Origin of the sequence: Erwinia sp. HDF1-3R (assembly GCF_039621855.1) — a bacterium.
Classification (GTDB): Bacteria; Pseudomonadota; Gammaproteobacteria; order Enterobacterales; family Enterobacteriaceae; genus Erwinia.
The window spans coordinates 4,660,426-4,717,530 of sequence record NZ_CP155071.1 but is presented as its reverse complement, the minus strand read 5'-3'; the positions used below and the strand labels follow the sequence as shown (position 1 = coordinate 4,717,530).

The window sequence follows — 57,105 nt, the reverse complement described above, 5'->3', positions numbered from 1 at the left end:
TCAGCCCAATCAGCCGGGTGCGGCCACGCTTTAAGCCCCGTGCCATCTGGCTTGGCCGGTAGTTCAGTTCAGCGATAGCAGCTTCTATCCGCTGTTTTAGATCGGGGGAGAGGGCGTGCTGTTCACCGTTCAGATAGCGCGAGACGCTGGTTTTCCCGGTTTTAGCAGCGCTGGCAACGTCGCTAATAGTAGCGCGTGCGGCCTTACGGTTCATGGCGGTCCTTGGGCATTGGGGTATAACAAGCCTGGCCTCAGCTTTTACTGACGCGATTCATCTACTGTAGTTCGAACAAAGGCAGTTTGAGCGGGTCATCATAAAGCATAAGCGGTATCCCGCCCATCTCTCTGCGTCAGCCTGGGGTAACGGAGCCTGAGCAGCGCGGGGATAAAGGGCAGAGAAGGTACAGTGGGGAGCAGAGAACCGGGCCATAGCGGAGCAGCCCGGTTTTCAAAGGTTACTGCAGCGGGCTGAGCGTAATCTCTACCCGGCGGTTCTGCGCCTTGCCATCAGCACTGCTGTTAGACGCGACAGGATTATCCGGCCCTCTGCCGATGGTGCGGAGACGACTGGCGGCTACGCCCTGGGTTATCAGCGAGCTGGCTACGCTGTCCGCGCGCTGCTGGGAGAGCGTCATGTTCAGCTGACGCGATCCGCTACTGTCGGTATAGCCCGCCACGTTAACCGCAGTTTTTGGATACTCTTTCAGCACCATGGCAACGCCGGTCAGGGTGTTAGCCCCGGCCGGTTTCAGGCTGCTGCTGCTGCTGTCAAAGGTGACGTTATTGGGCATGTTCAGCACGATATTATCGCCCTGACGGGTCACGCTGACGCCGGTTCCGCGCATCTTGTCGCGAAGCTTGGCTTCCTGCACATCCATATAATAGCCTGCGCCGCCGCCCAATGCTGCACCGGCTGCTGCGCCAATCAGTGCGCCTTTGCCGCGATCCTTTTTCGATGAGGAGAGCATGCCGACGCCCGCGCCTAATGCGGCGCCCAGACCGGCACCCACGCCGGATTTCCCTGCTTCACGCTCACCGGTGTAAGGATTAGTGGTACAGCCCGGGAGGGCAAGTGTGCCGCTCAAAACCAGAGCGAGGGTGATATAACGCTTTTTCATTTTCTTTCTCTCTCAAAACACAGCGGCAGGCCATTTGGCCTGTAAAACGCCGATTATGAACGGGAAATGTGAGAATAAAACGGTTTAATCTTCTGAAAATGTAAGGATGCGCTACCTGAGATTATCGGGATGACAAAAGCAGCCGGTGGTATGGTCGTTGATCAGCCCGCAGGCCTGCATAAATGAGTAACAGGTGGTCGTGCCCACAAATTTGAAGCCTCTCTTCTTCAGCTGCTTTGACAGGTTGTCAGAAACCGGGCTGAAGGAGGGCGCAGCCCGATGGTCGTCATAGCGCTGGATCTGCGGCTGATTATCTACAAACCCCCAGATAAAGGCGCTAAAAATCTCACCCTGCGCCTCCATCGTCAGCAATGCGCGAGCATTGGCGATAATTGCGTTAATTTTGCCGCGATGACGAATAATGCCGCTGTCCTGCATCAGCCTCTCCACCTCGTCTTCCTCCATCAGCGCCACCGCCTGTGGATCAAACTGGTGAAAGGCGCGGCGGTAGTTCTCCCGCTTCTTTAGCACGGTAAGCCATGACAGCCCGGCCATTTGCCCCTCAAGACACAGCATTTCAAACAGCGAGCGGGTATCGGTCAGGGGAACGCCCCATTCACGATCGTGATAATCAAGATAGAGAGGATCCGGTGTTACCCAGCCGCAGCGCTGCATAGTGACTCTTCCTTATTAAAGGTGGCTAAAGTCCGCCTGGCTGGCATAAAAAGGCCAGAACCAGGCTCTCTTCGGGCCATGGGAAAGCGGTTGTCAGGATAATAGCAACTGCCGCCGCTATTTACCCCTCAAACCACCCCGGCAGGCAGCGCATGGGCGGTATTTTCCGGCACCGCGCCACGATATTTTTCGACTTCAAGCTGCGCCATATGGCCGCAGTTGCCCTGCGCCAGCTTTGACGAGCCGATATCGAAGGTCAGGCAGTTAACGTTGCCATTTTTGCATAGCGTGTTGGGCTGCGTCGCATTGAGCGGATCGTACCAGGCTCCCTCGCTGATGCGCACCACGCCCGGCCGGATATCCCCGGTTACGGATGCACCCACCAGAATCTGGCCCCGGTCGTTAAAGGCTCTGACCACATCACCGGACTGAATGCCCCTTGCCGCAGCATCCTGCGGGTTAATGAGGATCGCCTCCCGGTCGCCGATAGCATATTTCTTGCGCAGCGGGGTGTTATCCAGTTGCGAATGCAGGCGGTTAATTGGGTGGGCGGTATTAAGCGAGAGCGGATACTTCCGCGCCGCATCGCTACCGTGCCACTCGTGTGGCAGCAGCCAGCCTGGAAGCCCGGGGCAGTCCGCATAGTTCATCTCCGCCACGGTGCGCGAGAAAATTTCTATTTTCCCGCTTGGCGTACCGAGCGGGTTCAGCAGGGGGTCTTCGCGGAAGTCAGCGAAGCGCACCCAGTTTTTATTCTCCTCCGGCACCGGAAAGCGAATGTAGTTGCCAGACCGCCAGAATTCGTTGGAAGGCGGTAGCGGTACGCCCACGTTTCTGGCCTGCGTTTTCATATTGTCATAAAGTGATTTCAACCACAGCATCTCATCCCGACCTTCGGAGAAGGCCTCATCCACGCCGAGCTGGGCGGCGATGGCCAGAAAGATATCGTAATCGTTGCGGGCCTCATGCTGGGGGGGAACGCACTGATGCATCGGGAAAACATACAGCTGTGAGTAATCACCCCCCATATCCATATCGTTACGTTCGTAGCTGGTGGTGCAGGGAAGAACAATATCGGCATGCTTCGCGGTGGCGGTCCAGTAGGGCTCATGTACCACGATGGTTTCCGGGTGCTGCCAGGCGCTAAGTAGATTATTGGTATCCTGATGGTGGTGGAACGGATTGCCCCCGGCGACGTAGACCATTTTCACATCGGGATAGGTAATGTCTTTGCCGTTAAACTGGATGTGCTTTCCGGGGTTGGCAAGACAGTCCGCGATCCGCGCGACGGGGACAGGCTGTGGCGAATTTGCCGGTGCCTTGCCGGTGCTCACCCCGGAAAGGATCCCTCCCCTGGCCGTCGGGCTGCCGCCGGACGAGTAGTGATAGCTGAAACCGAATCCGCCTCCGGGCAGGCCGATCTGCCCAATCATCGCCGCCAGCGTGACCAGCAGCCAGTGCGGCTGCTCGCCGTGATGCTGACGCTGAATGCCCCAGCCCGCCATAATCATGGTGCGTTTACTGACCATCTCACGCGCCAGGGCGCGCAGTTTCTCCGCCTCCACGCCACAAATTTCACTCGCCCAGTCGGCGCTTTTCACCGTGCCATCGCTTTCCCCCAGCAGATAGGCGCGGAATTTATCGAACCCCACGGTATAGCGCTTGAGAAAAGCCTCGTCGTGGCGTTTTTCCGTCAGCAGCGTATGGGCAAGCCCGAGGATCATCGCCGCGTCGGTGTAGGCCTTTGGCGCAATCCACTCCGCATTCAGCATCTTCGCGGTTGGGTTGTGGATGGGATCGACTGAGATGACCCGGGTGCCTTTTTTCGCCAGCGCCTCAATGCCCTCCAGCCCCACGTGGTCCGGCACGTTCCAGCCGATTTTCAGCGTCGTCTGCGGGTTACACCCCCAGAGAACCACCAGCTCGGCGTGAGCAACCACGTTGGGCCAGCTGGTTTGCTGTTCGTAAACCTCCATTGAGCCGACGACGTGCGGCATAATGACCTGGGCCGCGCCGGTGGAGTAGTCGCCGCTATAGCCGAGAAAGCCTCCTGCGAGGTTCATCAGTCGCCCCAGCAGCGACCGGCTGTTATGCAGCAAGCCGGTACTTTTCCAGCCGTAGGAGCCAGCATAAATCGCCGAAGGGCCATAGTCCTTTTGCAGGCGGCGAATATCGTTACTGACCAGTGAAATCGCTTCATCCCAGCTGACCCTGACCCACTCGTCGCGCCCACGCAGGTTGCGACCTCCGCCCGGCCCCTGTTCCAGCCAGTTTTTACGCACCATCGGGTATTTGATGCGGTTGTCGGCGTGAACCTGCCAGGGCGCCATCTCGATCAGCTCATTGGGCGAAGGGTCGTCCTGCACCGGCTGAACGCTAACCATCCGGCCCTGATCGACGATGGCTTCAAATGCGCCCCAGTGAGCGGCGGTAAGGATCCCTTTGCTCGCCGGACGCAGTGCGCTAAATAGCGGCATGGCCTGGCTGACGGCCTGCGCGACGGCCGACTTCATATAAAGCAGATCGAGCGAGCTGGCGGCCAGCAGCGCACCGCCAGCCTGTAAAAACCGGCGACGCGAAAGGGTTGAAAGCGGATTATTTTTCATCTTCGGTTCCTTTTGAAGGCAGCATATCCGGGGTCGGCATATCACTGGCATGGTTCTGCACGTAAAGGGTAAGCACTCTTAGCTGCTCCTTATCCAGCGAGGTGCGCGCCGCCATCCCTTTCATCACCCCAATCCACTGATTAGCCGTAAAGTGGTTCGATGGGGTCAGGCCATGACAGCCGGTACAGTTAGCGGACATCAGGCCGGAGGCGTACTGCCAGATTTTCTGCTGGTCATCAATCAGTGCGCCGGGAGGGAGCCAGATATCAAGTGAAACCTGCTGCCAGACCGTGCCGGTCTGCGCGTCCGTCTGGGAAGCAAGAATGTTTATATGGCTGGAGGTATCTTCCTCAATGACCGCACTGATAATGCGCTTGCCGGGAGCGGCGTAGATAAGGGTGGGAACGTCCTGCTGCTGCCAGCCGCTGAGACGCGCTTCTACCTTACCCTGATCACGGCGCAGAATGGTCAGCGGTGCCGCCGGAAACAGCGTGCCAGCGGGCGCCTCTGCTACGGGCTGCAGGGCGAAGGGCTGGGTCTGCACGCTATAAAGTATTCCGTTATCAACGCTAACCCCGGCGGCGGCGATCAGCTGGCTTGCGCCTGAGGCGTTGCTGGCGCGCATGTCCGGCAGGATATGGGCGACGCCGCGATGGCAGTCAATACAGGTTTCCCCGCTCCTGATGGCGACGGGATGCGCCTTTCTCGCGTCAGGCTGCTGGGCAAGGATATCCATCGCCTCAAAGCTATGGCAGCTGCGGCAGGTCGCAGAGTCACTGGCTTTCATCGTTTTCCACACCGACTCGGCCATGGCCAGTTTTTTGGCGTTGTATTTTTCTTCGGTATCAATGGTGCCGGTGACTTCGCCGTAAACATCCTTAACGGCGGCAATCTTGGTTAACAGATAGTCAACGGGCTGGCTGGGGATATGGCAGTTAGCGCAGCTGGCGCGTATCCCGGCGTGATTCTGATAGTGCACGCTCCCCTGATATTCCGCCAGCGGCCTTTCCATGCTGTGGCAGGAGACGCAAAAGGCTGTATTGCTGGTTTTATGCAGCACGGTTACGCCCCCGGCGACCACCAGCAGCGCGATAACGATGCCCAGTAAAACCAGTAGCATACCGCGCCATCCTCTGAACCACCTGAACCTACTCTCTTTCCTGAGAAATCCCATAACTGCTCCTGTCTCTCTGATTCACTCTTTTAATGGGAGAGAAAAATGATAACCCTGCTAACTATCACACACTAATAGTGTGGTTTTATTGTGGCGAATCAAAAAGGCGAGAGGTGATGCCGACTAATGGGCAGAAGTGAGAGCGAGGTTCAAATTACAGAAAAATAGTGTTCTCCGCAGCAGAGGGAGGCCCGATCTGCGGGTGGTAAGGCAGGCCGTCAGTAGATGAAGGCCTGCGTGATGGCAGGCCTGTCATAAAACAATGCGTTCAGGGCGCAGGCGGAACCGTGCGGGCAAAGCTCTCGCGGGCAAAGAGTTTTTCTGCCAGTTTCACCAGTGCCGGGCGGTTAACGCACCAGTCTGGCACCACGCGGCGAAAGTTCAGATAGCCGAGCAGGCAGCCTGCCGCAATATCCGCCAGATTGAGGGTGTCACTGTTCAGCACCTTGCCCTCGGCTGCGGCTTTTTCCAGCGCGTCGAGGCCGCGCAGAATTTTGCCGCGCTGACGCACCAGCTCGCTCTCCAGCTGTTTATCAGCCGGACGCAACCCTTCACGCACCAGCAGCACCGCCGCATCGCCGATGCCGTCCGCCAGCGCCTGTAGCTGAAGCACGTTCATCGCCGCCAGCCTGTCACGCGGGATCAGCGCGGGTGCGATATCCAGCTGTTCGAGATAGGCCGCAATCACCGACGAGTCGTACCAGTACTCATCCGGGCCGGTGACCAGCACCGGTATCTTACCCAATGGGTTGTAGGTCGGTACCGGGCTGTCATCCGTCCAGGGCGACTGGTTAGCAAACTCAAAGGTGATGCCTTTTTCCAGCATAATCACCGAAATTTTACGGACAAACGGGCTGGCGTAGCTGCCGATTAATTTCATCCCACTTCCTCTAATGAACGGGTCCGGAAGGCCGGCCCGGATCGGTTTTGATTAGCGGAAGAGTGGTCTCTCCCGCCCTTTATTGCGCTTATTCGCCCGGGAACAGAAAGGGATTCAGGCTGCTGCGGGCAAATCCTTCCTGCTCCATACGCGCATCCAGCACCAGCGTAGCCAGATCGTCCGCGACCGGCTCCACCGCGGGATCTTTCTGCTGGAAGAACATCTTCAGCCAGGTGCCGCAGTCGCCGCAGCTCTCTGCCTGTACCGCCCCGGACTCACTCTCCAGCGACCAGTAGCTCAGGTCACGGGTGTGCTCACAGTTACTGCATTTACCCTGGGGGACATGCCACTCACTTTCGCACAGATTGCAATGCAGATAGCGTACGCCGCCCTGTTCGGGATCCAGATGGATCACGCTGGTCACCGGCACGCTGGCGCAGACCGGGCAAAACTGCCGCTGTTCGCCCTGTTCGGCGCGCGCCTTGCCCGGGATCAGCGCTGCCATCTGCGCCCAGTAGAGTGATAGCGCGGCCCAGATAAACGGCGATGTATCGCTGCTCACCTTCGAGAACTCATTAGCAAACAGCGCCGAGGCCATGGTTTCCAGCTCCTGGGCAGAGGCCTTTTCCAGGTTCTCCAGCACGGCCAGCGCCTGATCGCTCATTTCGGGCTTCATTTCGGCAATCAGCGAATGCAGCAGCCGCTGCCAGTGTGGATCTCGCGGCAGCTGGTGAATGTCCAGCGGAGGCTTACCGCCCGCGGCGGTTTCTGTCAGCCTTGCATGCAGATCCAGCCGCAGCGGATGATCGTAGAGTACGATTTCCTGGGCGCTGGCGATGACGGCGGCGAAGCGCAGATAATCGCCCAGCGGGTTTTTCTTCGCCAGCTGCCGAAGTCGTGCGGCGCGGCGGCTGTATAAGTTTTTCAGCCGGGGAAAAAGCAGCGGCGGGATGGCCTCTGCCCTATTTTGCTCGTGGTCTGTCAGCCTCTCGTTCGGGATTATGCGAATATTCATCAGGTTTTTTTCCTGTTTTTCCGACGGTTCAGCTGTCCGCCAACGGTATATCAACAGCGCGGATAGGGTATCCAGCCCCGGCGAAAAAAGGTCCGCCGGATAAGGGTGCTGCTGCCTGCAATGGCAACAGACTCAGGACAGAAGCCCAGATTACAGGCTTCTGCCCAAAATTATAGCCCCCGGTCTCCTCCACTTCATCGTTTCAATGGCTTTTATAACTATTCACTATCAAACAGGGCCTGTTGTGACGGATAAGATCCGGCCGCTTGCAGTGCTTCGCTCGGGGGTTCAGAATCTTATAAGCGATCCGCAAGCGATGGGGTCAGAGGCGTATTGCAGAGTGGAAAGGGTCAGCGTTAGCCATGGGTGATTTTCTGATGAATAAAGCGGGTGACGGTAATCCGGCTCTGGAGGAGGCCGTCGGGCTGAGCCAGGTGAAGGTGTGGCAACGCATGGCGCTGGAGAGCGCAAAGGAGGACTGGCTGGCAGACGAGGTGCCGGTGGCGCTGGTCTATAACGGCATTTCGCACGTGGTGATGATGGCTACGCCAAAGGATCTGGAAGCTTTTGCGCTGGGCTTCTCGCTCTCTGAGGGCATTATTGATTCGCCAGCAGATATCTATGGGATGGATATCCAGCCTTCCTGCGGCGGTATTGAGGTGCAGATCGAGCTCTCCAGCCGCCGCTTTATGGGGCTGAAAGCGCAGCGCAGGTCCCTGGCGGGCCGTACCGGCTGCGGCGTGTGCGGCGTTGAACAGCTTGCCGAAATCGGCAAACCGCTTCAGCCACTACCGTTCAGTCAAACCTTCGACCTCAACCAGCTTGATAAGGCGCTGGGCCAGCTAAAAAGCGTTCAGCCCGTTGGACAGCTGACCGGCTGTACGCATGCTGCGGCCTGGATCAGGCCGGACGGGGCGCTTTCCGGCGGCTGTGAGGATGTGGGAAGGCACGTCGCGCTGGATAAGCTGCTGGGATTGCGCAGCCAGCAGCCAGACTGGCAGCAGGGCGCGGTGCTGGTTTCCAGTCGGGCAAGCTATGAGATGGTGCAGAAATCGGCGATGTGCGGCGTGGAAATTCTTTTTGCCGTCTCCGCCGCAACCAAACTCGCCGTCGAGGTCGCGGAACGCAGCAACCTGACGCTGGTGGGCTTTAGCAAGCCTGGCCGCGCCACGGTCTATACGCATCCCCAGCGGCTGAGAGGCTAAGCCCGCTGCGCCGCCAGCGGCGGTCGGCACTGTGTACCCGCGGCGGTCAGCAATGCGTGCGCCCGGGCATCAGCGGCTGGTGGCCGGGGCCAGCACCACCTCCGGCAGCGATTTCTCAATCAGTGAAAAGGCGGGATTCTCTGCGGCCTCGCCGTCGGTGATTAATGCGCTCACCTGACCGAGCGTGGCGTAGTTGATCCGGCTGGTGAGGCCGAGTTTGCTGCTGTCTGCCAGCAAAATAAGCTGATCGGCCTGTTGTACCATCGCGCGGGCAATGGCCGCCTCATGCGGATAAAAACTGGTGGCACCGCTCCTGCCGTCAATGCCCACCGGCGACAGCAGCGCCACGTCGGCCCGGTAGCGATAAATTTCCCCCACCGTCAGATCGCCGCGCGTCTCCTGCGCCCCGGCCAGCATACTGCCGCCGAGCAGGATGATGCTGTTATTCAGCGTTTCATGCTCCCCGGCGGCGCAGAGTTTTAGCGCCGCATTCAGGCTGTTGGTGACCACCGTCAGCCCGGAGAGGGTGCGCAACTCCTCAGCCAGCATGGTGGTGGTGCTACCCGCATCCAGAAACAGCGTCTGGCCAGGCTTTAGTCGTCGCGCCGCCGCACGGGCGATAGCCCGCTTCTCCCGGGCCTTAACTTCGCTGCGCACTACCAGAGGCGCTTCCGGTTCGGCATTCAGCGCCATCAGTCCGCCATGCACGCGACGCGCGACGCCCAGCGCTTCCAGTTCGATAATGTCCCGCCTGGCCGTTTCGCGTGAGATGCCCAGCTCCCTGATGATCCGCTCGGTACTGACGTGACCCAGCGTCGCCAGTAGCGCACGGATCCGGTGCAGGCGCGTTTCCTGTAGCATATCTGTCTCCTTTAGCCGTTGGACTGGGCATAGCCTAACCGACAATGGAGGCACGTGCATGTGTATTTTATTGCATTTGTGTATTTTGTTGCATTTTGCCTGAAAGTTGCCATGATAAACGCAAGCGGGCTGCTGCTGCCCATCGTAACCCTTCATCGCAACGGGAGTGATCATGGCTACACGTTCAACCATTATGGATACCAACAGCTTTCGCGCCGAACATGCCGCCGGGCTGGATGCTGATGTTCGCAAGCTGACTGACAAGCGCAGCCGGGTACTGGGCGAGTCCTATCGTCTGTTCTACCGTAAGCCGGTACATCTGGTGCGGGGCGAGGGGCAGTATCTGTGGGATGCGGCGGGTGACAAATACCTCGACGTTTACAATAACGTCGCCAGCATTGGACACTGCCATCCTGCGGTTATCGATGCGGTCTACCGGCAGATGCAGCAGCTAAATACCCATACGCGCTATCTGCACGAGCGCATTCTCGACTACTCCGAAGCGCTGCTGGCCACCCTTCCCGCTGAAATCGACCGCGCCATGTATATGTGTACCGGATCGGAAGCAAACGATCTGGCCATACGCATCGCGCGTGCCTGGAGCGGCGGCACCGGCATTATCGTCACCCAGGAAGCCTACCACGGCACCAGCGATCTGACCTCCGGCGTCTCCCCCGCACTGGGCTCGGGCCAGCCGCTGGCCGCCACCACGCGCCTGGTACCGCCACCGGATTGCTATCGCGTGGATGCACCCGATTTAGGCGAGTGGTTTGCCAACGAAATACAGAAGCAGATTGACGATATGGCGGCCCACGGCATCAAATTTGCCGGTTTCCTTGCCGACTCGATTTTCTCCTCTGACGGCGTACTGCCGGGGCCGAAAGGTTTTCTGCAAAAAGCGGTGGAGGTGGTGCATAAAAATGGCGGTATTTTTATTGCCGACGAAGTGCAGCCCGGCTTTGCCCGCACCGGCGAGGCGTTCTGGGGCTTTGCCCGCCATGGCGTGGTGCCGGATGTGGTGACCACCGGTAAGCCCATGGGCAATGGCATCCCGGTTTCTGCTCTGCTGGCAAAAAGCGACGTTCTGGCAGCGTTCAGCGACGATATCCCCTATTTCAACACGTTTGGCGGCAATCCGGTCGCGATGGCAGCGGCGCAGGCGGTGCTAACGGTGATCAAGGATGAAGGCCTACAGGAACACAGCCGCAAGGTGGGCGAGAAGCTGCTGGCTGCGCTGTTAACGCTCAAGGATAAATATGAGTGCGTGGGCGACGTGCGTGGAGCGGGCCTGTTTATTGGCTTTGAGCTGGTGACGGATAAGCGCAGTAAGACGCCGGACAAACAGCTGGCGCTGGACGTCACCGAGAGGCTGCGTGAAAACCATGTCCTTACCTCGGTTGCCGGGCCTTATGGCAACGTGCTGAAGCTGCGCCCGCCGTTAGCCTTCCAGGAGAGCGACATCGACTGGCTGGTGGGCGCGCTGGATAAGTCGCTGGCCGCCTGCGGTCGGTAATGGGCTGGCGGGCAAGCGGGCACGGGCCTGCGCTATACATATGCCGTGCATCTGCATATACTAAGCATATGTGTAAGGATATCCCTGGCACACTTAGCCTGTGAGGTGAATCATGCGAACCGTATCGGTATTTAAAAACGGCAACAATCGCGCCATCCGCCTGCCCCGCGATCTTGACTTTGAAGGCGTGAGTGAGCTTGAGATAGTCCGGGAAGGGGACACCATCATCCTGCGCCCGGTCCGGCCCACCTGGCGTTCGTTCAGCGAGCTGGAAAAAGCCGATGCAGACTTTATGGCGGAACGGGGGGATGTTGTCAGCGATGAAGGAAGATTTGACCTGTGAATAAAACCTACATGCTGGACACCAACATCTGTTCCTTTATTATGCGCGAGCAGCCGGAAGCCGTCCTGAACCGGCTGGAGCAGGCGGTGCTGCGTAATCACCGCATTGTCGTATCGGCAATCACCTACGCAGAGATGCGTTTTGGTGCCATCGGCAAAAAGGCCTCGCCCCGTCACACGCAGCTGGTTGAGGCATATTGCGCCCGCCTGGATGCCATCCTTCCCTGGGATCGTGCAGCAGTAGACGCTACCACGCAGATCAAAGCCATCCTGGCCGCAGCCGGCACGCCGATCGGTCCTAACGACACCGCTATCGCCGGCCATGCCGTAGCCGTGGGCGCCATTCTGGTAACGAATAATACGCGTGAATTTGTGCGGGTACCGGACCTGAAACTGGAAGACTGGAGTGAGTGACTGCCTTATGTTGTTAGAAACTGACCGCCTGCTGGCGCCTTACCGGTCCTGCCGCTCGCCCACTTTTAATCCCGCCGATCCCAGCTCGGCCTCTTCGCTCTGACGGACGATATCGCCGTTATTCATAATGAACATCAGCTTCCCCTCCCAGAACTCGGTGAGAAAGATATCCTCACGTTTCAGCTGACACCGCTCGACTTCCTTCAGTAGCCAGGCTTCGTCTTTATCAATCAATGCCAGATCGCCGGGCCGCGCCTTGCCGTTTTTCATGACGATCACCGAGGGCATCAGGCTACCCTCGGCAATGACCGTGACCTGGCCGCCCGGCTCAATCTGCGCGTAGCGCACTTCCTGAAAGGAAAGGATGCCCTGAGTATGGATCTGCGAGGCGACGCTCAGAATGTCGATCTTGTTCCGTCGGGCGAGAATATTGTCCATCAGGAACTGGCCATTTTTGATGATCGGAATGGGGTCGCCAATGGTGATGGAGCGAAATAGCGAAAAGTGCTTACTGATGGCGTTAAGTGAGGTGATAAAGGCCACGCCGATCAGCAGTAGCACCACATACTGGTACAAAGGAATACTGTCGCTGTAAATCACGCCGCCAATAATGCCGCCCAGCACAAAGTTGCCGATAAAGTCGACGGGCGTCATTTGTGAAAGCTGAGTTTTTCCGGAAAAATTCAGGTGGGTAATGACGATGGCAAAGCCAATAAAAAATTTGAGCAGAATAAATCCGTAGTACTCCATAAGCCTCTTCCCTTCGATAAAAGTTCTTCATTAGCGTAGCAGAAGCCAGGGATAAGTAGAGAAACTGTGCGGTAACACCTCAATAATAAACCCCGGTAAGAGTAAGGCATTGATAACCCTTTTACCCACCGTTTATTTAACTATAATGATCCGACTGCTTACGCGGAGCAACACAGCTACCGCCAACTTTTATGGAGATGATGAACATGAGTTATTCACTACCATCCCTGCCTTACGCCTATGACGCGTTAGAGCCACATTTCGATAAGCAGACGATGGAAATCCATCACACTAAACACCACCAGACCTATGTCAACAACGCCAATGCCGCGCTGGAAGGCACCGAATTTGCCAGCCTGCCGGTAGATGAGCTGATCGCTAAACTGGATCAGGTTCCTGCGGACAAGAAAACCGTACTGCGCAACAACGCGGGCGGCCACTCTAACCACAGCTTCTTCTGGAAGGGCCTGAAAACCGGCACCACCCTGAGTGGCGACCTTAAAGCCGCTATCGAAAAAGACTTCGGCAGCGTGGACGCATTCAAAGCTGAATTTGAGAAAGCGGCCGCAACCCGTTTTGGTTCAGGCTGGGCGTGGCTGGTTAAGAAGGGTGACAAACTGGCCGTCGTCTCTACGGCTAACCAGGACAGCCCGCTGATGGGTGAAGCTATCTCTGGCGCTTCCGGTACGCCGATTGTTGGCCTGGACGTGTGGGAACACGCCTACTACCTGAAGTACCAGAACAAACGTCCTGACTACATTAAGGCGTTCTGGGAAGTGGTTAACTGGGACGAAGCGGCAGCCCGTTTCTCCGCAGCAAAATAAATCCCTCCACGCTGATGCGTGAAGACAAACCGGCGAGAGGGCTTCGCCGGTTTTTTTACGTCTGTCTCCGGCCATCATCTGCGTAAAATCGCGTGTAATCCTGCCCGATCGGCTTCTTCCCCCCGTTTATGCTGATTATCCCCCGCAATCCGGCGTTAACCGCTTAAGTGTCCAGATGTCTGGATGGCTAATATCATTTTGTGTTAGCTTATGCGCTTTCGTTCGTTGTCAGCCGTGACAAACCATTAAAAAATGCGGCCAGACGTTTTTGTATTCGCCAGAGAATTTCGCTTATGAACGGGGTAAATCGCTTAGAAATGCGTCAGGTAGCCATTGCCTTTGGCGGTTTTTCCGCACTCAGCGGCGTTGATTTCAGCCTTGAAGGTCATTCGGTTCATGCCCTGACCGGCGCTAACGGTGCCGGGAAATCGACGCTGATGGCCGTATTATCCGGGGCGTACGATCATTACAGCGGGGAGATCCTGCTTGATGGTAAGCCGGTATCCATCCGCACACCGCGCGATGCCCGACAGCTGGGGATCCATCTGGTGCAGCAGGAGGTTGATGTCGCCCTCGTACCGACCCTGAGCGTGGCAGAAAACATCATGCTCGACAGGCTGGCCGAAGGTGGACAGGTTTATCACTGGGGCGAGATTCGCCAGCAGGCCAGGGCACTGCTGCAACAGCTGGACGTCTCACTGGACGTGCGTCGCCGCATCGATCAGTGTTCGCTGGCGGAAAAGCAGCAGATTTTGCTGGCCCGCGCGCTCTCCCATCACTGTCGCTTTCTGATTCTGGACGAACCCACTGCGCCGCTGGATCAGCATGAGAGCGAGCGGCTGTTCGCCGTGGTACGCCGCCTGCAAAGCAGTGGGATCGGCGTGGTCTTTATCTCTCACCGCATTCATGAGCTGCGGGAAATCTGCGATCGGCTGACGGTGCTGCGCGACGGCCAGCTGGTTGAAACGGGCCCGATGGCGCAGCTTAGCGGCGAGCAGATCGTTGAGAAGATGCTGGGCCATCAGCTGGACGATATCTATCCGTCCCGTCGCCCACCCTTCGGCAGGGAGACGCTGATGGCGGTGCAGGGGCTGCACGATGAGCACCTTTTGCGCGATATTTCGCTGACGCTGCGCAAAGGCGAAATCCTGGGCATTGCCGGGCTGGCCGGCGCGGGGAAAACCGAGCTGTGCAAGGCGCTGTTTGGTGTCAGTCGCAGCCGGATTACGCGGGGCGAACTGCACGGAAGGCCCTGGAAACCCACCTCGCCTCATGCGGCGGTGAAAAACAGGATGGCGCTGATCCCCGAGGAGCGGCGGAAAGAGGGCATTTTTATCGACGAATCGGTCGCGATGAACCTCAGCGTTACGGACGATAACAGCTTTTCCCGCTGGGGCCTGTTCGGGCACCGTCAGGCCTGGCGCTGGGCAGAAGAGATTATTCAAAAGCTCGGGGTGCGCACCACCGGGCCGCAGCAGACGCTCAGGCGCCTGTCGGGCGGTAATCAGCAGAAGGTCGCGATCGGCAAATGGCTGCGCAATAACGCTGACGTCCTCATTCTCGATGAGCCGACGAAGGGCGTCGATATAAAAGCCAAAACCGACCTGTTTACGCTAATTGACGGGCTGGCACGGCAGGGGAAAGGGGTCATCTACGCGTCGGGTGAATTCTCCGAGCTGGTTGGCCTGTGCGACAGGATTTGCGTGCTCTGGGACGGACGCATTGTGGCTGAAATGGCTGCCCAGGACGTTGATGAAGAAACACTTTTACTTTATTCCACCGGAGGAACGCCTGCGTGAGCAGCAATGAACTTTCCCTGAAGCGGACGCCCGTGCGTCACCAGCTGTTTGAATTTCTCTATAAGTGGGGAATGTTGTTAACCTGCGTGGCGCTCATCGCCGCATTTGGCCTGGCCTCGGACAGTTTTCTGGAGCCGACCAACATCATTAATATTTTGCGCTCGATCGCCATCGTAACGGTGATCGCCGTAGGCGTCTCGGTTTCGCTGACCATCGGCGGCTTCGACCTTTCCGTGGGGTCTACCGCGTCGCTGGCAAACTCGCTCGTTATCTCCCTGTTCGTCTGGTACGGCTACGGCAGCACCGAGGCAATAGCGCTTACGCTGCTGCTCTGCACCCTGGTCGGGCTGTTTAACGCCTTTCTGATCGTTGTGCTGAAAATTCCCGACATGTTAGCCACGCTGGCCAGCCTGTTTATTGTGCAGGGGGTGGCGATGACCTGGAGCTTCGGCGGCTCCATTACGGAAAATATGGTAATGCCGAGTGGTGATATGGCCGAAGGGACCATCCCGGCCAACTTCTCCCTGCTCGGCCAGGTGCCGACCATCGTCATTATTATGCTGGTGGTCACCCTGGTGGCCCAGCTTGGGTTGTCGCTGACCAAACATGGCCGTCGGATGTATGCCATTGGCGGTAATCCGGAGGCGGCGCGCCTGTCGGGTATTCGTACGAATCGTTATCGCGTGCTGGCCTACGTGATTGCCTCACTGCTGGCGGGGCTGGGCGGCATTCTGCTGGCGTCGCGCATCGGCTCATCGCAGGTCAATGCCGGTGGTGGGTATCTGATGGATGCAGTCGCTGCCGCCTGGATTGGATTCTCGCTGGCGGGTTCCGGTAAGCCGAATGCGCTGGGCACGCTGGTGGGGGCGGTGATCCTCGGCGTGCTGCAAAACGGGCTGGTGATGCTCTCCGTGCCCTATTACGCCATGGATATTATCAAAGGTCTGGTACTGGCCGTCGCGCTGGCTATCACCTATATCCAGCGGCGTTAGTCACCGTTAATGGTCCCCGGGTGCCGAAGGGCGCCCGAACCTGTGCTGAATCCGGCGTCTCTGACGCCCTGACTGTCTAAGAGGATAGTAATAATAATGAAAAAGCTCCCACTGGCACTGCTTGCTATCAGCCTGCTCTCCACCGCCCCGACCTTTGCCGAGACCGGCGCTGCCGTTCCGGCCGCCATTGCCAACCACGCCGGCCCGGTACGCATTGCGGTTATCCGTAATCTGGGATCGGATGACAACACCACCCAGTTTGTTGCCGGTGCCATTCAGGAAGGCCGCAGTCTGGGCTTTAAGGTCAGCACCTTTTTGAGCAACGGTGACGACGCGCGTTTCCAGGACTTCGTTAATCAGGCGATCAGCCAGAAATATGACGGCATTATCCTCTCGCACGGCAAAGACCCCTATTCGACCGGGCTGGTGAAGCGCATTGCCGATGCGGGTATTAAAGTCTCCGTGTTCGATACGCCGGTTAACCAGCCGGTGGAGGGCGTGACCGTCACCGCGCAGGATGATGCTTCCCTTGCGCAGCTGTCGCTCGATCAGCTGATCAAAGACACCAACGGTAAGGCGAATATCGTCAAGCTGTGGGTCGCGGGCTTCCCGGCGATGGATCGCCGTCAGGTGGTGTATGAGAAAGTGCTGAAGGCCAATCCGGGCATTCACCAGCTGGAGTCGATCGGCGCAGTATCCTCTGACGTGCAGGGCGACACCGCCAATAAAATCGGGGCGATTCTGGCCAAATACCCGAAAGGGAAGATCGATGCTATCTGGGGATCCTGGGATGCCTTTGCCCAGGGGGCCTACAAGGCTCTGCAGGAGAATGGCCGCACGGAGATCAAGCTCTACAGCATCGACGTATCCAATCAGGATTTGCAGCTGATGCATCAGAAGAACAGCCCGTGGAAACAGACCGTGGCGGTAGACAGCAAGCTTATTGGCGCTATCAATATGCGTCTTGTGGCGAACAAAATCGGGGGGGAAAAGACCCCGGCCAGCTGGCAGTTTAAGGCGGCAGCCATTTCCCAGGGGCAGCTTGCCAGCCAGTCCGGTGCGGTTAACGTCGCCAGCCTGAATAAAATCCTGCCGGGCTGGGGCGAGTCTTCCGATTTTGTCGCGCCGTGGTTTGCCACGCTGCAGGCTAAGTACGCGAAGAAATAAGCGTTTTTTGTGCGATTCGGGTAATAACATTTCCCAAAATATTCTGCCCGGGAGAGGGCATTAATTTTATGATAATTGTTCTCTCCGTTTATTTAGAAGCTGTCTTAGGGTCTAACATGGAGTCACACCATGCTTTTACTTCTTTCACATGGGCTTGCAGAACTCTCCGTTCTTCTGATTCATTCTGCGGGGGGAGGGCGGAGTTACCATAAGTGATGAAAGAGCGTTCGCTGGTGATTTTTTTATTTGAAAGTGCTGTTGCAGCCTCAGCCATCTCCTTTCTTTCAGTCATTGAAAACGCACTCAGGTTGGTAACAATACTACGCATATCCGATTTAGCATTTTCGGTTGTTTCATCTAGTATCTTATTACAATGGTCAATGGTCATTTTGAGCATTGTGAATATAAATTCATCGCTATTCATAAATTCATCAATCTTCATCTGTTCATCGGTTTTTTCCTTAGTGGTATTAGAGGCGACGAACGGATTTATATTTAATTTATCTTTATTTGAACCAACAGGGTGGTTAGATACATTCGATAATCTGGTTATTCCAGATAATTTCGCTAATTTTTCAATATTTTCACCATATTTTTTCACATCAAACATTCTGGGTCTGTTAACAATGTTCTTTATTTTTTTTCGAGCAACCTCTTAGCGAGGTCGATGTGTTTTTCGTCTTTTTGTGCGAGTTCATAAGCTGCATCTGTTTTTCTGAATATGTAAGCTTTTATAATGTTTGTAATAGACATTTTATTTTCATCCTTTAAATAAACTCCTCAACTCTATTTATTTTTTATGAAAAATAATATAAAAAAAGACTCATTTATGTTTACACCATTAAAAAAACGTCTGACGATCCTGGTGATAAAATCAGCGATAATGATTACACAGGGTGACACTGTGTTGGCGTGCGGGGATAAGGGAGCCTTATACCCGCAGCAGGGAGGTAAGGATTAAAAAGCCGTTTTAGCGAAGCCGGTCATTTCCTTCAGGCCCATTTCGCGGCCCAGCGCGGTCATGGGGTGTACCACGACAATACCGCGCACGCTTTTCTTCAGCGCGCCCATATTGGCCTGCTCTTTTTTAGTGATCGCCCGGCTGAACGGCAGCTGCTTCAGCTTCTGCGCTTCTTTGCTCAGGTTCTCGTCGCGCACTTCACGCAGGCGCTCAATCTCAGCAATCAGCTTGTCTTTGGCTTCCTGTAACTCGCCAAGCTTCTCTGCATCACCGGATTCCAGCAGCAGTGGCTCTTTATGCGTAAGGGCGTCCAGCTTATCGCTGAGGACCTTTATCTCTTCCTGAACGTGTTCTTTCATTATCATTAACCGTAGTGTGATTCATTGCTGCAAGGATACACGAAAGCGGCAGGAAGTGGGAAAAGCAGCCGGCTACTTTTTGAAAGCCTGCTTGAGGCTGATGCGGGAAATCAGTTCGGTCAGCGACAGGACCAGGGTGGAACGGACGACCTGCTGGTAGCGCTGCCGGAGCATGGCGACCATCTCCGGATCGGCGATGGAAAAATCGGGGCGGGGGGGTAAAGCGGTCACGCAGTGCAGCTCGCCAAAGGGTCCCAGCAGCTCATCATCGGTAAAGCGGTAATCGGTGCCATCGTCGTTAAGCGCCTCGCGCAGCGCCATCAGCAGTTCTGCATCTTCGTACTCGCTGCGGTTGATTACGCCAAGGCCATAAATCAGCTTCAGGCGCACCGACAGTTCACCCAGCGGCCCGTTGCCCAGCAGCAGAGGCTCGACCGCATATTTCACCGCATAATCATCCTTGCGGAAAACCTGAATCACCAGCAGGTTAACGGCTTCGGCCAGCAGCTCAACGGCTGCAATCAGAAAACTTCTTACCGAACGTCCTGCATTCAGGCGTTCCAGCACCCGATTCTCAAAAGCCTGTGGTTTTTCCATAAGAGCCTGCATATCAATCTCTGACCCTGCGGGGTGCCGCCTTAACGGGTACGGCGTTTGCCGTACCCTGTCCGTTCATCCGTTGAAATCGGAAGTGCGGGCATTATGCCATAGCGTTCCAGGCTTTAACTACGGCGGTGACCACTTCGCTGTCGGCATCAAGCCCGGAAATCTCCACCAGAGTAGCCTGCACCCCCAGCGTTGACAGCATCGTTGTCAGCTCCAGCGCCTGGGGGTCCTGGTCGCTGCGATAATGCATTGCAGCGACGATGCCCGTCACCAGGTTATCGTGCGGCAGGCCATATTCCAGCGTACCCAGCGTGGGTTTGATCAGGCGGTCGCCTGCGCTCAGCTTGCGCAGCGGCTGACGTCCCACGCGTTCGACATCATCCTTAAGCCAGGGGTTTTCAAAACGGCCAAGAATTTTTTGAATGTAGGCCGCATGTTTATCAGCATCAAAGCCATAGCGCCGCACCAGCACCGCGCCGCTCTCCTCCATCGCCCCTTTAACCACCTTACGTACGTGCTCATCCAGAATGGCATCACGGATGGTCTGGTGTCCGGCCAGCTGGCCGAGATAGGCGGTAATAGCGTGTCCGGTATTGAGCGTAAACAGCTTGCGCTCGACAAACGCCATCAGGTTATCGGTCAGCTCCATGCCGGGGATCGCCGGAAGGGGGCCTTTAAACTGCGTCTTATCGACGATCCACTCGCTGAATGTCTCAACGGTGACTTCAAGGGGGTCAGCCGTACCCGCCTCGGAAGGTGGCACAATGCGGTCCACGGCAGAATCGACAAAGCCAACGCTGGCATCGAGCCAGGCGTGATACTGTTCCGGCAGCGCCTTGAGCACGTGCCCCTTAAGCTGGGTGGTGCCGCGCACCATATTTTCACAGGCAATGATATTTAACGGACGGCTATTGCCGCTGTCGCTGCGCGCGATCAGCCCTTTGGCGATGCCGCCTGCGATACGTTCGAGGATCTGCGGGCCCACTGCGGTGGTCACGATATCCACCTCCGCAATCAGAGGGATAATGTCATCGCTTGCGCTGCTGACCGCATTCACACCCTTCACGATCTCCAGCTGGGCTTCTTCGCCGACGACGCGAACCGGGTATTCGTGGCGCGCATTGAGCGCGTCCAGTACCACCTGGTTGACGTCAGCGAAGGTCAGCTGAATACCGGCGTCTGCCAGTAACTTACCAATAAACCCACGGCCGATGTTACCGGCACCAAAATGTAATGCTTTCATAACTTTTTCCCGTATTAACGATCGAGGGCCGGACAAACCCGACCCGGAAAATGGGCCGGGCATGCCCGGCCCAGGGAGGTCAATTCTGTCAGCCTGATGCGCTACGCTGTTTTTTTACCTGACAGCAGATCCAGCACTTCCTGCACGCTGGAGGTGGTGGTCAGCTTAGCGATCACGCTCTCATCATCCAGCGCATTCGTCAGACTGGTGATCACCTGAATGTGTTCATTATTGCGGGCGGCGATACCAATAACCAGCCGGGCAATATCCTCTTCCTCCTCGCCAAACTGCACGCCGTCAGGATACTGGCAGAACACCACCCCGGTTTTCAGCACGCGGTCTTTGGCTTCAATGGTGCCGTGCGGCACGGCGATGGATTCGCCCAGGTAGGTCGGCGTGAGCTTTTCACGGTCGAGCATGGCTTCAACATATTCTGGCTCAACGTAGCCCCCTTTCACCAGCTGTTCACCGGCAAAGCGGATGGCCTGCTCTTTGTTGCTGGCGTGGTTGCCGAGGAAAACGTTGCTGGCGCTCAGCCGGAACAGATGCTCCTGGCTGTCGTCATAGCTATCACTCAGGGCGGCACTCACTTTATCACGATGGCCCGCGCTGCGATTCGCCTCCACCAGACGCGATGTCAGGTCGGTATAGAGTCCGCTGTCGAGAAAGTTAGTCAGCGAAATGTGCTGGGCATGAGGAGCCTGACGCAGGGCGCGCTCGGTGAGGTCGCGGTGGGTAATGACCAGATCCACATCGCCCGGCAGATTATTGATGGCGGTATTGGTCACGGAAATATTCGTCAGACCGGCATCGTTAACCTTTTTACGCAGAACGCCCGCGCCCATTGCGCTGGAACCCATTCCGGCATCGCAGGCAACGATGATTTTGCGCACCAGGCTCAAATCACTGTTCAGGCCGTTAGCGCCATTCGCGGCGGCAGACGCCGTCCCGACCTGGCCTTTAGACTGCGCTTTCATATCGCTAACGCGACGCGCGGCCGCGTCGATATCCTCTTCTTCCTTCACCTTGCTGGTCTTCAGTAAGATAGCGGAAACCACGAAAGAGACGGCAAATGCGGCCACAATCGCCGCGATATTAGCGAAGTAGGCACCTTTTGGCGTCATCGCCAGTACGGCGAGGATTGAGCCAGGCGAGGCAGGGGAAACCAGACCGCCGTTAAGCAGCGTCAGGGTAAAGACGCCGGTCATACCGCCGAGGATAACGGCCAGAATCAGCCGCGGGTTCATCAGCACATAGGGGAAGTAGATTTCGTGGATACCGCCCAGGAAATGGATGATCGCCGCACCGCCAGCAGACTGTTTGGCATTGCCCCGGCCAAAGAACATATAGGCCATCAGCACGCCCAGGCCCGGACCGGGGTTAGCTTCGATCAGGAAGAAGATCGACTTACCGGCTGCACTCGCCTGCTGAATCCCTAACGGGGAGAAAATACCGTGGTTGATGGCATTATTCAGGAACAGAATTTTTGCCGGTTCAACAAAAATTGAAGTCAGCGGCAGCAGATTGTTCTGCACCATCAGGTTTACGCCCGCGGCGAGGATATGTGATAGCCCCTCTACCAGCGGACCGATCGCCAGAAACGCGAGGATAGCCAACAGCATGCCGATAATCCCGGCAGAGAAGTTGTTAACCAGCATCTCGAAGCCGCTTTTGATTTTGCCGTCGACCAGACGGTCGAATCTTTTGATGGCCCAGCCGCCCAGCGGTCCGGCAATCATCGATCCGAGAAACATCGGCATATCCGCACCAACAATCACGCCCATGGTGGTGATTGCACCGACCACGCCGCCGCGATCGCCGCCCACCAGTCGACCCCCGGTGTATCCAATCAGCAACGGCAGCAGATAGGTGATCATCGGTGCGACCAGTTTGGCCATGGTTTCATTCGGCAGCCAGCCGGTCGGAATAAACAGCGCGGTGATAATACCCCAGGCGATAAACGCGCCAATATTCGGCATTACCATGTTGCTCAGAAAGCGACCAAAGTTTTGTACTTTGATCTTGATATCTGATGAGGACATAAAAACACACCCCTTATTGTTCCGCGCTGACAAAAAAGCGCGCGCGAGAGATTTTTTAGTTGAGGAAGTCGCGGTGGCACCGTCGGTATCACTGTATGCAGCCGGACTCTATCACGTGACTTTCTGCCTGCGTAGTGAGCAGAGAAAGTGTGATCCACATCACTAGATTCGGGTGGGGTATGGGGGGATTTTAGTGATAATGATCACAATAAAACGCTGTAAATAAAATACGCAGGCGGGATCTTTCACCTTAATCGGGAATAAATGTGATGAGCATCACATTATATATTTGGCTGTTTGTTTTGAAATTGTGATCTCATTCAAATTTTATTTTCTGCCTGGCAGGCCGAAAGGGGGGTTAATTAAAGGGCGGTGCAGGGGGATGTAAATAAGTTACTAACGGAGCAGGGGGGATAAAACGGCATCCTTGCCGTATCAGGGCGTTACTGGAAGGTAGTCTGTAACGCGCTCTGCGCCTGGGCCAGCGCCTGTGAATTGGCCGACAGGTTAGTCATCATCTGGTTGTACTGCGTAGCCTGCTGCTGGGTAGGAAACTGAATGGCCGGGCCATTAAAGGTCACCTGAGTACCCTGCTGTTGCAGGAAATCACCGGTCTGCACCGCATTCTGGCTAAGCGTTTGCAGGGCGGGCAGCAGCGGCATCAGTACGCTGACGGGCTGCGTCACCACTTTGTTATAAACGTTATCGTAAACCGCTTTCAGATCGGACGGTTGTTTCAGGCCAGCCTTACCGCTATCCGCCTGCGTTCTGGCCGCCTGAATCTGCTGCGTCAGCACGCCGAGCGAGCCGCTTGCCTGGCGCAGAGAATCACGGCGGGTCAGGTAATCCTGTGGCATACGAATGGCCGACAGCTCATCCACGACGGGCTTGATACCGGAATCGACCGTATGATTAACCTGCTGGGAAAAGCCGTAAATAATAGCGTAATCATTAACGTAAGGACCAAACTTCTGCTTTTGATCCGCGCTCAGCGCCGGTAAATGTTCGCCGCTGCGCTGGACGGTGTTTTGCAGGAAATCGATAAATGCTTTGCGCTGATCGGCTTCTTTATCGCCGCAGCCGGTCAGTTGCAAGACCAGAAACAGTGCCGCGAAAGGCACCAGCAGACGCGTCCACGCACGCGAGATTCCTGTCGTCATGGGAAGTAACTCCTGTAAATAATAAGGCTGTTTTAAGCAAGCATGAGGGCGGCAGACGCCGCGCCTAAAGAATAGTCCAACTCGGAGGCCGGGGATAGGGCTTAAACTTACTCTTAAGCGTTACGCTTCAACCGCCAGCGGGCCGCGGTATAAGGCTGTTGGTCGGATATGGAAACATTTGCTAAAAGCAAGGTTGAAAAATAGTCTCAAATTACGACGCAAATCGCCAAATCTGATCTAATACTTATGATCCTGGCGTACCCCCGCGCTGTACTCTTTATGTATACGACGAGAGCATCTCCGTGGCAACTGGCCGCCAGCATTATGAGCCTGAGACTCAGGTTCTAACCCTCTGGCCGTTCACTATTGTGATTTTAATGAGGAGTGCTCTATGGAAATTAAAGATCCTATGTCCGAGCTGTTATCCAGCCTTGAGCATATTGTATTGACCCGTGAAGTGATCCAGTCCGCTCCCCCATTAAAGGGTGAAGTATTGATGCCCGAACCAAAACGTATCAGGGAAATTACCGGTCTGGAAATTGATGAGTTTGCCCTGGCCATGGGCGTTAGCGTTTCATCGGTGAAAAGCTGGGAAGCGAAGCGCACCAGGCCTTCGCGCAGCGCACAGAAGTTAATGCAATTGATTCAGTCTAATCCGTGCCTCAGCCGCGAGCTGCTGGCATAAAAGAAAAACCCGCCGCTGGCGGGTTTTGTGTTTTACGAGCGCGAAGCCTTCATATCGATCACAAAGCGGTACTTCACGTCGCCTTTCAGCATCCGTTCAAACGCGGTTTCCACCTCATCCAGGCGAATCACTTCCACATCCGAAACGATATTGTGCTGACCACAAAAATGCAGCATCTCCTGCGTTTCACGGATGCTGCCGATGGATGTGCCGGAAATGCTCAGGCGGCGAAAGACAATCGGCGCCACGTCCGGTGAGGTATGGGGTGCATCGGGAATGCCCACCAGCACCAGATGACCGTTCGCCTTCAGCGTGTTGAGGTACGGGTCCAGATCGTGCGGAGCCGCGACGCAGTCCAGAATGATATCAAGGCTGCTGACCTCTGCTGCCATTTGCGCGGCATCTTTAGAGACAACCACTTTACTGGCCCCCAGGCGGAGCGCATCGCTGCCTTTTGACGGCGACGTGGTAAACAGCACCACTTCCGCGCCCATGGCATGGGCCAGCTTCACCGCCATATGACCCAGTCCACCCAGGCCAATCACGCCGACCTTCTGGCCAGGCTGCACGTTCCAGTGCTTCAGCGGGGACCAGGTGGTCACGCCCGCGCACAGCAGCGGCGCAACTGCGCTCAGCTCAAGGCTTTCCGGAACGGTAACCACAAATTTGCTGTCCACAACGATGCTGTCTGCGTAGCCGCCAAAGGTTTTGCCGCCGATAACCTTCTCGTCGCCGTTATAGGTGGCCGTGTAGCCCGCTTCGCAGTACTGCTCTTCGCCCTGGTTACACTGTGAGCAGTGACCGCAGGAGTCTACCATCACACCAACGCCAACCAGATCGCCTGCTTTAAACGCGGTTACGTCGCTGCCGGTGCTGATGACGCGACCAACGATTTCATGTCCCGGCACCAGTGGAAACTGGCTGACGCCCCACTCATTGCGCGCCATATGCAGGTCGGAGTGGCAAACGCCGCAGTAGTGGATATCAATATGCACATCGCCGGACTGAAGTTCGCGACGTTGAAATTCGAAAGGTTCGAGTGGCGTAGTGGCAGATTTTGCTGCCAGACCTGTTACCTGCATGTTAAAGCTCCCGGAAAGGTAAAGCGGCGTAGGGTAAAGAATTGTATCCATGGGGGCAAGGAGGAGTTGTAAGCGGAGGTGACGTATTGCAGTGACAGGCTGCCACAGGCAGGGTATGTACCCTTACAGGGTGAGGCTTAGCGTCATGCTGAACATAAACGGGCGGATAAAAATCCGCCCGTTTATGTTTACGTCATCACGCTAAGCCTTTAGGGCCTATTGCAGCAGCGAGATATCCGCAACCTGCAGGAACAACTCGCGCAGCTTCGCCAGCAGCGTCAGGCGGTTGATCCGCACGTCACGATCTTCCGCATTCACCATCACCTTCTCGAAGAAGTTATCGACGGCGGTACGCAGCTGCGCCAGCTCGACCAGCGCATCCTGATAGCGACCTTCAGCGAACCACGGCGCCAGCTTGCTGCTCAGGGCAGAAACATAGGTCGCCAGCTTAATCTCTTCGTTCTCTTTCAGCAGCGAGGCCTGCACGCTGTCGTTCAGCGGCTCGGTCGCCTTCGCCAGAATGTTGGACACGCGCTTGTTGGCGGCGGCCAGCGTGGCGGCTTCATCAAGGGTTCGGAAGTGTGAGACGGCCTGCATACGGGCGTTGAAATCAGCCGGACGCGTGGGACGTCGCGCCAGTACGGCCTGGATGGTATCCACGCTGTGGCCCTCTTCCTGATACCAGGTGCGGAAGCGACCCAGCATAAAGTCGATCACCTCGTCGACCACCTTTGCATTGCTCAGCTTGCTACCGTAGAGGCGCACCGCTTCTTCGGTCAGCGTTTGCAGATCCAGCGGCAGTTTCTTCTCGACGATAATACGCAGCACGCCAAGCGCGGCGCGGCGCAGGGCGAAGGGGTCTTTATCGCCTTTCGGATGCTGCCCGATGCCGAAGATCCCGGCCAGGGTGTCCATCTTGTCGGCAATAGCCAGCGCACAGGCCACCGGGTTAGACGGCAGCGCATCACCGGCGAAGCGCGGCTGATACTGCTCGTTAAGCGCAACGGCAACGTCTTCTGCTTCACCGTCGTGGCGCGCATAGTGCATACCCATCACGCCCTGGGTGTCGGTGAATTCAAACACCATATTGGTCATCAGGTCGCATTTGGACAGCAAACCGGCGCGCGTGGCGTGGTTGACGTCGGCACCCGTTTGCCCGGCTATCCAGCCCGCCAGCGCCTGAATACGGTCGGTTTTATCACGCAGCGTACCCAGCTCTTTCTGGAACAGCACGGTTTCCAGACGCGGCAGATTATCTTCCAGACGCTTTTTGCGGTCAGCGTTGAAGAAGAATTCGGCATCGGCCAGGCGCGGTCGCACCACCTTTTCATTGCCGGAGATAATCTGCTGGGGATCCTTCGACTCTATATTGGTGACGAAGATAAAGTGAGGCAGCAGCTCGCCCGCGCTGTTGTAGACCGGGAAGTACTTCTGGTCACCCTTCATGGTGTAAACCAGCGCTTCGGCCGGAACCGCCAGGAATTTCTCTTCAAACTTCGCCGTCAGCACCACCGGCCACTCAACCAGCGAGGTGACCTCTTCCAGCAGGCTTTCGCTCAGATCGGCGATGCCGCCAATCTCACGCGCGGCGGCTTCCACACCGGCTTTAATCTGCGCTTTACGCGCCTCGTAATCGGCCAGAACTTTGCCGCGCTCCAGCAGGAGTTGCGGATACTGGTCGGCCCGGTCAAGGGTGAATTCAGGCTCGCCCATAAAGCGATGGCCGCGAAGGGTGCGCGCCGCCGTGACGCCCAGAATGGTAGCGGGAACAATCTCATCGTCCAGCAGCAGCGTCACGGTATGCACCGGACGGACGAACTGCACGTCGGAGTCGCCCCAGCGCATCAGCTTGGGGATGGGCAGTTTAGCAAGGGACGTGCTGACCATCGCAGGCAATAGCGACTGGGCGCTTTCGCCCTTCACGTGGGCGCGATAGAGCAGCCATTCACCTTTGTCGGTGCTCAGGCGCTCGGCCTGATCGACGGTGATGCCGCAGCCGCGGGCCCAGCCTTCGGCGGCTTTGGTGGCCGTGCCATTAGCATCAAACGCGGCCGCGATGGCCGGACCCCGTTTTTCCACTTCACGATCCGGCTGGGCGGCGCTCAGGTTAGCCACTTTCAGCGCCAGGCGACGCGGCGCGGCGTACCAGCTCACATCGCCGTGGGTCAGGCCAGCGGCGTCCAGTTCAGCGGTAAAGTTTGCGGCAAAGGATTCGGCAAGGCTGCGCAGGGCCTTTGGTGGGAGTTCTTCAGTGCCGATCTCCACCAGAAAAGTTTTCTCAGTCATGGCGGCCTCTTATTTCTTCTTATTGCACATCGGGAAGCCAAGCGCCTCACGCGACGCATAGTAGGCTTCAGCCACGGCTTTAGTCAGGGTGCGAATGCGCAGGATATAGCGTTGACGCTCGGTTACGGAGATCGCTTTACGCGCGTCCAGCAGGTTAAAGGTATGACCCGCTTTCAGAATGCGTTCGTAGGCCGGCAGCGGCAGCGGTTTCTCCAGCGCCAGCAGGCTCTGCGCCTCTTTCTCATACTGCTCGAAGCAGGTAAAGAGGAAGTCGACATCGGCATATTCAAAGTTATAGGTGGACTGCTCGACCTCGTTCTGGTGGAACACGTCGCCGTAGGTGGTCGTGCCCAGCGGGCCGTCGCTCCAGACCAGATCGTACACGCTGTCCACGCCCTGGATATACATCGCCAGGCGCTCCAGGCCGTAGGTGATTTCACCGGTCACTGGCTTACACTCCATGCCGCCGACCTGCTGGAAGTAGGTAAACTGGGTGACTTCCATCCCGTTCAGCCACACTTCCCAGCCCAGACCCCAGGCACCCAGCGTGGGGTTTTCCCAGTTATCTTCCACGAAGCGAATATCGTGGATGGTGGGGTCCATCCCCAGCTCTTTCAGCGAGCCGAGATAAAGCTCCTGAATGTTGTCCGGGGAGGGCTTAATGATCACCTGAAACTGATAATAATGTTGCAGGCGGTTGGGATTCTCGCCGTAGCGGCCATCGGTAGGACGACGTGAAGGCTGAACGTAGGCCGCCGCAATCGGCTCTGGCCCTAACGCACGCAGGCAGGTCATTGGATGAGAGGTGCCAGCACCCACTTCCATGTCCAGCGGCTGAACGATGGTGCAGCCCTGGCGCGCCCAGTAATCCTGTAAGGTCAGGATCAGTCCCTGAAAGGTCTTGGTATCAAACTTTTGCATTTTGAATTCGCACGCGATACGAGAGGTGATAAAAGTGGGCGTCAGTATACCCTTTGACCGGGCGTTAGTCAGCCCGCAGTCGCGGACAACCTTATTCAGATCGGACTCTGGCGCGGCATCATCCCAGTCTGAATTCTATGATTTGAGGCTTGTTGAACGATCGCCGCCCGGCTACCCTCTTTTACGCACTGACGCAACAAGCAGGACAGATGAGAACAGAAATGAAGGATAAGATCGGCTGGATAGATAATTTGCGCGCGGTGGCCTGTCTGATGGTGATAATGATCCACACCACCACCTGGTATGTCACGCATGCTCCGGTGGTCGGCGAGCGAACATGGGACCTCTCCAACCTGCTTAACTCCGCCTCGCGCGTCTGCGTACCGATCTTTTTTATGCTCTCCGGCTATCTGTTTTTCGGCGAGCGTAGCGCGCAGGGACGACATTTTCTGCGCATTGCCCTCTGTCTGGCGTTCTACAGCGCGGTCGCGCTGGCCTATATCACCTGGCTGACGCCGATTAGCGAAGGGTTATCCCTTAAATATGTGTTTCAAAAGCCGGTGTTTTACCACCTGTGGTTTTTCTTTGCCATTATCGGCATCTATCTGCTGTCGCCGCTGATTCAGGTCAAGCCGGTAACCGCGGGGTATCTGGCGATGGTCACCCTGGTGCTGGCGGTGCTGGCAAATCCAAATACCGTTGACCAGTCGGTTGGGCGGGTGCACTGGCTGCCGCTGAATCTCTATATCAGCGGAGACAGCTTCTATTACGTGCTTTATGCGCTGTTTGGCCGCGCCATTGGCATGATGGACACCCACCGGCGCGGCGTGAACTGGCTCGCCGGGCTGGTGTTTATCGCCAGCGTTGCCGGCATTGCGATGGGAACGAAAAAGCAGATGGCGATTAACGGCGCATTTGCCGATACCTGGTATCTTTACTGCGGGCCGGTGGTGTTTATTGCCGCCGTCAGCCTGCTGATCCTGTTTAAGAACGGCCTGAATCAGCGCCCTTTACCGATCCTCGCCGCGATTTCGCGCTATTCCCTGCCCATTTATGGCTTCCATGCGCTGTTTATTCACTTTATGCGCACTCACGGCCTGGATAATACCCGCCATCCGCTACTCGACATTCCGCTGGTATTTACGGTCGCCCTGACGGGGAGCCTGCTGCTGGGCGTTTTTCTGCACCGGATTGATAAGCGGCGTCTGGTGAGCTGACGCGCGGCGGCGACGCTTTATTTTTACGGTGATTCGCCGCCGTCCGGGTTTTAAGCGGGCGCAGGCTACTGATGCGTGGCCGCAGGATCACGCCTGGCATGGCAACCAGCCTGCGGCGTATACGGTTTTTCCCCGGCCTTTCGTGATAAAGCTTGAGCAGGATCACCGCCAGCGCCAGCAGCGCCGTCAGCCCATTGGCCGACATCACCGGGATATCGCCCATGCGAAAGCCATACCACGTCCAGCATGAAACGCCGAAGAACAGCGAAGCCCACATGCCGAGCGACAGCCCGCTGGTATCTTTATTCCTGATGATGTGCAGCACCTGGAGGAAAAACGAGCCGGTGGTCACCCATGCGGCCAGCGTGCCAAGGGCAACCGGCCACGGCGAGAGGAAAACGATCGACAGCAGTGCCAGAATCACCGTTGCGGCGACAATCAGGATATTTTTCACGCCTGTTCTCTCCCCATAATTTGCAATTGCGTATCCACCCGCTGCACGGCATCCCGTAAATCGGCCAGCAGTTCAGGCTGTTCACTTAGCGAACCGAACAGTTTTTTTGTTTTTGCAAATGCGGCCAGCGGATCCCCGGCGCGGAATATCGCCGCAAAGTCTACGCTTTCCAGCGCGCGATCCTCATATTCAAAGCCCAGCGTCTCCCGATCCCGCTGCTGCATAAAGCGGAAATAAAGGGCGGGGAGGATCAGCGTCGCGCGGGGTGTCGCTCCCTGCTGATAGCAGGCTTTGAGGGTCGGCACGATAAATTCATGCAGCTTGGCGATGCTGTCGGAAGAGACGCGCTGGTTAGTATCACGCACCCACGGGTTGCTGAACCTGTGCAGCGTGGTCGCGCAGTACTCCGCTAAATCAATGTTGGTCGGAGGCAGCGCCGCGCTGACGTCCTGCATAACATAGTCAGTCATCCACTGCCTGACCTGTGGCAGCAGGCTCTCATCAATATAGCGTTTACCCAGCAGGGAACCCACCCAGGCCACGCCGCTGTGGCAGGCGTTTAACACGCGGATCTTCGCCTCCTCATAGGGAGTAACGTTTTCGGCAAATTCCACGCCCACTTTTTCCAGTGAAGGACGACCGGCGATAAAGTTATCTTCCATCACCCACTGGGAAAACGATTCACAGGAGAGCGGCGCTTCATCATCATGAATGCCGTTCTGCGCCAGGCGCGTGTAAATCTCTGCGTCGAATTTGGGCGTAATACGATCAACCATGCTGTTTGGCGCACAGGTGTTTTGGCTGGCCCACGCCAGCAGCGCCGGATCCTGTTTTGCCATGAGAAACGCCATCAATCCTCGATAAAAGCTATCGCCATTATTGCGCAGGTTATCGCAGCTCAACAGGGTGATCGGTCCGCTGTCGCGCGCCATTCTTGCACGCAGTATCTTTACCAGCGCCCCGTACAGCGTGATGGTTTCCGCCTGTTCTTGTAAATCCGAGGCGATAGCGTTGTCGGTCAGATCGAGATGCCCCTCATCATCGAGGAAATAGCCGCCCTCGGTGACGGTAAAGGAGATAATTTTTGTCTCAGCGCGCGCGGCTTCATCAACCAGCGTACGCAGTCCCGCATCCCAGAGAATGACGTTTTCAATGGCTCGCAGCGTCTGATACTGCTTTTGCCCCTCGGGCGAGATGATTTCCAGCGTGTAGCGACCCTGCTGGTGGGCAAGCTGTTGCAGGGTTTTTTGCGTGGCGCTGTTGCGGATATTCGCGAGAGAAAGAGACCAGCGGTCATCGCCCTTTTCTTTGAGCTGATTAAGATACCAGCTTTGATGCGCGCGGTGAAAAGCGCCTGAACCCAGATGCAACCATATCGATTTTTTTTGAGGATCAATACTCAAACTTTCTCCTTAAACCCCTTGCGGATTGTGCCAATGTTACCAGTAACAATAGCACAAAATGAGCACTGGATAAAAAATAGCCTGAACACGATTGCCTGCAAGTGAGGAAAATCGACAGGTGAATCACCCTCACCGCCGCGCTGATATCAGCCCAGTCTTACAGGCTACGGACAAATTCGACAGACCCCTAACTGCACTCTGATATTTACTTTCCGCGCTTGCGCTCAAGATAGCCGACAACGATTTTCGTCCCTATCAGGAGCAGTTAATGGCGGTAAAAAAGCAGGCCAAAGCGACAAAAGCTCAGGCCACAAAGCAGTTTGGCGTTCTTGCCATGACGTTACTTGTCATCAGCGCCATGTTTGGCGGCGGGGTCTTTAATATCCCGCAAAACATGGCGCAGTCGGCGGCGTTGGGCGCCATTCTTATCGCATGGGTGATTACCGGGCTGGGGATCTTCTTCCTGGCGAGAACCTTTCAGATCCTTGCCGATGTGCATCCCGAAATGACCTCCGGGATCTATATGTACTCCCGCACGGGCTTCGGCAAGCTGACCGGCTTCCTGATTGCGTGGGGATACTGGATGTCAGCGGCCTTTGGCAACGTCGGCTACGCCGTTCTGTTAATGGATGCGCTGAACTTCTTTTTCCCACCCTACTTCAAAGGCGGTAACAGCTGGCAGGCCATCACCGTGGCGTCGGTCATTATCTGGGCGCTGAGTATTTTTGTGATGCGCGGCGTGAAAGGCACTTCGGTGCTCAATAGCATCGGCACCGTCGCGAAGTTTATTCCCGTCGTGGTGTTTATCGTCGTGCTGGCGTTCTTCGCTTTCAACCACCATCTGATGGGATCGGATTTCTGGGGCCACCTCCGCGATAACGCGCTACAGGACAAACCGCTGGGCGATATTTTTGATCAGGTCAAAAGCACCATGCTGGTAACGCTGTGGATGTATATCGGCATTGAAGGGGCGGTCGTGATGTCCGATAAGGCCGATGGACGTACCGTCGGTCGCGCCACCTTTCTCGGCTTTATCATTGCCACCGTCCTGTTTGTGCTGGTCAGTATTATTCCGTTTGGCGTCTTCTCGCAGGGTGAGCTGGCTGCCATGGCGGCGCCCTCCACGGCCTCGATCCTTAAAGCGCTGGTCGGACCCTGGGGCGGTATTTTTATCAATGTTGGCGTAATTATCGCGCTGCTCTCCTCCTGGCTGGTATGGACGCTGCTGGTGGCCGAACTGCCGTGGGCCTGCGCCAAAGACGGCACCTTTCCAAAATTTTTCGCCAAAACCAGTGCTAACGGCGTCGCCTCGCACTCGCTGTGGGTGTCCACCCTGGTGATGCAGGCGGCGATGCTGCTGGTCTTTTTCTCCCACAATGCCTGGAACGTCATGCTGTCGATCACCGGCGTGGTGATCCTGCCTGCCTATATCGGCTCCGCGGCCTTCTTATGGAAGGTGCTGGCAACGGGGGGTTACCCGCAAAAGGCCCGGTTCAGCCGCATCGGCGCGCTTGTCACCAGCGTTCTGGCCACGCTTTACGGCATCTGGCTGGTCTATGCCGCCGGGCTCTCTTTCATTCTGGTGGGATGTGCCATTTACGCCATCGGACTGCTGGTCTTCATCCGCGCCCGTAAAGAGCAGTCGCCCGACCAGCCGGTGTTTACCCGCAACGAAGGCCTGCTGGCACTGCTTATCGTCATCGCCGCGCTGGTCGGTTTGTGGATGCTCTTTACCGGCCATCTGCCCCAGGTCTACCAGCCATCGTAATCAACCTTAATTTCATCGCTCGTTTATAAGTGGAGTTCCAATGAAAACTGACATAAAGCCCTGTAATAAAACCTATACCGTGGGGAAATGGATGCCCGCGGATCGGCAGACCCTGCATGACTGGATGCTGAAAATCATGCGTAAAGCGGATGAAAGCAGCGAGCCGCTGCTGCCGGTGGTCGATGCGTTCAAAACCTTTATCGAGACCGATCCCAGGGCCTGGATGCTGTTTACGCAAATGTTTGATGAAGTGAGCGAGGATGAAGCCCACCGGCTTTCGCCAGCCGGGCTGCCGCAGGTGCGCGATTATCAGCATATGCTCGCACTGATTAACGTCATCATGACGCATGCCCCGGAGTTCGATGAAACGGGCCTGGTCGGTTTCCCTTTCAATGCCATCCTCAACTGGTCAATGGCGACGCAGGGCGGCTGGAGTGGCTTCCTCGACGAGCGCATTAATCAGCATATCAAAGCGATACTCAATGAGTGGGCGGTCTTTCTGCGCTCGAAAGAGAGCGCCGCCGTACTCAGTGAAGACCCGCGCTCGGGCTGGTTTGGCGAAGATGCGCGCCGGGCGATGCCGACGTTTGTGGATGACTTTATCTGCGATCCTTCGCTTCCCCATCACGGTTTTACCTCCTGGGACGACTTCTTTACCCGCCGTTTTCGTAAGGGGGTCAGGCCGATAGCCGCGCCGGAAAATGATGATGTGGTGGTTAACGCCTGTGAATCTGCCCCCTATCGGCTGGCGAAGGAGGTTCAGCTGAAGGATAAATTCTGGATTAAATCACAGCCTTACGCGCTGCAATTTATGATGAACAACGATCCGCTGGCATCACATTTTGTGGGTGGGACAATTTATCAGGCGTTTTTAAGCGCCCTGAGCTATCACCGCTGGCATGCGCCCGTCTCGGGCCGTGTCGTTAAAACCCGCATCATCGACGGCACCTACTACTCCGAAACGCTGAGCGAAGGGGAAGATACGGCCGGGCCGAATGCTTCCCAGGGCTACATCACCGAACTGGCGAGTCGGGCGCTGATCTTCATCGAAGCGGATCATCCTGACATTGGGCTGATGTGCTTTATGGCGGTGGGCATGGCCGAAGTGTCGACCTGTGAAGTGACCGTCTATGAAGGCCAGACCGTCCGTAAGGGCGATCAGCTCGGCATGTTTCACTTTGGCGGCTCCACGCACTGCCTGTTTTTCGGACCTAAGGTGAACATTGAGTTTGACCTCAGGGGGCAGACCCCGGGCCTGGATAGCAGCAATATCCCCGTCAACAGCGTTCTGGCTCGCATTATCAGCCGCTAATTTCAACGGCCGGGGAGCATCCTCTCCGGCATTTTCTTCCCAATGCATACGAGTTCTTTATGAAAAAATCTCATTTCGCTGCCAGGCATACCTTCAAGGGCGTTGTGCTGTCGTCCGTTATTCTTTTTCTGAGCGGCTGTGCCTCCGTGCCGCAGAGCATACGCGGCGAGCCGGGGGCGATCAGTCCGGCATCATTCGAGAAAATTTCGCAGGCGCCTTCGTTATATCAGGGCCGTGAGGTGCGGCTGGGCGGTAAGGTAATAAACGTCATTAATCTGCCTGAAAAGACCATTATGGAAATTGCCATCCTGCCGCTCAATCGTTCGGCGAAACCTGTCCTGGGAGATAGCTATCAGGGGCGTATTCTGGCGTACAGTAAAAACTTTATCGATCCGGTGAATGTGCTCCATCGTTATATTACGGTCCTCGGTCAGATTGAGGGTACGGAGCCGCTAAAAATCGGGCAGACGCCTTACCGATTCCTCAGGCTAAATGTCGCCGGTTATCAGGTATGGCAGCAGGAGGAGAACTTTATCCCCTTTGACGGTATGAGCTATGCCTGGTCGCCCGAGTGGGGCTATCCACTGCCGGGCGACGGCCTTAACGGCGTCTATCCGGTTGCCGATGGGTCGTATCTGGTCAGGTAACGAAAAAAACCAATCCGCGACGGGAAACCGTGGCGGATTTTTACTCCCAACCCCTTCAACGTTTACTTACGATCCCTTCAATATTAATTCACGACGCCTTCAACGTTTACTTACGATCCCTTCAATGTTTTCTCTCGTCGTCTTCAACCTCTACTTACCATGCCTGTTCCCTCAGGTCCGACCAGGAAAAATTAATCACGCGCAGGCCCTTTTCCGCTGCGTCTCTCACGATATGTACGACATGGTCTGACGGGCTTTCCTCTGCGGATTCCGGCTCGTTAATCATATTGATTTCCGGTTTTACCGGGGTAAGAGGAAGTTCCTCCGGGTCGGTAGAGAACCAGGTATAGAAGAGAAAGATAAATAACAGAGCGACGGCGACACTGCGTTTTTTCATGTTAACTATGTCCATTAATAAAAAATGCCAGTCTTAAAGACTGGCCTGAGAAGGTGCGAAATACTCAGCAGGAGGATTTATTACGCTGAGCGATCCGAAATAAAATCCAGCCACAACCAGCCTGTGCAGGCTAATCGGCGTTTTTCACCGCATCGACGACTTTCATATTCGGATTCGTTTTACACTGCCGGGTTAATTTGGGAATATAAAGGGTATTGACCTGATTCATATCGACAAAATCTCCGCCCTTGAAATCAATATCCTTATTCAGCGCCCAGAAGGCGACGGGCGACATCGCTTTCGGGTTGAGGTTAATAAATTCTTTACAGCTCATCTCCGTTGGCGCAGATGACTCAGCCCAGGCGCTGCAAAATGGGGCTGAAATTGCTGCGCAGAGGATGAAAGCAGAAAGGGTGGTTTTTACGTTCATAACGATCTCCGGATTAATTACTCAGGGTTAAATTCTTGCAGGCAGCGCCTGACGCATCATCAGAATGCCCCAGGCGGTAAAGAGCATCTCAAGACCAATAAAGAGGGTGGTGATAATGAAGGTCTGGGTTTCACTGCTGGAAAGCCAGAGGACGGCGATGATGAGATCCAGAAGACCAATCAAAATTTGCCAGCCCGCACCGCTGCTTTTACGCATGCTGATCCCGGCGGCGATACGCGAAATGCCTCCGAAAATAAACAGAAAGCAGATTAGGGTAGTCAGCGAAATCATACCGTAGACGGGATTGATCAGCAGTGAATAACCCATAATCAGCCATACCAGACCAAATATAACCGTCAGCAGAAGCGCTTTCTTTCCCCGGTGGCGAAAGATAAAGCAGCTTCCAAGGGCATAAAGGCCGCACAGGGCGAATAAAAAGCCGACCAGATAGCTGATATATACCCCCATAATAAAGGGATAAACCAGGCAGCACATGCCACAAATAAGCAGCAGAACAGCCATGACGGTTGCTGAACGTCGATAGTGCTCGAATGCTTTCGTGCTTAGCTGATTCAGTTTCTCATTACTGATAATTATCATTATCCTTCCTTTTTTTATTAATCATTTTCTACCTGTTCCAGGGGGGCGTATTGACGAACCCTGGTAGGGTAATGCACGCGCTAACAGGGATAAATAAGAGAGAAGGGTGGGGGGTTTCAGTTCTGTCCTACAGCTGTAGGCGTAATCACTGATTATCAACGTCCGGCTCTGATTACGTCAGTCGAGGTTATTAATTAGTATTTTACTCCCACAGTTTAAATATTCAGAAGGATAAACAAATGAAAAAAATCATTATTGCTGGCGTACTGACCTCCATGCTGGCCGCCTCTCCGGTATGGGCTGCATCCACCGAAACGGCCTCATCCAGCGCCGCCGCTTCAGCGTCACTGCAGAAAGAAGTCACCGATGCACAGAATATCGCCACCCAGGGTATGATCGCCATGCGTGATATCCGCCTGGCGCGGGTCGCTATCTTTCAGGGACAGCCTGATATGGCCAAAAAGCTGACCGCTGACGCGCAAAAAATGCTGGCCGATGACAGCATCGACTGGACCCGATTTGAGAAGACCGACCATAAAGCCAGAATGATCGATGATAAGTATGTGATCATTAATGCCGCCATCGCCGTGTCAGAAAACTATATTGCAACGCCAGAGAAAGAAGCAGCCATTAAAAAGGCCAATGCTAAGCTGGCAAAAGGTGACAAGAAAGGTGCAGTGGAGACGCTGCGTGAGACCGGTATCGGTATTATGGAAAATCAGGAGCTGATGCCGCTGAATCATACGCGTCATGATGTGACTGAGGCCCAGCGCATGCTGAATGATGGTAAATATTACGAAGCCAATCTGATGCTCAAAAACGCGGAAGATGCCATCGTGGTGGAAAGCGATGTGGTTGTTGACCGCTAACCAAGATCGCTAACTAAGACCGCTAACTCGCTGCGCGTCTTACTGCATCCCCCGGTTTTATTACACGATGTGTCTGATGAAAAAACAGGGACGTTTTTTCTGCCCGGGACGTATCCGTGCATTTACGCAATTTTGAATCGCCTCGCCAGCTCGGCCTCCAGCTCCTGCACAATACGTGAGACCTCTGCAATTATCGCGTTGCGAACAGGGCGGGTAAGCTGGGAAGGAGATTTCTCCTCCACATCGCGACAGCAGCGTTGCAGCGCGTCAATTTCCAGGATCTGAGCCGAGCCGTGCAGGCGATGAATCGCCCGCTTAAAGCCAGCCCGATCGTCCTGCTCAGCCGCACGTTTTGCCGCCGCCAGGTCCTTCGCCGCCTCCCTGCGAAAGGTGGTCAGGATCTCGTCCGTCAGGGCGCGGTTGCCCTGCGTATTCGCATTCAGCAGTGAGATCTTTACATGTTGAGTGTCGGGCACCAGAGGCTGCTCAGAGGGCAGCTTACACAGCGCCTGCGCGAGGTTTTCCAGTGAGAGCGGTTTAAACAGGCACTCATTCATACCGCTCTGTAAACAGGCTTCCCGTACCTGCGGCAGGGCGCTGGCCGTTAACCCCCAGATGACCAGATCGGCCTGCTGACCGCGCAGCGCCTGGGTCAGCATGAGACCATCTCGCTTCGGCATATTAAGGTCGGTGATAAGCAGGTGATAACGCTTTTTAAGACACAGCTGCTCCGCCTCCTCGCCGTCCCGCGCTTCATCAACCTCATAGCCGAGCGCGTTCAGCTGCCTTTTGAGCAGCAGGCGGTTCACCGGATTATCATCCGCGATCAAAATCGACAGGGCCGGCAGCGGCGCCATCATCGGGCGGTCACAGCGGGCACTCACGGGCGCCGCCTCGGCGATCTCAACGGGCAGAATTATCGTCAAGGTCGTTCCCTGACCGGGCGTACTCTCCATCTCCAGCGTACCCGCCATCAGGCTGACTAATTCCCGACAAATAACCAGACCCAAACCCGAACCGATCTGCTGCCGTCCCTCTTCACCCTGAACGTAGCGGTGGAAGAGGCGTTTCTGCTCCTCCTCATCGATCCCACAGCCAGTATCACGGATAACCAGCGCCAGGCGTCCCGAGGTCCCCTTAGCCGAAATAAGTTTTGCCGACACCGCTACGCAGCCCTGAGCGGTAAATTTCAGGGCGTTGCACACCAGATTGGTGACTATTCTCCGCAGAGCATGAGGATCGAGAAGCAGCTGAATGCCCGGCGGCAGCTGCATGCTGCACGTCAGGGCAATATCTTTGTCGGCAGCTTTAATATCAAACGTACGACAAATCTCACCGATCAGCGCCGCCACATCCGTCCACTGCTCCTCGCACTGATAATTTCCGGTCTCAATTTTATCAACGTCAAGGATGTTGCCAATCAGCCCAAGCAGAGACTGCGCGGTAGCGGTGGCCAGCTCAATAGCCTCCTGACTCTGCTGCGGCGTCAGGTGCTGTCGGGAAAGCAGCTCCAGAAAGCCGACAATCGAGCTGACCGGGGTGCGTATTTCGTGGCTCATACTGGCCAGAAACTGGCTTTTGGCCTGGGTGGCGTGTATTGCTCTGTTTTTCTCGGCTTCCAGACACTGCGAAAAGGCTTCCCGGTTTGCCAGCCGCTGCTGTAACTCCCGTTCACTTTGCCCGCGCTTGTGAAATTTGTGCAGCAGAAAGTAGCCCCAAAACACAATCAGCAGAAAAATAAAGGCGGCCACCGTCAGCATCAGATAAAAGGGCTTACTGTATAAATTCCATGTCTCAATTTCGACATTGGGCATCTTTGACCATTTCCCCACCATTTGCAGTATTTCACGCGGGGGGATGACCTGTAGCGCCTTATTAAGGATCGATTGCAGTTCCGGCTCCTGGCGGGAGGTGGCGATCCCCACCAGCGCAGAGGGAATATCGGAAAGAGGGGCATAGTGCAGGTTCTGGGGATAATATCGCGACACCAGATAGTTAGCGGTAATTTCCGTGGTCACTGCGGCATCCGCGCTCCCCTCCACCACCATCGACAGCGCCATGGAAGAGTTATCGGCCAGGATCCATTTTGCGTGCGGATAGCGCGCCTTAAGCTGCTCGCTGATGGCGAAGTGGAGGGGTATCGCAATCCGCTCAAGCTGTTCCAGCCGGGCCCCCGGGCTGACACTGAGCGGGGAGACGACCACATAATGCTGGCGGATCCAGGGGAGGCTAAAGTTTATTTGCGTCTGTCTCGCCTCACTCAGGGTCGCGGCCGCGATTAAATCCCCTTCATGATTAAGCATTTTCTGCCGCATCTCCTCGTTAGAATTGACGGCGACGGGTTCAAATTGCAGGCCTGTTTGCAGAGAAATGATATTCAGTAAATCGGCACTTACCCCACGCAGCGTGTTGTTTTGATCCACCATGGAGAGCGGCGGGTAATAGCGGTTAATCAGGACGCGAAGCCTGGGATGGGCTTTGATCCAGCTCTTTTCCCTCGCCGTTAAGGATAAGGGATTATTCAGAAATGAGAGGTTGCCCCGTTCCAGCCAGTACTGCGCCAGCTGATCGTGCTGTTCATTTGAAATAGCGGAAATAAACCGGTTAAGTACCTCGTGCAGTTGCGGCTGATTAGTCCGGGTAAGAAAAACGACTCCCCGTTGCTGCCTGTTAAGATAGCGAACAATCGTCAGGGACTGCGGGAAATACTTCTCGATGTTATAGCTCGCGGTGACGTTATAGCCGAGAAAATAGTCGCTCTCACCGGTAGCGACGGAGAGTAGCGCCTGATGTTCATTGTCGTAAAATCGGAGTATGGCCTTTGGAAAGTTTTGCGCAACCGCCCGGGCGGCGGGATAGCTACGGTGAACGGCGACGGTGACCCGCTCCCGGCCCTGCGAAAGCGGTAGCGGAAGTGCACGATTTTGCGCGGCGACTAACGTAGGATGAAAAGTCATCAGCGCATGGGTGCGTTGAAACTGCTTCCCTGGCGTAACGTTGCTGTCGGGAAGAATAAGCAGCGCATCCACCTCGTTATTCTGCAATGCAGCGGAGGCCAGGGCCTGTGAGCCATATTTTTTAATCACCACGTTTATGCGCAGGCTGGAGCGCAGCAGAAACAGATAATCGGCCAGCACGCCCTGATAATCGTCGTCGGGATAATGAAAGAGAAGCGGCAAGACATCGGGCATCGCGATGCCAATAAGCAGACGATCCTTTTTTTCCAGCCAGCGAGCCTGATCCCGGTTTAAGCGGATTTCTTTCACCGGGGTGATGTAGTGCCCTTTTATTTCAACGTTACAGGGTGATTCTGCCGCAAACGACGAACACATCAAAAAGAATAATGTTATCAGGAAAAAATGGAGCTTCTGCATTATTCACCAAATTTTATTCCGCTGCGCGAAGTCATACAGTTCGATCAGAGATGAACAATCCAGTTTTTCCATTAATCGTATTTTATAGCTGCTGACGGTTTTATTACTGATAAACATTTTACTGGCGATGTCGGCGTAGCTGGTACCGTTCAGAATATAGCGCAGTACATTAATTTCCTGAGTGGAGAGGGAGTCCAGTTTTTTCTGCTCTGACGTGGCCTCACCTGAAAAGTGATCGAGAGAAAAGGGGAAGTAGCTATACCCATTACTGGCCGCTTCGACGGCGGCAATGATACTGTTCATCCCCTCTTTTTTGCTGATAAAGCCATTCGCGCCCAGTGCCGCGCTGCGCTTGCCGTAGAAGAGTTCATTCTTGGCGGAAATAACGATAATAGCCCCGGCATAGCGTCTTTTCCGCAGCTGCTCAAGCACTTCTATTCCACTGAGCGAAGGTAAGTCCACATCAATAATAACCAAATCGGGCTGGGTTATCTCCACGGTCTTCACGACCTTCGCACCATCATCCAGTTCAGAAATTACGTTGATACCCTGGGTATCAAGCAGATTGCGAATAGCAATCCGGGCAAGAGGATGATCGTCAACAACGATGGCTTTCAAAACACAATTTCCTTCTAAAAAATAAGCATGACAGAACCCTCACGGGGATATTCCGTCTTAATTAAGAAGAGTGATAGGTAAAGCTGAAGAGATGCTAAATGAAAGCGGTCATTCAAACTCAGAAGGTTACTATATCACAAACGGTAAATCCGCTGGCTCAATGAAAACTAAATGGGGCGAAATCAATTCGCCTGGATGATTATCAGTATCACCTAACGTATTTCCCGGCGTGGGTTTATCGTTAACAGAAACCGTTAACGATTTATTGATATTTTTATTCACCTGTTAAAAACCAGATTTTTCCGCGGGACGTAAGAAAAAGAATACGGCGCATACAGTATTGTCTGCTACCAAAAAAAAACGCATCCCTTAGTCTACACAGCGGTTCAAAGCGTACTAATCCTGTCATTTTACCGCCGTTGCCCTTTACTACGGCGAAAGAGAGCGTTGTGTGAAAGATTCTGGCATTGAAAAAGTTCTGTCGAAGGATAAAAAGGGCGTTATTGCCCTGCTGCTCGTTGTGCTGCTCTTAGGCGTTGCCGCCGCGGTCTATTGGCTGTTTATCATCAAAGATCGGCAAAGTACCGATGATGCCAATGTCGCGGGCAATATTAATCCCGTTTCCTCCCAGGTGGCGGGCAATGTGGTGACCATCAATTATGCTGACACCCAGAGGGTGATGAAAGGCGATGTGCTGGTAGTACTGGATGACACGGATGCGAAGATAGCCTTCAGAAAAGCACAAAGCGCGCTTGCCTGGACGGTACGCCAGATTCATCAGCTGGCCCTGCAGGATGGGCAGTATTCTGCTGATGCCGACCGGGCCGCCATCGCGCTGAATCAGACGCAAACCGATTTCAGACGCCAGCAGCAGCTCTACCAGAAAGGCCTGATCGCCCGTGAAACCCTGGAACATGCAGGCGATGCCGTGGCCAGCGATAAAGCGTCGCTGGCGGCAGCGGTACAGCTTTACCAGGCGAACAAGGCGCTTCTGCTCAACACCACGCTGCGACACAATCCGCAGGTTCTCCAGGCGGCGGATACCCTGCGTGAAGCCTGGCTTGCCCTACAGCGAACCAAAATCCGTAGTCCGGTTACCGGTTATATCGCCGGGCGCAGCGTACAGGTCGGACAAACGGTGACCGCCGGACAAACGCTGCTTTCGGTCGTTCCGCAGGATCAGATGTGGATCAATGCCAACTTCAAAGAGACGCAGCTGAATACGGTAAAAATCGGTCAGAAGGTCAATGTGGTTATTGATCTCTATGGCAGCAGCCTGGTATTTGATGGGGCAGTGGAGGGGGTCGGCATGGGGACCGGCAGCGCATTTTCACTGCTGCCGGCACAAAATGCGTCAGGGAACTGGATCAAAGTGATCCAGCGCGTGCCGGTTCGTGTGGCGCTCGATCCCCGGCAAATTCAACAATACCCGTTACGCATTGGACTTTCAGCGACGGCGACCATTTTCACCGCGGGCGGTATCTCAACGGCGGACCAGGCGCTGGCGCAGAAGGTATCGCCGATTCCGGCGTGGCGCAGTATGGCTCTGGTGCTGGATACCGCCGACATCGACCGTCAGATTGAGCAGATCATTGCTCAGAATGGAGGGCTGTAATGGCCGCCGCTGCTGAGGCTCCGGCCCCCCTGAAGGGGGGAATGCTAATCATGGTCACCGTCGGATTAGCGCTGGCAACCTTTATGCAGATGCTTGACTCGACGATCTCCAACGTGGCCATCCCGACCATTTCCGGCTTCCTTGGCGCGTCAACGGATGAAGGAACCTGGGTGATCACCTCCTTTGGCGTGGCGAACGCCATTTCGCTGCCGGTAACCGCGCGGCTCGCGCAGCGGCTCGGGGAAGTCCGGCTTTTTACACTTTCGGTGGCGCTGTTTGCGATCGCTTCACTCTGCTGTGGTCTGGCAAACAGCCTCGATCTGCTGATCGCTTTTCGCGTGATACAGGGACTGGTGGCCGGACCGTTAATCCCGCTCTCGCAAAGCCTGCTCTTGCGAAACTACCCCCCTGAAAAGCGCACGCTGGCGCTGGCGACCTGGTCGATGACGGTGATTATCGCGCCGATCTTAGGTCCGATATTTGGCGGTTACATCTGTGAGAATTATCACTGGGGATGGATTTTCTTCATCAACGTACCGATGGGTATCCTTGTCGTGGGAATGAGCGTGTTTCTGCTTAAGGGACGCGAGACGGTCACTCACCCGGTTAAGCTGAATTTTACCGGGTTAAGCCTGCTGGTGCTGGGGGTCGGAAGCCTGCAAATTATGCTCAGTAAGGGCAAAGATCTGGACTGGTTTAGCTCACCGGCGATTGTTGTTCTGGCTGCCGTTTCGGTCATTACCCTGACCTCACTGATTATTCACGAAACGCGCAGCGCAAATCCGATAGTGGATTTTACCCTGTTCAGGTCGCGCAATTTTTCGATTGGCGTACTTTGCATCGTCTGCGCCTATCTCATTTACTCCGGTGCGATCGTTCTTATGCCGCAGCTGCTCCAGGAGGCCATGGGTTACACCTCCTTATGGGCCGGACTCGCCTATGCGCCAATTGGTTTTATCCCGCTGATTCTGGCGCCGCTAATCGGCCGCTACGGTAACAGGGTGGATATGCGCCTGCTGGTCACCTTCAGCTTCATCGTCTACAGCATATGTTACTACTGGCGGGCGATCATCTTTTCCCCTGACATCACCTTTTCCGCCATTGTGTTACCGCAGTTTATCCAGGGATTCGCCATCGCCTGCTTCTTTCTGCCGCTGACCACCATTTCGCTTGCCGGACTCCCGTCAGACAGGTTTGCCAGCGCGACCAGCATGAGTAATTTTTTGCGTACGCTCTCCGGATCCATCGGCACCTCGTTAACCATTACGCTCTGGAGCCGGCGTGAAACGCTGCATCACAGCGAACTGAGCGAGTTTGTCCGGCCGGGTAATCCTGCCTGGCAGCAGACAGAGCAGGTTTTACACGGTATGGGGCTTAGCCCGGCGCAGACGCTGGCCTGGGTAGACCAGCAGATCACCCAGCAGGCGCTTATCCTCTCTGCCAATGAGATTTTTGCCCTCTCCGCCGCGGTATTTTTATTTCTTACCCTGCTGGTGTGGTTCGCAAAACCCACCCTGGAGAGGGAAAGACATTAACCCCACGATCGGGATCGCCCTCCGGGAAGGCCCGCGGCACATAACAAAGCCGGCGGCGAAGGGGCAGGTGACATCAAAGGTGGGTTTTATTGCTTCAGGGTGGGTTAAGTTTCCTGTCAGGGTCTCAGATTGGCTACCTTATGTCCGTCTCTGGCAGGGGGCCGTTGCGTGGCTCGTTGCAGCATGGCCGCAGTGGGCAAATCGCGAAGGCACTCACCTTTACTTTGGCCGGGTGAATTTTAACCCTTGCCGGGGCGCATCCTTTAGAAAAAAGGTTATTGGCTGATTATGCTCGGTTTACGTTAGTAAAAAAACGAATTTTCACGCCCGCGCTGAGACGACTTTCTCACGGATGCGATCGGAGACATTAGGGGCTGGTCGGTCAGTAGGCCCCGTAACACCCCGGATACCGTCACTTAATTCGCAGGTATCCCTTCACATTTACCCCGTCGCATCAATTAACTTCATCAATTACTGCACCTTTGTATAAGACAGTTTTAACCATCTCATTAAAAACCCCTGTACAATAGTGGTTACCGACTTCTGTCAGTCGTGGAATTTTTGTTTAGTAAATTTAACGTAATCAGGGTGATGGAATGCTTGAATTTTTTGACGTCAGTTACGATGAACTTAAAGGCGTACAGTCGGATGAGCTTTACCGCCTGCGCAAGAAAACCTTTAGCGACCGGCTGGGCTGGGACGTGGTGTGCAACAGAGATATGGAATTCGATGAGTTTGATGCCCCGGGAACGCGCTATCTTCTGGGTTTGTATGAAGGCCAGCTGATCTGTAGCGTACGTTTTACCCCTCTCGACCAGCCTAATATGATAACCCATACCTTTAAGGCCTGTTTTGAAGATGTACCGCTGCCGCCGGGTGAAAGGGAGTCGAGCCGTTTCTTTGTTGATAAGGCGCGTGCGCGTCAGCTACTGGGCGAACGTTATCCCATTAGCCAGATGCTGTTCCTGGCGATGATCAACTATGCCCGCCACTATAGCTACAATGGAATTTACACGATTGTCAGCCGGGCGATGCTGACCATCCTGAAGCGTTCCGGCTGGCAGATAAAGCCGTTAAAAGAGGCCTGGCTCAGTGAGAAAGAGCGTATTTATCTGCTCTTTTTGCCGACAGACAGGGAGAGCCAGGCGCAGATGGCCGCGAAAATTAATGCCACGATCCACGCTTCTGAGCCGTCACTTGTCAACTGGCCGATGTCACTCACGTCTACGACTGCGTCGGCGTAATCAGCTCCAGCTCAACGCCCAGCCGGATTGCCTGGCGGGCGTTACTCACCCCCAGTTTACTGACCACATTACCCATATGAAATTTGACCGTCCGTACCGAAATACCGGTAATGGTGGCGATTTCCGCATAGGTTTTTCCCATACTTGCCCAGTACAACACCTCATTCTCACGCGCGGTAAAAATAGCTTTATTGTTGCTCGCATCCGCATGTCCCCGGCCCGACGAGACGGAGTGCACCAGCCGGTACATCTGCTCGTTAATCTCTATCAGATGCATCTGCATGGTGGCGCGGTCGGTTGAAAGAAGCCCTTCCAGATGGTCCTGCACGTTGCGGTCAATAATGATCGATAACAGCGCAAGGTTGTTAAAGTGGTCATGCAGGACAAAGGTAAAGCCGTTAAGGATGTTGTACTGCTTGGACAGAGAGAATATTTTCGTAAACTTCAGGTCGGACATCAGGGTGATATTTTCGTCCCAGGCAAAGGGAGAGGTCCGTCTGAACGCAGTCAGTATCACCGGGTCGGTATGCTGGAGGTTATTGGTACGGTAAAGGTTTACCCATTCGTCAGGATAACTGGAAATAATAAGAAGATTTGATGGATTTTTCTTGCTGACGACGGTGTATGCATACTCCGGGCTGCCCAGGTGTAAAAGTTTCCTGTCGATATAATTACGGAGCGTCTCCGTTATTATCTGATTTTCCTGAAATATTGAAAACATGTGGACTCCCTGAAGGTCTGAGCTTCCCTGTTTCAGCATGGTGGTGTACTTAAGTACAGGGTGATGCAGTACTTAAGTACAACTTACGGAATCAGGCTGACTACCTATAATGGACTCCGTAAGCTAGAGGCAAAAAAAACCTGACTTCAACAGTCAGGTAGCTAATTTAGCCGACACCAGGGAAAAACCTTTCCGGGCAGACGGGGCATAAAAAAAGCACTCGCTGTCCGGAAATTCTTACCAATTTAACACCCCCAATTTGTCCTTTCAAACCGTATGGCGTGCCATCCCGATAGCCAATCTCATGCATTTTCTTAAAGTTCAAACGCTTAGCCGTGAAATTCACTGATTAATTTTTTTTGATAAAAAGCACTGCAACAGTTTGGCTCCGTTACCTGTTCCTGATGATTTCAGCCCACGACCCTCGCAGATCGTTTACCTGTGGTGATTAAGAAAATCATCATGAGCCGTACGATTTACCTTCCCTCCTTTGCGCAGGCAGGTATCATAAAATGCTTCGCTGCGCGGCTACAGGGGTTGACTCTCTCTCCCTCGCCGACAGGCAACAGGATAGTAATAAATGTGGAGATACTATGAGTAAGTCGACGTCCGTATTGTTGTTTTCAGCCATCTTATTGGGTGCCGTGCCGCTGATGTCAACGGCCTTTGCCGCAGACGCGCAGCCTGTGCAGCCTCAGGCGACCCCGGACCAACAGGCGCCTGCCACACAGTCCCCCGATCTTCAGGCCATTCCCGCACCGGCACCGCAGGGGCAAAAGCCTGCGCAGAGCCAGGACGGCGATAATACGGCGCAGCCCGATCCTGCACACCCTTATGAAATCACGTCCTTTTTTGCAGATTTCCAGCACTTTACACTCGGCAGCGTAGTACCGGACCGGTACCGTACCAAAAAATACGAGATTATCGACTGGAAAACCCGTCACCTTCCGGCACCGGACGAAGGGACCAGCTGGACCTATATGGGCGGAAACTACGTTTTGATTTCCAAAGAAGATGGCAAGATTGTAAAAGCAGAGTCGGGCGACATTTTCTACAAGCAGTAATCGCCCCACGCGGAAGCGATGCCGCCCCTCTCCCTTACTCTTCGCTTAGCGAAACCTGGCCCGCTGCGGTTGATGCGGGCCTTTAGCCGTGCCCGGAAGGCTGCGGGTCCTCTGACAGCGGGTATTTATTTTGCTGGAGCACAAACCAGGAGGGCGGAACGTGCCAGGGTGCCTGGGTCAGCTGGTCGATGCCGCGTTCAATAATGGTTGACGCCTGCTGCCATAGATCACGATCGCCGGCGGTTAGCAGGGTGATCTGTACGCGCTTCTCAACCAGATAGACGCGGGCAAAATGGGCGTTAAACTGAATAATAGACCGGGTATTATCAATAATATCAGCAAGTTTTATGGTCTGCGCATCGGCTGATGCTTTTGCCGTATGGCGAAAGTGTGCAACCTTACGCGCCGCGCGATTTTTTGCCTGAGGCTGCTGCGCGTCTGTGAGCATTTCAACCAGACTGGCAACCTCGGGGCCAAAGTGGTTTTCGATATCGGCAAGCGTGCTGGGCGTATCCTCTACCGTGTCATGCAGCCAGGCGGCGGCCAGCATGACCTCGCTGTCGGTCACGCTGCGCACCCGTTCAACCACCGCAGCCGGATGCACAATGTAAGGCTCATCGGTGTATTTTCGTCGCTGCCCCGCCTCGGCATGGGCCTTAGTGGCATAACGTCTTGCCCGCTCTTCCAGTGAATGCATCGCCAGTTACCCCCAGAGATTAAAATTTGCTTGCAATTATGTAGTGTGCTATTTATATTTTTACCATGAATATCAAACAAGATGACAAAAAAGCGAAAGACACGCCACTGTTGCTCGATCAGCAGCTCTGTTTTGCGCTTTATTCCGCCAATCTGGCGCTGCATAAACTCTATCGCCAGCTCCTGACCCGGCTTGATATTACCTATCCGCAGTACCTGGTGATGCTGGTGCTGTGGGAGCGGGACGATGTCACCGTATCGGAAATTGGCGAGCGGCTGTTCCTGGACTCCGCCACGCTGACGCCGCTGCTGAAAAGGCTGGAAGCAGCCGGACTGCTGAACCGGCAGCGCTCGCGCAAGGATGAACGTCAGGTGGTGGTCACCCTGACCGAACAGGGCAAGGCATTACGCAATAAAGCGACGGGGATCCCGGAATCGGTGCTCTCTGCGTCATCCTGTGATGACGTGACGCTACAATCGCTGAAGCAGGATTTAGAAACCCTGAGGGATAACCTCAATGGGTGAGGTACTAAGTGTAACCCTCTCCTGAGTCTGTCGGCCAGATGACGCGTTTAGCGTACTGGCCCGGATCCACGGAGGAGAGGCAACGGGATGCGCGTTATGCGCCATCCGGGTCTATAATAGTAAAAACTGGTTTATAAATCGTGCGCGATAGAATCGCACAACATATAAAATACCAACCCGCAGGAGTTTTATCATGTCTTTAGAAAAAGTCGTTTACCGTGCAAAAGCAAAAGCCACCGGTGGTCGTGATGGCCGCGCTACCTCTTCCGACAACGTACTGGATGTAAAACTGGGTGTGCCGAAAGAGATGGGCGGCGCGGGCGGAGAAGCCACTAACCCCGAGCAGCTGTTCGCGGCGGGCTACTCAGCCTGCTTCCTTGGCGCGATGAAATTTGTTGCGGGTCGCGACAAAATTGCCCTGCCTAAAGAAGCCTTCATTGAGGGCGAAGTCGGTATTGGTCCTATCCCAACCGGCTTCGGTATTGAAGCAAAACTGAACATTCATCTGGAAGGGATGGATGCAGCAGAGGCGAAGAAACTGGTCGACGCTGCGCATATTGTTTGCCCTTACTCTAATGCCACCCGCGGCAATATTGACGTGACGCTGAATATCATCAACTGATAGTTAGTGCTTACCAGGGCAGCGTCTGCTGCCCTGTATCGTTACTTTCTTTAACATAATTCTTTTCTTTTTCTCCTCGTTTATTTACTCAGCCCGACCAGACTTAACGGGCAAACGCGTTAAAACACGGTTTCCAACTCGTTCAGGAGATGAACATGATCAAGTCTCGTATTGCAGCTCTGCTGCTGGGTTCTCTGTTGGTCAGCGGCAGTACGCTGGCGGCAGACACCACCATTAAACCCACTCGCGGCACCATTGATTCCGTCAGCAACTCTGCCGTGCAGATAACCACCCGCCAGGGCGAGAAGCTGGATGTAAAAGTTACCGATCAAACCAAAGTCAACAGCGTCAGCAAAGCGCAGATGAGTGATATCAAGGCCGACAGCTATATCGGTACGGCCGCTGTGCCTATGGCAAACGGCGAGCTGAAAGCGCTGGAAGTTCACGTTTTTGCCCCGGATCTGCGCGGCAGCGGCGAAGGATTTAACCCCTTTGAATCCCCGGATGGCAAAATCAATACCATGACCAACGGCACCGTCGGCAAGCTGGTTAACAGCAATGGCCGTACGCTGACCGTTAAGGTTCACGACCAGGAAAAAACGGTCATCGTGCCTGACGATGTACCGGTGGTGCTGATTGAGCCGGGCAACCGCAGCCTGCTGAAAGCGGGCACCAAAGTTGTGCTGTTTGGCACCAAAGACGCGCAGGGCAACCTGGTGGCACGGGGCATCTCCGTGGGTAAAGATGGCCTGACGCCACCGATGTAATTTGGAGCGATTATGCCGAAATTAACCAGAAAACGCGTTCATCCCTGGCCGGTACGCCTGTGTCACTGGCTGAACGTGATGGTGATGGTCGGTATGGTCATGAGCGGGTGGGGCATCTATAACGCCTCACCGCTCTTCAGCTTCACCTTCCCAAAAGTGATGACCCTGGGCGGCTGGCTGGGCGGCAACATTGCCTGGCATCTGGCCGTCATGTGGCTGCTGTTTGCCAACGCCCTTTTTTACCTGATTTGGGGCGTAGTGAGTGGTCACTTCAAAAAGCGCTTTTTCCCGCTTTCTCTTACCCTGGCGATGAGTGAAGTCGGTCTGGCCCTGCGTTTCAAACTTCCGCATCAGCAGGGTAAGTACAATGCCGTGCAGAAGCTCCTCTATGTCGCGGTGATCCTGCTGGGCGCGCTGCTGGTGCTCTCGGGTCTGTCGATATGGAAACCTGTGCAGCTAAGCTGGCTGGTGGCGCTGTTCGGTGGCTTCGATACTGCGCGTTACGTCCATTTTTTTGCCATGAGCGGCCTGATGCTGTTCGTGGTGGTTCATGTGGTTATGGTACTGCTGGTGCCGAAAACGCTGCCGGCGATGATTACCGGCGGGCGCGGGGAGGGGTCGGGCGATGAGTGAAAAACCAAAATTAATTCTTGAGCCGGACCAGCGCAAAAAGCTGGTGAATCTCGAGCGCCGTCTGCTGATCCGCTCCGGCCTGACGCTGGGCGCCGTTTCCATGCTGACCGGCTGTAATCTTCAGGACGGTGACCAGGTGGATAAGGTGCTGTGGGCGATGTCACGCTGGAACGACCGGGTTCAGGCCTGGCTGTTCAGCGGCAGCAGGCTGGCGCAAACTTACAGCGAATCCCAGATTACCCGCCCTTTCCGCTTCAACGCGTATTATCCCGAATATAACGTACCTGACATTGATATTGCCGACTATCGCCTGGAAGTGTCCGGTAAAGTTGAAAAGAAAGCGCCCTGGACGCTGGAGCAGTTGCAGCGTCTGCCGCAAACCGGGCAGATAACCCGCCTGATCTGTATTGAAGGCTGGAGCGCCATTGGTCAGTGGAGCGGCGTACCGCTGAAAATCTTTCTGCAGCACATCGGTGCCGATTTGACGGCAAAATACGTCGGTTTTAAATGCGATGATCGCTACTATTCCAGTCTGGATATGGCGACCGCGCTGCATCCGCAGACCATCCTTGCGCTCGATTTTGATAAAAAACCCCTGCCACCCGATTTTGGCTATCCGCTGCGCCTGCGCGTACCCACCAAGCTCGGCTTCAAGAATGCCAAACATATCGCGGCGATCTTTGTCACCAACGATAACCCCGGCGGCTACTGGGAAGACCAGGGCTACAACGGCTTTAGCGGCATTTAAAGGGCGGGTCTGGAACCGGGTGAGTCTCTGTCATCTCCCGATCGCTTTTAAGATAGAGCAAGCCATTATTACGAGGGTGCAGTGTGCCGGAAGCAGTAGAGCGCCATCACCAAAAAGATGCGTCTGTTGTCGTTATTGCGGCAGCATTGCATCAAAATACTTCATCTCTTCCTGGTAGTTTCTAACAAGATCCCGGCGTGCCTGCCCGGCGCCAGCAGACTACTCTGCGGCCAGAGGTTTATCGACCCGGCAGTCGAACTCTGTTGTAATGCGCTGGTCTGATTATCGTTTAAGAACTGTTTAGGTTACGCCAGGAAAAAAAGTTTAATGAATTATATAAAGTTACTTACGCAGCAAAAGCTCTCGCTTCTGCTGGCCTTTTACATCGGTATATTTCTTAATCTATCGGTGTTTTACCGTCGATTTGACCCGTTTCTGGCCCATTTTAAAGCCTCCCAGTGGCTGTCGGCCCTCGCCGAAGTCGCGGCGATCGTCCTGCTGACATTTTTTCTGCTGCGCCTGCTCTCGCTGGGTGGCCGGCTCTTCTGGCGGCTTACGGCCAGCGCGCTGCTGCTGATATCCGTAGCGTCCAGCTATTATATGAGTTTCTTCAATGTCGTTATCGGCTATGGCATTGTCGCATCGGTCATGACCACCGATACCGACCTGTCAAAAGAGGTGATCGGCTACCACTTTATGCTGTGGATGGTGCTGGTCAGCGCGCTGCCCCTGCTGATGATCTGGCGAAACGCGCTGCGCTTTACGCTGCTCGAACAGCTCCAGACGCGCGGGCGGCGACTTGTTCCGCTGCTTACGCTGCTGCTGGCCGTCGCGCTGGTATGGCTGCCTATCCGCTATTTCGATAAGCAGCAAAACATTAATGAAAAACTGACCAATATCGATCTGCCGAGCTACGGCGGCGTGGTGGCGCACTCTTATCTGCCGTCAAACTGGCTCAGCGCGCTGGGGCTGTTTGCCTATACCAGCTTTGATGAGAAAATGGATAGTAAGGACCTGCTCGACCCGGCGAAGAAATTCACCTGGGTGGCACCCGCCGGACTGGATGATACCTACGTGGTCTTTGTGATAGGTGAAACCACCCGCTGGGATCATATGGGCATGCTGGGCTACGATCGCGACACCACGCCGAAGCTGTCGAAGGAGAAAAACCTCGTTGCCTTCCGTGGCGAGTCCTGCGATACCGCGACGAAGCTCTCCCTGCGCTGTATGTTTGTGCGTGAGGGGGGAACGGAAGAGGGGCCGGGCAGGACGCTGAAGGAACAAAACATTTTTGCCGTGCTGAAGGAACTGGGGTTCAGCTCTGAACTGTTCGCCATGCAGAGTGAAGTGTGGTTTTACAACAACACCAATGCGGATAACTTTGCATTCCGTGAGCAGATCGGTTCTGAAAAGCAGAACCAGGGCAAGTCGGTAGACGATATGCTGCTGGTGCCGGAGCTGCAAAAATCCCTTGACCGCCATCCACGGGGTAAGCATCTGGTGGTTTTACACACCAAAGGCTCACACTACCTCTATTCCCAGCGTTATCCACGTGAGTTCGCCCGTTATCAGCCTGAGTGCATGGGCGTGGATGAAACCTGTAGTAAAGCGATGCTGATCAACGCTTTCGACAACTCCGTGCTCTACACGGATACCGTTCTGGATAGCGTTATCGACCGGCTACGGGACAAAAAAGCCATTATCTTCTATGCTGCCGACCACGGCGAATCCATCAGTGAAAATATGCATCTGCACGGCACACCGCGAAATATGGCGCCGCCGGAGCAGTTTCGCGTGCCGATGATTGTTTGGGCATCCGACAAGTATCTGGCCGATGGCAATAATCAGCATGCCTTTGAGCGTCTCCAGGCCCAGCAGCGCGCCGGGAAAACGCATCGCCAGGTTGAGCTATTCGACACCATTATGGGCTGTCTGGGCTATACCTCGCCGGATGGTGGCATAAAACAGAGCAATAACTGGTGTGCTGCCCCTGGCACAGCTGCACCCGCTGAAAATAAGCCCCAGGCGACCACTGCGGGATCCTAAGCGGGCGCTAATTAACGTCGTCCGTATCATCAGGGCGGGTGGGCATCAGCCACTCGCCTCCTGCCCGCACTTAATTTGCGCTGCGTTGCCCGAACCCGCGTTAATGGATTGTTGATCATTTCCTGAACCGATGTTGCAGCATATTTAGCTGCCCGCTGAGCCATAAGGAAAGGTTATCGTTCATAAAAGAGCCAATTCATGGTTTTTTTTAAAGGTTATTTTACGGTGAAACGTGCTGGCACCGCGACAGGCTTCCCCCACTTTGGCCTGTCTGAGCGCCGTTAGCCAGGGTATTGCGCTACATTTCTATCAGAATGCTTTTTTTTATATTTGCTTGCACTTACTCACACTCTGTGTAAATACCTGAGGGTTGTATTGACGTTCCCTGTAACTGTTGACAAATTGAAGCCTGAGTGAAAAAGGATGCAGATTTGTCTGATAGTGTTTCCTGCTTCAGCGTCCCCCATCCGGTTTCATCTCATCTGGGCCGACAGGCACCGCGCCATGCCATATTCAATAAAAAACAGGCAGGCGATAAGCACACAACACCACATCACTACTGGAGCAAAAGCATGAGTAATTCCCCGTCTAAGAGAGGGATGCTGAAGGTCGGTCTGAGTCTTATCGCTCTGACCGTTGCCGCTGGCGTGCAGGCTAAGACCCTGGTTTACTGTTCAGAAGGGTCTCCTGAAGGCTTCAACCCGCAGCTGTTTACCTCCGGCACGACCTATGACGCCAGTTCTGTTCCAATCTATAACCGCCTGGTCGAATTCAAAACCGGCACGACTGAACTTGTGCCGGGCCTGGCGGAAAAGTGGGATATCAGCGAGGATGGCAAAACCTATACCTTCCATCTGCGTAAAGGCGTGAAGTGGCAAACCACCAAAGACTTTAAACCCACCCGTGACTTCAACGCTGACGACGTGGTGTTCTCCTTTGAGCGCCAGCTGGATAAAAACAACAAATATCACGGCGTCTCCGGTGGTAATTACGAATATTTTGACGGCATGGACATGCCTAAACTCATCAGCAAAGTCGAGAAGGTGGATGACAACACCGTACGCTTCGTCCTGAACCGCGCTGAGTCGCCGCTCCTTGCCGATCTGGGCATGGACTTCGCCTCAATCTTGTCAGCGGAGTACGCGGACAATATGCTGAAAGCGGGCACCCCGGAAAAAATTGACCTCAACCCGGTCGGCACCGGCCCGTTCCAGCTGCTGCAATATCAGAAAGACTCCCGCATTCTCTACAAGGCTTTCGATCAATACTGGGGCACTAAGCCAAAAATCGACCGGCTGGTGTTCTCCATTACCCCGGATGCGTCGGTGCGCTATGCCAAGCTGCAGAAGGGTGAATGCCAGATCATGCCGTACCCTAATCCAGCGGATATTGCCCGCATGAAGGAAGATAAAAATATCAACCTGATGCAGATGCCAGGGTTGAACGTCGGCTATCTGGCGTTCAATACCGAGAAAAAACCGCTGGATAACCTGAAGGTGCGCCAGGCGCTGATTACCGCCGTCAACAAGCAGGCGATTATTGATGCGGTGTATCAGGGAGCAGGGCAGACCGCTAAAAATCTGATCCCGCCTACCATGTGGAGCTATAACGATGCGGTGCAGGATTACGCGTACGATCCGGCCAAAGCGAAAGCGCTGCTGAAAGAGGCCGGGATGCCAGACGGCTTCTCCATCGACCTGTGGGCGATGCCGGTGCAGCGCCCGTATAACCCGAACGCCCGCCGTATGGCCGAGATGATTCAGAACGACTGGGCGAAAATGGGCGTTAAGGCCAAAATCGTCACCTACGAGTGGGGCGAGTATCTGAAGCGCGCCAAGGCCGGTGAACACCAGACCGTGATGATGGGCTGGACCGGGGATAATGGGGATCCGGATAACTTCTTCGCCACCCTGTTCAGCTGTGCGGCGGCGAAGGATGGTTCTAACTACTCCCGCTGGTGCTACAAACCCTTTGAAGACCAGATTCAGCCAGCCCGTGCCGAGGCCGATCACAACAAGCGCATCGAGTATTACAAGCAGGCGCAGGTTGTGATGCATGACCAGGCACCGGCGCTGATTATCGCGCACTCAACGGTGTACGAGCCGGTCAGCAAAAAAGTCTCCGGCTACGTGGTCGATCCACTCGGTAAACATCACTTCGAGAACGTCGATATTCAGGAATAAAGGTTGGGCCGGTCCGCCGGCCTGGTTCCTGAACGCTTAAGGGCCGCGCCTGTCGGCCCAATTCCATTGCTGTATCGCTCGGAAGCAAAAATGGTAAAGGCGTCCTGCGGGACGTTGCGGTGAGGTTTACCCCGCCGCTGGATGTGAGCAAATATAATCCCTCCGGCCATGAGTCGGTGGGAACTGGTGAGAGTTATTATGCTTCAGTTCATACTCCGACGTTTGGGACTTGTCATCCCAACGTTTATTGGCATCACCCTGTTAACCTTCGCGTTTGTCCATATGATCCCCGGCGATCCGGTGCTAATTATGGCAGGCGAGCGCGGAATGTCTGCGGAACGTCACGCGCAGCTTATGGCCCAGATGGGTCTGGATAAGCCGCTGTGGCAGCAATATGTCTCCTACGTCTATGGCGTGCTCCATGGCGATCTGGGCATCTCCCTGAAAAGTCGTATCCCCGTCTGGCAGGAATTCGTTCCACGCTTCAAGGCGACCCTTGAGCTGGGTATCTGCGCCATGCTGTTTGCCGTGGCGGTGGGGATCCCGGTGGGCGTGCTGGCGGCGGTAAAACGCGGCTCCATTTTCGATCACACCGCCGTTGGCATCTCCCTGACCGGCTACTCCATGCCGATATTCTGGTGGGGAATGATGCTGATTATGCTGGTCTCGGTGCAGCTCAACCTGACGCCAGTATCCGGGCGAGTTGGTGACACGGTCTTCCTGGACGACAGTAAACCGCTTACCGGTTTTATGCTGATCGACACCCTTTTCTGGGGCGAGGCCGGGGATTTCAAAGACGCCGTTATGCATATGATCCTGCCGGCCATTGTGCTCGGCACCATTCCGCTGGCGGTCATCGTGCGCATGACGCGCTCGGCCATGCTGGAGGTGTTGGGGGAGGACTATATTCGTACCGCACGTGCCAAGGGGCTGACCC

General features: G+C 55.2%; 53 protein-coding genes (2 of these 53 cut by a window edge). 26 read left to right on the top strand and 27 right to left on the bottom strand.

The window, feature by feature from the left end; translation table 11 throughout:
• The 7 genes from AAGR22_RS21460 to fdhE form a co-directional block, all read right to left on the bottom strand.
• Window positions 1-214: the 5' portion of a LacI family DNA-binding transcriptional regulator gene (locus tag AAGR22_RS21460; protein WP_345829524.1), read on the bottom strand. Its footprint begins 803 nt before the window's first position; the window shows 214 of its 1,017 coding nt (coding positions 1-214); its start codon is at window positions 212-214; its stop codon lies off the left edge, out of view.
• A gap of 241 nt (window positions 215-455) precedes the next feature.
• Complete coding sequence (locus AAGR22_RS21455; protein ID WP_067700478.1) at window positions 456-1,118, bottom strand: OmpA family lipoprotein; 663 nt, start codon at window positions 1,116-1,118, stop codon at window positions 456-458.
• A 111-nt stretch (window positions 1,119-1,229) separates the two neighbouring features.
• Window positions 1,230-1,793, bottom strand: a complete 564-nt coding sequence (locus AAGR22_RS21450) for a DNA-3-methyladenine glycosylase I (RefSeq protein ID WP_345829523.1) — start codon at window positions 1,791-1,793, stop codon at window positions 1,230-1,232.
• 128 nt (window positions 1,794-1,921) lie between these two features.
• The gene (torA, locus tag AAGR22_RS21445; RefSeq protein WP_345829522.1) at window positions 1,922-4,399 is read right to left on the bottom strand and encodes a trimethylamine-N-oxide reductase TorA; all 2,478 of its coding nucleotides are present in this window, start codon (window positions 4,397-4,399) and stop codon (window positions 1,922-1,924) included.
• Window positions 4,389-5,519 carry a NapC/NirT family cytochrome c gene (locus AAGR22_RS21440; protein ID WP_345829520.1) on the bottom strand — a complete coding sequence of 377 codons (1,131 nt, stop codon included), beginning with the start codon at window positions 5,517-5,519 and terminating at the stop codon, window positions 4,389-4,391. Before AAGR22_RS21440 ends, torA begins: the two co-directional genes overlap by 11 nt.
• 322 nt (window positions 5,520-5,841) lie before the next feature.
• The gene (locus AAGR22_RS21435) at window positions 5,842-6,453 is read right to left on the bottom strand and encodes a glutathione S-transferase (RefSeq protein ID WP_345829518.1); all 612 of its coding nucleotides are present in this window, start codon (window positions 6,451-6,453) and stop codon (window positions 5,842-5,844) included.
• 88 nt (window positions 6,454-6,541) lie between these two features.
• On the bottom strand, window positions 6,542-7,468 hold the full coding sequence (fdhE, locus tag AAGR22_RS21430; protein WP_067700466.1) for a formate dehydrogenase accessory protein FdhE: 927 nt from the start codon (window positions 7,466-7,468) through the stop codon (window positions 6,542-6,544).
• 377 nt (window positions 7,469-7,845) lie between these two features.
• Here fdhE and fdhD point away from each other — a divergent pair, with 377 nt between their 5' ends.
• Complete coding sequence (gene fdhD / locus AAGR22_RS21425) at window positions 7,846-8,673, top strand: formate dehydrogenase accessory sulfurtransferase FdhD (RefSeq protein ID WP_345831639.1); 828 nt, start codon at window positions 7,846-7,848, stop codon at window positions 8,671-8,673.
• Window positions 8,674-8,742: 69 nt separating this feature from the next.
• Here fdhD and AAGR22_RS21420 read toward each other — a convergent pair whose 3' ends face one another.
• Entirely contained in the window at window positions 8,743-9,534 is a 792-nt protein-coding gene (locus AAGR22_RS21420; protein WP_345829516.1) for a DeoR/GlpR family DNA-binding transcription regulator, read from the bottom strand.
• A gap of 172 nt (window positions 9,535-9,706) precedes the next feature.
• Here AAGR22_RS21420 and AAGR22_RS21415 point away from each other — a divergent pair, with 172 nt between their 5' ends.
• From AAGR22_RS21415 to AAGR22_RS21405, 3 genes are all read left to right on the top strand, one after another.
• Window positions 9,707-11,047 carry an aspartate aminotransferase family protein gene (locus AAGR22_RS21415; RefSeq protein WP_067700462.1) on the top strand — a complete coding sequence of 447 codons (1,341 nt, stop codon included), beginning with the start codon at window positions 9,707-9,709 and terminating at the stop codon, window positions 11,045-11,047.
• Between the two features lie 112 nt (window positions 11,048-11,159).
• Window positions 11,160-11,390, top strand: a complete 231-nt coding sequence (gene vapB, locus AAGR22_RS21410) for a type II toxin-antitoxin system VapB family antitoxin (protein ID WP_345829513.1) — start codon at window positions 11,160-11,162, stop codon at window positions 11,388-11,390.
• On the top strand, window positions 11,387-11,803 hold the full coding sequence (locus AAGR22_RS21405) for a type II toxin-antitoxin system VapC family toxin (RefSeq protein WP_345829511.1): 417 nt from the start codon (window positions 11,387-11,389) through the stop codon (window positions 11,801-11,803). Before vapB ends, AAGR22_RS21405 begins: the two co-directional genes overlap by 4 nt.
• A 39-nt stretch (window positions 11,804-11,842) precedes the next feature.
• On the opposite strand, the gene AAGR22_RS21400 is transcribed toward AAGR22_RS21405, so the two are convergent.
• Window positions 11,843-12,553 (bottom strand): YetF domain-containing protein, encoded by a 711-nt coding sequence (locus AAGR22_RS21400; RefSeq protein ID WP_067700452.1) that lies wholly within the window; start codon window positions 12,551-12,553, stop codon window positions 11,843-11,845.
• A gap of 206 nt (window positions 12,554-12,759) precedes the next feature.
• Here AAGR22_RS21400 and sodA point away from each other — a divergent pair, with 206 nt between their 5' ends.
• From sodA to AAGR22_RS21380, 4 genes are all read left to right on the top strand, one after another.
• Entirely contained in the window at window positions 12,760-13,377 is a 618-nt protein-coding gene (gene sodA / locus AAGR22_RS21395) for a superoxide dismutase [Mn] (RefSeq protein ID WP_067700449.1), read from the top strand.
• 293 nt (window positions 13,378-13,670) lie between these two features.
• Window positions 13,671-15,176, top strand: a complete 1,506-nt coding sequence (locus AAGR22_RS21390) for a sugar ABC transporter ATP-binding protein (RefSeq protein WP_345829509.1) — start codon at window positions 13,671-13,673, stop codon at window positions 15,174-15,176.
• Window positions 15,173-16,168: an ABC transporter permease gene (locus AAGR22_RS21385; RefSeq protein ID WP_345829508.1), complete on the top strand. Its 996-nt coding sequence runs from the start codon at window positions 15,173-15,175 to the stop codon at window positions 16,166-16,168. The genes AAGR22_RS21390 and AAGR22_RS21385 overlap by 4 nt, the downstream gene beginning before the upstream one ends.
• 96 nt (window positions 16,169-16,264) lie before the next feature.
• Window positions 16,265-17,335 carry a sugar ABC transporter substrate-binding protein gene (locus AAGR22_RS21380; protein WP_345829507.1) on the top strand — a complete coding sequence of 357 codons (1,071 nt, stop codon included), beginning with the start codon at window positions 16,265-16,267 and terminating at the stop codon, window positions 17,333-17,335.
• Window positions 17,336-17,423: 88 nt separating this feature from the next.
• Here AAGR22_RS21380 and AAGR22_RS21375 read toward each other — a convergent pair whose 3' ends face one another.
• The 6 genes from AAGR22_RS21375 to AAGR22_RS21350 all read right to left on the bottom strand — a co-directional run bounded on the left by AAGR22_RS21375 (window position 17,424) and on the right by AAGR22_RS21350 (window position 23,706).
• Complete coding sequence (locus tag AAGR22_RS21375) at window positions 17,424-17,936, bottom strand: hypothetical protein (protein WP_345829505.1); 513 nt, start codon at window positions 17,934-17,936, stop codon at window positions 17,424-17,426.
• Window positions 17,937-18,292: 356 nt separating this feature from the next.
• Window positions 18,293-18,655 (bottom strand): YibL family ribosome-associated protein, encoded by a 363-nt coding sequence (locus AAGR22_RS21370; RefSeq protein WP_067700434.1) that lies wholly within the window; start codon window positions 18,653-18,655, stop codon window positions 18,293-18,295.
• Window positions 18,656-18,727: 72 nt separating this feature from the next.
• Entirely contained in the window at window positions 18,728-19,252 is a 525-nt protein-coding gene (locus AAGR22_RS21365; protein ID WP_304439230.1) for an MltR family transcriptional regulator, read from the bottom strand.
• A 103-nt stretch (window positions 19,253-19,355) separates the two neighbouring features.
• On the bottom strand, window positions 19,356-20,504 hold the full coding sequence (gene mtlD, locus AAGR22_RS21360) for a mannitol-1-phosphate 5-dehydrogenase (protein WP_345829504.1): 1,149 nt from the start codon (window positions 20,502-20,504) through the stop codon (window positions 19,356-19,358).
• Window positions 20,505-20,605: 101 nt separating this feature from the next.
• Entirely contained in the window at window positions 20,606-22,546 is a 1,941-nt protein-coding gene (locus AAGR22_RS21355) for a PTS mannitol transporter subunit IICBA (RefSeq protein ID WP_345829502.1), read from the bottom strand.
• A gap of 443 nt (window positions 22,547-22,989) precedes the next feature.
• Entirely contained in the window at window positions 22,990-23,706 is a 717-nt protein-coding gene (locus AAGR22_RS21350; protein ID WP_345829500.1) for a DUF3053 domain-containing protein, read from the bottom strand.
• Window positions 23,707-24,097: 391 nt separating this feature from the next.
• Between AAGR22_RS21350 and AAGR22_RS21345 the strand changes: the two genes are divergently transcribed.
• On the top strand, window positions 24,098-24,391 hold the full coding sequence (locus AAGR22_RS21345) for an HTH-type transcriptional regulator (protein WP_067700420.1): 294 nt from the start codon (window positions 24,098-24,100) through the stop codon (window positions 24,389-24,391).
• A 32-nt stretch (window positions 24,392-24,423) separates the two neighbouring features.
• Here AAGR22_RS21345 and AAGR22_RS21340 read toward each other — a convergent pair whose 3' ends face one another.
• The 3 genes from AAGR22_RS21340 to glyQ all read right to left on the bottom strand — a co-directional run bounded on the left by AAGR22_RS21340 (window position 24,424) and on the right by glyQ (window position 28,680).
• On the bottom strand, window positions 24,424-25,473 hold the full coding sequence (locus AAGR22_RS21340) for an NAD(P)-dependent alcohol dehydrogenase (protein ID WP_067700417.1): 1,050 nt from the start codon (window positions 25,471-25,473) through the stop codon (window positions 24,424-24,426).
• A gap of 216 nt (window positions 25,474-25,689) precedes the next feature.
• Window positions 25,690-27,759, bottom strand: a complete 2,070-nt coding sequence (gene glyS / locus AAGR22_RS21335) for a glycine--tRNA ligase subunit beta (RefSeq protein ID WP_067700414.1) — start codon at window positions 27,757-27,759, stop codon at window positions 25,690-25,692.
• Window positions 27,760-27,768: 9 nt separating this feature from the next.
• The gene (glyQ, locus tag AAGR22_RS21330) at window positions 27,769-28,680 is read right to left on the bottom strand and encodes a glycine--tRNA ligase subunit alpha (protein WP_067700411.1); all 912 of its coding nucleotides are present in this window, start codon (window positions 28,678-28,680) and stop codon (window positions 27,769-27,771) included.
• Window positions 28,681-28,901: 221 nt separating this feature from the next.
• Here glyQ and AAGR22_RS21325 point away from each other — a divergent pair, with 221 nt between their 5' ends.
• Entirely contained in the window at window positions 28,902-29,897 is a 996-nt protein-coding gene (locus tag AAGR22_RS21325) for an acyltransferase (protein WP_345829497.1), read from the top strand.
• Here AAGR22_RS21325 and AAGR22_RS21320 read toward each other — a convergent pair.
• On the bottom strand, window positions 29,821-30,351 hold the full coding sequence (locus AAGR22_RS21320) for a SemiSWEET family transporter (protein ID WP_082804050.1): 531 nt from the start codon (window positions 30,349-30,351) through the stop codon (window positions 29,821-29,823). The genes AAGR22_RS21325 and AAGR22_RS21320 overlap by 77 nt on opposite strands.
• A complete protein-coding gene (dalD, locus tag AAGR22_RS21315) occupies window positions 30,348-31,754 on the bottom strand; it encodes a D-arabinitol 4-dehydrogenase (protein ID WP_345829494.1) in 1,407 nt (468 codons plus the stop codon). The genes AAGR22_RS21320 and dalD overlap by 4 nt, the downstream gene beginning before the upstream one ends.
• Window positions 31,755-32,022: 268 nt before the next feature.
• Here dalD and AAGR22_RS21310 point away from each other — a divergent pair, with 268 nt between their 5' ends.
• The 3 genes from AAGR22_RS21310 to AAGR22_RS21300 are packed head-to-tail and all read left to right on the top strand — an operon-like array spanning window position 32,023 to window position 35,481.
• Window positions 32,023-33,522: a basic amino acid/polyamine antiporter gene (locus AAGR22_RS21310; protein WP_345829492.1), complete on the top strand. Its 1,500-nt coding sequence runs from the start codon at window positions 32,023-32,025 to the stop codon at window positions 33,520-33,522.
• 40 nt (window positions 33,523-33,562) lie between these two features.
• Window positions 33,563-34,834: a phosphatidylserine decarboxylase family protein gene (locus AAGR22_RS21305; protein WP_345829490.1), complete on the top strand. Its 1,272-nt coding sequence runs from the start codon at window positions 33,563-33,565 to the stop codon at window positions 34,832-34,834.
• Window positions 34,835-34,893: 59 nt separating this feature from the next.
• Window positions 34,894-35,481, top strand: a complete 588-nt coding sequence (locus AAGR22_RS21300; protein WP_067700396.1) for a Slp family lipoprotein — start codon at window positions 34,894-34,896, stop codon at window positions 35,479-35,481.
• A 154-nt stretch (window positions 35,482-35,635) separates the two neighbouring features.
• On the opposite strand, the gene AAGR22_RS21295 is transcribed toward AAGR22_RS21300, so the two are convergent.
• The 3 genes from AAGR22_RS21295 to AAGR22_RS21285 form a co-directional block, all read right to left on the bottom strand.
• Window positions 35,636-35,878: a hypothetical protein gene (locus AAGR22_RS21295; RefSeq protein WP_067700393.1), complete on the bottom strand. Its 243-nt coding sequence runs from the start codon at window positions 35,876-35,878 to the stop codon at window positions 35,636-35,638.
• Between the two features lie 130 nt (window positions 35,879-36,008).
• On the bottom strand, window positions 36,009-36,308 hold the full coding sequence (locus AAGR22_RS21290) for an HdeA/HdeB family chaperone (RefSeq protein ID WP_067700391.1): 300 nt from the start codon (window positions 36,306-36,308) through the stop codon (window positions 36,009-36,011).
• 27 nt (window positions 36,309-36,335) lie between these two features.
• Complete coding sequence (locus AAGR22_RS21285) at window positions 36,336-36,908, bottom strand: DUF308 domain-containing protein (RefSeq protein WP_067700388.1); 573 nt, start codon at window positions 36,906-36,908, stop codon at window positions 36,336-36,338.
• Window positions 36,909-37,147: 239 nt separating this feature from the next.
• Here AAGR22_RS21285 and AAGR22_RS21280 point away from each other — a divergent pair, with 239 nt between their 5' ends.
• Entirely contained in the window at window positions 37,148-37,777 is a 630-nt protein-coding gene (locus tag AAGR22_RS21280; RefSeq protein WP_067700386.1) for a YfdX family protein, read from the top strand.
• 122 nt (window positions 37,778-37,899) lie between these two features.
• On the opposite strand, the gene AAGR22_RS21275 is transcribed toward AAGR22_RS21280, so the two are convergent.
• Window positions 37,900-41,151, bottom strand: a complete 3,252-nt coding sequence (locus AAGR22_RS21275) for a transporter substrate-binding domain-containing protein (protein ID WP_345829484.1) — start codon at window positions 41,149-41,151, stop codon at window positions 37,900-37,902.
• A 3-nt stretch (window positions 41,152-41,154) separates the two neighbouring features.
• Window positions 41,155-41,769: an acid-sensing system DNA-binding response regulator EvgA gene (evgA, locus tag AAGR22_RS21270; protein ID WP_067700380.1), complete on the bottom strand. Its 615-nt coding sequence runs from the start codon at window positions 41,767-41,769 to the stop codon at window positions 41,155-41,157.
• A 451-nt stretch (window positions 41,770-42,220) separates the two neighbouring features.
• Here evgA and AAGR22_RS21265 point away from each other — a divergent pair, with 451 nt between their 5' ends.
• The 3 genes from AAGR22_RS21265 to AAGR22_RS21255 all read left to right on the top strand — a co-directional run bounded on the left by AAGR22_RS21265 (window position 42,221) and on the right by AAGR22_RS21255 (window position 46,163).
• Window positions 42,221-43,384, top strand: coding sequence for an EmrA/EmrK family multidrug efflux transporter periplasmic adaptor subunit (locus tag AAGR22_RS21265; protein WP_345829481.1), 1,164 nt, complete (start codon window positions 42,221-42,223; stop codon window positions 43,382-43,384).
• Window positions 43,384-44,919, top strand: coding sequence for a DHA2 family efflux MFS transporter permease subunit (locus tag AAGR22_RS21260; RefSeq protein WP_345829480.1), 1,536 nt, complete (start codon window positions 43,384-43,386; stop codon window positions 44,917-44,919). The genes AAGR22_RS21265 and AAGR22_RS21260 overlap by 1 nt, the downstream gene beginning before the upstream one ends.
• 596 nt (window positions 44,920-45,515) lie before the next feature.
• Window positions 45,516-46,163: an acyl-homoserine-lactone synthase gene (locus AAGR22_RS21255; protein ID WP_345829479.1), complete on the top strand. Its 648-nt coding sequence runs from the start codon at window positions 45,516-45,518 to the stop codon at window positions 46,161-46,163.
• On the opposite strand, the gene AAGR22_RS21250 is transcribed toward AAGR22_RS21255, so the two are convergent.
• A complete protein-coding gene (locus AAGR22_RS21250) occupies window positions 46,144-46,884 on the bottom strand; it encodes a LuxR family transcriptional regulator (RefSeq protein ID WP_067700371.1) in 741 nt (246 codons plus the stop codon). The genes AAGR22_RS21255 and AAGR22_RS21250 overlap by 20 nt on opposite strands.
• Before the next feature lie 593 nt (window positions 46,885-47,477).
• Here AAGR22_RS21250 and AAGR22_RS21245 point away from each other — a divergent pair.
• Window positions 47,478-47,948, top strand: coding sequence for an RcnB family protein (locus AAGR22_RS21245; RefSeq protein ID WP_345829478.1), 471 nt, complete (start codon window positions 47,478-47,480; stop codon window positions 47,946-47,948).
• An 82-nt stretch (window positions 47,949-48,030) separates the two neighbouring features.
• Here AAGR22_RS21245 and AAGR22_RS21240 read toward each other — a convergent pair whose 3' ends face one another.
• Window positions 48,031-48,645, bottom strand: coding sequence for an HD domain-containing protein (locus AAGR22_RS21240; RefSeq protein WP_345829476.1), 615 nt, complete (start codon window positions 48,643-48,645; stop codon window positions 48,031-48,033).
• A 65-nt stretch (window positions 48,646-48,710) separates the two neighbouring features.
• On the opposite strand from AAGR22_RS21240, the gene AAGR22_RS21235 reads away from it, so the two are divergent.
• The 8 genes from AAGR22_RS21235 to dppB form a co-directional block, all read left to right on the top strand.
• Window positions 48,711-49,169: a MarR family transcriptional regulator gene (locus AAGR22_RS21235; protein WP_067700362.1), complete on the top strand. Its 459-nt coding sequence runs from the start codon at window positions 48,711-48,713 to the stop codon at window positions 49,167-49,169.
• A 193-nt stretch (window positions 49,170-49,362) separates the two neighbouring features.
• Entirely contained in the window at window positions 49,363-49,791 is a 429-nt protein-coding gene (locus AAGR22_RS21230) for an organic hydroperoxide resistance protein (RefSeq protein ID WP_067700358.1), read from the top strand.
• A 155-nt stretch (window positions 49,792-49,946) separates the two neighbouring features.
• On the top strand, window positions 49,947-50,558 hold the full coding sequence (locus tag AAGR22_RS21225) for a hypothetical protein (RefSeq protein WP_067700355.1): 612 nt from the start codon (window positions 49,947-49,949) through the stop codon (window positions 50,556-50,558).
• A 12-nt stretch (window positions 50,559-50,570) separates the two neighbouring features.
• A complete protein-coding gene (locus tag AAGR22_RS21220) occupies window positions 50,571-51,191 on the top strand; it encodes a cytochrome b/b6 domain-containing protein (protein WP_345829473.1) in 621 nt (206 codons plus the stop codon).
• The gene (locus AAGR22_RS21215) at window positions 51,184-51,939 is read left to right on the top strand and encodes a molybdopterin-dependent oxidoreductase (RefSeq protein ID WP_067700349.1); all 756 of its coding nucleotides are present in this window, start codon (window positions 51,184-51,186) and stop codon (window positions 51,937-51,939) included. Before AAGR22_RS21220 ends, AAGR22_RS21215 begins: the two co-directional genes overlap by 8 nt.
• A gap of 327 nt (window positions 51,940-52,266) precedes the next feature.
• Window positions 52,267-53,985, top strand: a complete 1,719-nt coding sequence (gene eptB / locus AAGR22_RS21210) for a kdo(2)-lipid A phosphoethanolamine 7''-transferase (RefSeq protein ID WP_345829470.1) — start codon at window positions 52,267-52,269, stop codon at window positions 53,983-53,985.
• 572 nt (window positions 53,986-54,557) lie between these two features.
• Complete coding sequence (gene dppA / locus AAGR22_RS21205) at window positions 54,558-56,168, top strand: dipeptide ABC transporter periplasmic-binding protein DppA (protein ID WP_345831638.1); 1,611 nt, start codon at window positions 54,558-54,560, stop codon at window positions 56,166-56,168.
• Between the two features lie 198 nt (window positions 56,169-56,366).
• Window positions 56,367-57,105, top strand: partial view of a dipeptide ABC transporter permease DppB gene (gene dppB, locus AAGR22_RS21200; RefSeq protein ID WP_345829468.1) — the 5' portion only. 281 nt of this gene lie beyond the right edge of the window; 739 of the gene's 1,020 nt are visible here — the first part of the coding sequence; it begins with the start codon at window positions 56,367-56,369; its stop codon lies beyond the right edge, outside the window.

Bases quoted from the DNA above. Each gene is read 5' to 3' on its own strand.
- AAGR22_RS21380 (WP_345829507.1), top strand. From the start codon at position 16,265: ATGAAAAAGCTCCCACTGGCACTGCTTGCTATCAGCCTGCTCTCCACC.
- AAGR22_RS21280 (WP_067700386.1), top strand. From the start codon at position 37,148: ATGAAAAAAATCATTATTGCTGGCGTACTGACCTCCATGCTGGCCGCC.
- AAGR22_RS21220 (WP_345829473.1), top strand. From the start codon at position 50,571: ATGCCGAAATTAACCAGAAAACGCGTTCATCCCTGGCCGGTACGCCTG.
- AAGR22_RS21305 (WP_345829490.1), top strand. From the start codon at position 33,563: ATGAAAACTGACATAAAGCCCTGTAATAAAACCTATACCGTGGGGAAA.
- torA (WP_345829522.1), bottom strand. From the start codon at position 4,399: ATGAAAAATAATCCGCTTTCAACCCTTTCGCGTCGCCGGTTTTTACAG.
- AAGR22_RS21275 (WP_345829484.1), bottom strand. From the start codon at position 41,151: ATGCAGAAGCTCCATTTTTTCCTGATAACATTATTCTTTTTGATGTGT.
- AAGR22_RS21230 (WP_067700358.1), top strand. From the start codon at position 49,363: ATGTCTTTAGAAAAAGTCGTTTACCGTGCAAAAGCAAAAGCCACCGGT.
- AAGR22_RS21415 (WP_067700462.1), top strand. From the start codon at position 9,707: ATGGCTACACGTTCAACCATTATGGATACCAACAGCTTTCGCGCCGAA.
- AAGR22_RS21355 (WP_345829502.1), bottom strand. From the start codon at position 22,546: ATGTCCTCATCAGATATCAAGATCAAAGTACAAAACTTTGGTCGCTTT.
- glyQ (WP_067700411.1), bottom strand. From the start codon at position 28,680: ATGCAAAAGTTTGATACCAAGACCTTTCAGGGACTGATCCTGACCTTA.
- AAGR22_RS21435 (WP_345829518.1), bottom strand. From the start codon at position 6,453: ATGAAATTAATCGGCAGCTACGCCAGCCCGTTTGTCCGTAAAATTTCG.
- fdhE (WP_067700466.1), bottom strand. From the start codon at position 7,468: ATGAATATTCGCATAATCCCGAACGAGAGGCTGACAGACCACGAGCAA.
- AAGR22_RS21225 (WP_067700355.1), top strand. From the start codon at position 49,947: ATGATCAAGTCTCGTATTGCAGCTCTGCTGCTGGGTTCTCTGTTGGTC.
- AAGR22_RS21450 (WP_345829523.1), bottom strand. From the start codon at position 1,793: ATGCAGCGCTGCGGCTGGGTAACACCGGATCCTCTCTATCTTGATTAT.
- AAGR22_RS21255 (WP_345829479.1), top strand. From the start codon at position 45,516: ATGCTTGAATTTTTTGACGTCAGTTACGATGAACTTAAAGGCGTACAG.
- AAGR22_RS21400 (WP_067700452.1), bottom strand. From the start codon at position 12,553: ATGGAGTACTACGGATTTATTCTGCTCAAATTTTTTATTGGCTTTGCC.
- AAGR22_RS21420 (WP_345829516.1), bottom strand. From the start codon at position 9,534: ATGCTACAGGAAACGCGCCTGCACCGGATCCGTGCGCTACTGGCGACG.
- AAGR22_RS21250 (WP_067700371.1), bottom strand. From the start codon at position 46,884: ATGTTTTCAATATTTCAGGAAAATCAGATAATAACGGAGACGCTCCGT.
- AAGR22_RS21290 (WP_067700391.1), bottom strand. From the start codon at position 36,308: ATGAACGTAAAAACCACCCTTTCTGCTTTCATCCTCTGCGCAGCAATT.
- AAGR22_RS21345 (WP_067700420.1), top strand. From the start codon at position 24,098: ATGGAAATTAAAGATCCTATGTCCGAGCTGTTATCCAGCCTTGAGCAT.
- AAGR22_RS21245 (WP_345829478.1), top strand. From the start codon at position 47,478: ATGAGTAAGTCGACGTCCGTATTGTTGTTTTCAGCCATCTTATTGGGT.
- AAGR22_RS21235 (WP_067700362.1), top strand. From the start codon at position 48,711: ATGAATATCAAACAAGATGACAAAAAAGCGAAAGACACGCCACTGTTG.
- AAGR22_RS21260 (WP_345829480.1), top strand. From the start codon at position 43,384: ATGGCCGCCGCTGCTGAGGCTCCGGCCCCCCTGAAGGGGGGAATGCTA.
- fdhD (WP_345831639.1), top strand. From the start codon at position 7,846: ATGAATAAAGCGGGTGACGGTAATCCGGCTCTGGAGGAGGCCGTCGGG.
- AAGR22_RS21240 (WP_345829476.1), bottom strand. From the start codon at position 48,645: ATGCATTCACTGGAAGAGCGGGCAAGACGTTATGCCACTAAGGCCCAT.
- AAGR22_RS21390 (WP_345829509.1), top strand. From the start codon at position 13,671: ATGAACGGGGTAAATCGCTTAGAAATGCGTCAGGTAGCCATTGCCTTT.
- eptB (WP_345829470.1), top strand. From the start codon at position 52,267: ATGAATTATATAAAGTTACTTACGCAGCAAAAGCTCTCGCTTCTGCTG.
- AAGR22_RS21365 (WP_304439230.1), bottom strand. From the start codon at position 19,252: ATGGAAAAACCACAGGCTTTTGAGAATCGGGTGCTGGAACGCCTGAAT.
- mtlD (WP_345829504.1), bottom strand. From the start codon at position 20,504: ATGAAAGCATTACATTTTGGTGCCGGTAACATCGGCCGTGGGTTTATT.
- AAGR22_RS21440 (WP_345829520.1), bottom strand. From the start codon at position 5,519: ATGCTACTGGTTTTACTGGGCATCGTTATCGCGCTGCTGGTGGTCGCC.
- AAGR22_RS21455 (WP_067700478.1), bottom strand. From the start codon at position 1,118: ATGAAAAAGCGTTATATCACCCTCGCTCTGGTTTTGAGCGGCACACTT.
- sodA (WP_067700449.1), top strand. From the start codon at position 12,760: ATGAGTTATTCACTACCATCCCTGCCTTACGCCTATGACGCGTTAGAG.
- AAGR22_RS21350 (WP_345829500.1), bottom strand. From the start codon at position 23,706: ATGACGACAGGAATCTCGCGTGCGTGGACGCGTCTGCTGGTGCCTTTC.
- AAGR22_RS21310 (WP_345829492.1), top strand. From the start codon at position 32,023: ATGGCGGTAAAAAAGCAGGCCAAAGCGACAAAAGCTCAGGCCACAAAG.
- AAGR22_RS21215 (WP_067700349.1), top strand. From the start codon at position 51,184: ATGAGTGAAAAACCAAAATTAATTCTTGAGCCGGACCAGCGCAAAAAG.
- AAGR22_RS21295 (WP_067700393.1), bottom strand. From the start codon at position 35,878: ATGAAAAAACGCAGTGTCGCCGTCGCTCTGTTATTTATCTTTCTCTTC.
- dppA (WP_345831638.1), top strand. From the start codon at position 54,558: ATGAGTAATTCCCCGTCTAAGAGAGGGATGCTGAAGGTCGGTCTGAGT.
- AAGR22_RS21340 (WP_067700417.1), bottom strand. From the start codon at position 25,473: ATGCAGGTAACAGGTCTGGCAGCAAAATCTGCCACTACGCCACTCGAA.
- AAGR22_RS21370 (WP_067700434.1), bottom strand. From the start codon at position 18,655: ATGAAAGAACACGTTCAGGAAGAGATAAAGGTCCTCAGCGATAAGCTG.
- vapB (WP_345829513.1), top strand. From the start codon at position 11,160: ATGCGAACCGTATCGGTATTTAAAAACGGCAACAATCGCGCCATCCGC.
- glyS (WP_067700414.1), bottom strand. From the start codon at position 27,759: ATGACTGAGAAAACTTTTCTGGTGGAGATCGGCACTGAAGAACTCCCA.
- AAGR22_RS21325 (WP_345829497.1), top strand. From the start codon at position 28,902: ATGAAGGATAAGATCGGCTGGATAGATAATTTGCGCGCGGTGGCCTGT.
- AAGR22_RS21300 (WP_067700396.1), top strand. From the start codon at position 34,894: ATGAAAAAATCTCATTTCGCTGCCAGGCATACCTTCAAGGGCGTTGTG.
- AAGR22_RS21285 (WP_067700388.1), bottom strand. From the start codon at position 36,908: ATGATAATTATCAGTAATGAGAAACTGAATCAGCTAAGCACGAAAGCA.